This window comes from Clostridium sp. AM28-20LB (assembly GCF_003480665.1).
In the GTDB taxonomy this organism is placed as follows: Bacteria; Bacillota; Clostridia; order Lachnospirales; family Lachnospiraceae; genus Otoolea; species Otoolea fessa.
The window spans coordinates 57,672-115,342 of sequence record NZ_QUJN01000006.1 but is presented as its reverse complement, the minus strand read 5'-3'; the positions used below and the strand labels follow the sequence as shown (position 1 = coordinate 115,342).

Genomic DNA, 57,671 nt, shown 5'->3' with positions numbered 1-57,671 from the left:
CCGCAGGCAGGAGGCGGAGAAAAGTGCCTCTGTTTTATCGGAGATTTTGCGCCGCCACCTGGGCGAATCCGAGATTTCGGATGAATCCATGAAGCTTTTGTCCCAGCGGCTGGACCGCTTCATCACGCTCTGCCACGCCGTTACAAACTCGGAGGATTCACTGGTAAAACGTTCCGAACAGATCTCGGCGCTGATGGCAAAGCAGAATGACTGCAGCCTTGTCATCGAGGAACAGCAGCGCGTCCAGTGGGAGTTAGAAAAAAAGCTGGAGCACCTATCCGCCTGCAAAGACCGGGCAGCGGCGCTCAAACACATTTTAAATGAAAATGAGCGCATCCATCAGGAGATCGCCTCCGTGGATCTGGCGCTTGATACCTTAAAAGAGCTTTCCACCACCATCCGGGATTCTTTCGGCCTGTACTTAAATAAGACTGCGTCCGACCTGATCGCCGGAATTACCGGCGGAATTTATTCCAGCATCAGCATCGATGAGAACCTGAATGCGTTTTTAAACACCCGCCGGAAGCTGATCCCGCTTGAACAGGTCAGCAGCGGCACCGCCGACCAGATCTATCTGGCGCTGCGCCTCGCCGCCGCCCACTTTATCCAGGGCGATGCAGACCGGCTGCCGCTCATCTTTGACGACAGCTTCGTCCTCTACGACGACGAGCGCCTGAGAACCGTCCTCAAATGGCTGCCAAGTGCCTATTCCGGGCAGATTCTTGTATTTACTTGTCATGAGAGGGAGATGCGGGTGCTGAAGGAAGAAGGAGCTGCGGTACATGAAGTGCGGTTGTAAGACTCTTTTCATACATAACCGTGACATTGCCTGTTTCCTATGACATTAAAAAGAACGCCATTTTCTGACATGTATTGGTCCGGAAATGACGTTCTTTTTGTTTCTATTTTAAAGGTCTATTTTTAGTCCCGTATTCCCGCCCGATACTTCGCCAGCAGCTTATTGATACGCCCAGTCGGATTTAACAGCTCGCTTAAGGAGGCATCGTGGTTCAGGTTATCGATGATGAGCGCGATGTATTTGCTCATATCGACGCTGATATAGTACGGTCTGGAGAGAAGCTCCGGTGTCTGGTATACCAGGTTGGTGGTCAGGACGCGGTCGATCAGACCGTTCTCATAGTACTCGTCAAACTTCTGCAGTCCGTTGGTAAACAGACCGAAGGTCGCACATACGAATACCTTTCTCGCCTTGCGGCTCTTTAATTCCTTCGCTACATCTAACATGCTCTCGCCAGAGGAGATCATATCATCGATGATCAGGACATCCTTGCCCTCTACGCTGGATCCCAAGAACTCATGAGCAACGATCGGGTTGCGTCCGTTGACGATCCTGGTGTAATCGCGGCGTTTGTAGAACATACCCATGTCGAGTCCCAGCACGTTGGAGAAGAAGACAGCGCGGGACATACCGCCCTCATCCGGGCTGATGACCATCATGTGATCGCTGTCGATCTCCAGCTCTTTCTCATTTTTCAGCAGATATTTGATAAACTGGTAAATCGGCTGAACGGTCTCAAAACCCTTGAGCGGAATCGCGTTCTGGACACGCGGATCGTGTGCGTCAAAGGTAATGATATTCTCAACGCCCATATCTACCAGCTCTTCCAGTGCCAGCGCGCAGTCTAAGGACTCACGGCCGGAGCGCTTATGCTGGCGGCTCTCATACAGGAACGGCATGATTACGTTGATACGGCGTGCCTTTCCGCCTGCTGCCGCAATGACACGTTTCAGATCCTGATAATGATCATCCGGGGACATATGATTTACCATGCCGCACAGAGAATATGTCTGGCTGTAGTTGCAGACATCCACGATCAGATACAGATCATCGCCGCGCACCGACGCCTTGATCTCGCCCTTTGCCTCGCCGGAACCAAATCTCGGTGTGTTTGCCCCGATGATGTAGGAGTCTCTCTGATAACCTGAAAATGCGATCGACGTCTTGTGCTCGCTCTCGCGCTCATTTCTCCAGTCCACCAGATATTTGTCTACCTTGCCTACCAGTTCCTCACATCCCTTTAATGGAATCAGTCCCAGCGGACCTACCGGTATCGTCTCAATGATTTTCTCTTCGTACAGCATTTTCCATTTTCCTCCAGCCTGTTTACTCTCTGTTAATTCGCTTTTTTTGCATATGTTAGCGCATTCTAACGTCTCTTTTATATCATTATGTCCCTTATAAGTCAACCCATTACCGGTTTTCCAGCTTTTTTCGTATCCGGATATCCTCGCCGTAGAGCGGAATGATCTGATACTGGCTTACGATCCGTGACATGACGCGGTCGGTAAACTCGTCGCGCATCTCATTGACCGGCAGATTGGTGGAAATGATCGTGCCTTTCTTCCGGTTTAAGCGCTCGTTGACCACATAGAAGAGCTGGGAAGTCGTAAACGTATTCACCAGTTCCGTCCCCAGATCGTCGATGATCAGCAGATCGCACTCTAATAAATACTGGGAGCGGTCGCGATCCTCATCGGTCGCATCATTTGCGAAGCGGTCCCTTGAAAATATCTCATACATCTCCACCGCTGGGAGATACACGACGCTGAAACAGCGCTCAATCAGCTCTTTCGCGATGCAGTTGCTTAAAAACGTCTTTCCAAGCCCCGTTTTTCCGGTAAATAAGATATTTCCCTTTTCTTCTTTAAATCCGTCCACATAGCGGTGGCAGAACGCCGTCACTTGCTCCATATACGCGCGGGCAGTCTTGCCGCTACGCGGATCGATCTTCGTGTCATCAAAATAATCATAGGAAAAATGAGAAAAATTTTCCCGCTCCAGCACTTCCCGGATATTCGACTGGGCGTATAACAGATCGATCTCCCGCTGACGGAAACAGTGGCATTTTTTGCCGTCTTTGTACCCGGTATCCTTACAGTTCGGACAATTATACTGCATCTCCAGATAGTCCGCCGGATAGCCGTAGGCGCTCATCAGCACCTGGCGCTGCTCTTTCAGGTCTGCGATTGTCCCTCGCAGACGTTTCACCGCGTCCGCATCGCCCGCCAGAAGCTCTTTCGCGCTCTTGACCGCCGCGGCGGCGATCGCGTCGTTCATCTCCCGGACCGCCGGTATTTTCTCATAGACCTCATCAACCCGCGCGTCCAGCTCATGTTTCTTCTGAAGCTGTGTCCGGTTATAAACACGCATGATCGATTCATACTGCGAATTACTGAGTGCCATCGTCCCCTCCTGTCTTCTGCGCTCCGTTTATCATGCTCCATACCATCTCGTCGTAATCATATCCGTGTTCCTCCAGATTGTGGAACCGGTTGGAAGAACGGCTGCTGCCTGCAGACGCCTGCCGGCGCTTCGCCCCGCCTTCTTCCTTCCGTTTTTTATCTAGCTCTGACACATCCCGGAAGCTCTTGACCCCGGCATTTTTCCAATCCCGCAGGATCTTGTCTGCATAGTCAAACGACGGTTTATGTATCTGCCGGATCGTGCGGCTGCACGCCTCGACGATCAGCTCGCGCGTGAAACCGTACTCCCAGAACCATTTTTCGATAAATTCACTCTCGACCTCCGCCGGGCTCCGGTCCGAAAGCCCCATCGCCCGCATAACCGCGAATGAACCCTTCGTGTAGCCCCTGCCGCTCGCTTTCGCCTGTTCCACATCCTTGATGCCGCGCTTATGCCAGCCGAGCGCCACCTTTTCCATATAGCGCAGGCTGGTGTGATGGTTCTGCACGCAGTACTCAATCAGGTATTCCAGCAATTCCCCGGAAAATCCCAGATTCGAATAGAGATTTCCAAGAATCTGGCAGTCCGTCGGTGTGAGCAGCTTGTTTAAATACTGCTGGGCAATATAAATGAGCTGCTTAAACGACTCATCCGAGGTCAGGCGTGACATATCGCAGGCTGCGGCTTCCCGCGCGGCAGTTTTTGTAGATGGCGCAAAGGAACCAGCGCCTGCCAGGGATTCCGTTGAAGCGGAAACCGGCGAAATTTGCTGTCCCGGCGTCTCCTGAAACGATCGCTGTGCCTCTTCACCGACTTCCGTTCCCAGCACCCCGGCTCTCTGCCAGTATGCCAGCGCGCGCTGCACGTCCGCCTCCGTGTGGTTGAGCGCGTCCGCGATCTGTCCGATCGAGACTTCCTCCTGCTGGTGGCGGAGCAGGTACAGATATACCTTCACATATTCTCCACTGGCTCCCGCCATATATGTATCAATAAATACGTCCGGAACCGGCGTCGCGCCCACCGCCAGCCGGTTTTTGAGTCCTATTCCCATCTTCTAACTTCCCTCTTAGCCATTCTGTGTCCTCACATTTCCTGTTACCATTTATCTATCAGCAGCCTGCGGCTGTGTGAAGCATTCAAACTGCTGTATTTTACTTTTATTTTGAAATATTCTCTATTTGTTCCATCCAAATCTTCCTGTTTTCTTACTTTTCCACCGTTTTGATTTTGTTTCCGGACTTTTCCACAATTTTGCTCCGGACAAGACAGTTTTCATCCATTTATCACAGGCTCACTGCGTCTGTTCCTATCATAACATACCTTTTTTTAAAAAGAAATACTCCTAATTATGGTTCGCGACCGACACTTTTAGACCGATTTTTCCACTATTTTGATTGTGGATAATGTGGATAATGTGGAAAAAGCCTTCAAGAATCCTCAAAAAACAACCCTGCCCCCGACAAAATCCTTATTTTATCAACATTTTCGGCATTTCACCATTTTCACATTTAGGCGCAAAAAATCCACATAGTTCCTTTACATAATATGTTGAAAACTATGTGGATAATGTGGATAACTATATGTACACTCAGAGCGCATCTATTTCGCAAGGAGGTTTTCCCCTACATTTACAACGTCTCCGGCGCCCATGGTTATCAACAGGTCGCCCTGTGTACAATGTTCCATGACAAATTTTTCTATTTCATCGAACGTCGGCAGATACCATGCTTCTTTTCCTTTTTCTTTTAGAAGTTTCACGATATCCTCTGAGCTGATGCCGAGCGTGTCCGTCTCGCGCGCCGCGTAGATATCCGCCAGAATGACTTTATCTGCCAGTGAGAGCGCCTCGGCAAACTGCGGCAGAAATGCCTTCGTCCGCGTGTAGGTGTGCGGCTGGAAAATGCACCAGAGTGTCTTGTGTGGATAGTTCTGCGCCGTCTTTAAGGTAGCCTCGATCTCATGCGGATGATGCGCATAGTCGTCGATGATGGTAAATCCATTTACCTCACCCTTCTTTTCGAACCGGCGGTTGGTTCCGGTAAAATGTGCCAGTCCCACGCGGATGGCGTCCATGGAGATGCCATTTTCCAGGGAAACTGCAATAGCTGCCAGCGCATTATATACATTGTGCTCACCTGCCACACCGAGCGTCAGGCGCTCTTTCTTCTCGCCGCCGATATAAAGGTCGAAGGACGGATGCGCGTAAGCGTCATACTGGATATCACCAGCGCTGTAATCGTTGCCGCGGCTGTGACCGAAAGTAATGACCTTGCCTTTTACCGCTTCTATGATCTCCTGATAGTTCTCGATATCGCCGTTGATAACAACCGCGCCCTGAGCCGGTACGCGCTCGGCAAACAGCTTGAAGGAGCGGCGGATATCCGCCAGATCCTTGAAGAAATCGAGATGGTCTTCTTCTATATTAAGGATGACCGCCATCGTCGGGTAGAAGGATAGGAAGCTGTTGGTATACTCACACGCCTCCGTCACGAAAAATTCCGGTCCGCCGACGCGGATGTTACCGCCGATCGCCGGAAGGATGCCGCCGACCGAGATCGTCGGGTCATTTTTCGCCTGCAAGAAAATCTCCGTCACCATCGAAGTGGTTGTCGTTTTGCCGTGTGTTCCGGCAATCGCGATCGCATTTTTATAGTTCCGCATCATCTCGCCCAAGAGTTCCGCACGGGTCAGCATCGGGATGCCGCGCCGTTTTACTTCCTGAAATTCCGGGTTATCCGGGTGAATCGCCGCCGTGTAGACTACCACATCGATGCCATCCTGGATATTCTCCGCTTTCTGTCCGATATATACCTTCGCGCCGCGCGCCTCCAGGTTATCGGTCAGCTCCGAACGGTGTGCGTCCGAGCCGGACACAGTGAATCCCTCGTCCATCAAAATCTCTGCCAGTCCACTCATGCTGATACCGCCGATTCCGATGAAATGGACGGATTCTGGTTTATTAAAATCAATCTGATATACATTCTCACTCATATTTGTGCATTCCTTCCCCGCCGCAGGCGGTTTTTGTTTTCGCAGACGCCATAGAAAAACGATATGGAACCGCGAGGCATTGTGTTTTCACGTCCTTTTAATTTAACTTCTTTTACATGAAATTGTCAATATAAGGCAAAAAAAAATAAAAGATACACGCCAGCCATCGCACTGCGATCCGTCTGTAACATGCATCTTTTATATCATTTAAGTTATGTCTTTTTCTTAGCGTCCCGTTGCCAGACACTTGCCGAACAGCATGGTTTTATAACGGTTTAACGCCGCCAGAAGAATGCTTCCCAGCACACCGATTGCCAGCACCTCGCCGATCCCGACGGTCAGCATCATGAACGGAATCAGATCCTCAGAGCCGTATGCAAACCGGAGCACCCACGGTACAATGATCGTGTTGGCCAGAATCGGCGGTACACATACTAAAACCTTACTCTTGCGGAGCGCATAGGAGCCGACTGCCCCGATCAGGGTTGCCAGGCTTCCGAATACGATATCCAGTCCGGCTGCGCCGCAGAACAGGTTAGATAAAAAGCATCCGACAAAGAGTCCCGGGATCGCTGCCGGGGTAAAGAACGGCAGGATGCAGAGTGCTTCCGAAATACGGAACTGCACCGGTCCGAAGCTGATCGGCTGGAATGCCATCGTCAGCGCTACGTAGATGGCCGCGATCACCGCGCCATACGCCAGAAAATACGTGTTTTTCAGGTTGTTTTCTTTCATATTCAATTCTCCTTTAGTTTTGTTTTACGAGTGGAAGGTCACGAACACTCGATTCATTTTACGCCGGGAATCGGCGGCAGCCCTGTAAGACCTTGTTTTTATGGGCTTTGCAACGGGTATGAGTATAACATAGAGCAGATAGAAATACAAGTTTTCTTTTCGCTTATCGCCACTGCAAGTTCTGCCACTGGCCACACGGAACACGGGCAAAAATTTTTTCTCTATTTCTCTATCACTCTGCCATAAAAAAGCACTTTCCCTTTCTTTCTATCTCCTGTATAATAGAATCTACATGATTTTGTGCCGGATGCTGCACAGACAGTTGAATCATTCGGGAGATATTGCATTTGCACATTTGACTCAGCTCCCCGACACTCGTCAACCCCATTTCATCATCACAAAGGAAGTATGTATTTTATGAAAGCACTCTATGAACGCTGGACAGCCATCAGCCTGCCTAAACGAATTCTGGGCGGCATGATTCTCGGCGCTGTCCTGGGAATGATGATTCCGCAGGCAGTCGGACTCTCAATCCTTGGAAATCTATTTGTCAACGCATTAAAGGGCATCGCGCCCCTGCTCGTATTTTTCCTTGTTATCAGTTCCCTCTGTCAGGCAAAGCAGAGCCACGGCGGCATCATCCGCACCGTTGTCTGCCTTTACCTGTTCAACACACTGCTCGGCTCTGTGATCGCGGTCGTCGCAAGTAAACTGTTCCCGATCACCCTGACACTTGCACAGGCTGCAGAAGAAACCTCTGCCCCGCAGGGAATCGCAGAAGTTATGCAGACACTTTTATTAAATGTCGTAAGAAATCCGATCACCTCCATCGCAGAGGCAAACTACATCGGTATCCTGGCGTGGGCGGTTCTCTTCGGCGTGGCGATGCGCGGTGCCAGCGAACGCACGAAAGAAATTATGGACAATTTTGCAGCGGCACTGTCCAAGGTTGTTACCTGGATCATCAACTTTGCCCCGTTCGGTATTCTCGGACTTGTGTTTGACACTGTATCCACCAACGGTTTACAGGTATTTACCGAATATGGACGGCTTCTCGCTGTGCTGGTTGGCTCGATGCTGTTTATCTACTTCGTAACCAACCCGATCCTCGTATACTGGTGCATCCGCCAAAACCCGTTCCCGCTGATTTTCAAGTGTCTGAAACGAAGCGCGGTCACCGCCTTCTTTACCCGGAGCTCAGCGGCAAATATCCCGATCAACATGGAAGTCTGCGAGGAAATGGGACTGGACAAAAATACCTACTCCGTTACCATCCCGCTCGGTGCGACCATCAATATGAACGGTGCGGCTGTTACCATCACCGTCATGACGCTGGCGGCAGCCAATACGCTGGGAATTCCGGTGGATATTCCGACCGCCATCATTTTAAGCGTCCTGTCGGCACTTTCCGCCTGCGGCGCATCCGGTGTTGCCGGTGGTTCCCTGCTCTTAATTCCGCTTGCCTGCTCTCTGTTTGGCATCTCAAGCGATATCGCCATGCAGGTCATCGGTGTCGGATTTATCATCGGCGTGGTGCAGGATTCCGTCGAGACAGCACTCAACTCTTCCTGTGATCTTCTGCTTTCCGCAGCGGCACAGTTTAGGGAGTGGAGAAAAGAAGGACGGGAGATTACCTATTAAAATTATATTATATGCATATTGAAATCAATTTTTCCATATGCTATAATGCCAATAGGCAAACGAATGACAGTACTCACAGAGTACACAAAAAGCCCCCGGTGTGTGCTGACACCGGGGGCTCGCCTTTTTTGAAAAGGAGGCTTAAACCTTTGCTACCTACTCATCTCCATCCAGCCACTTACAAATATAGTAAGCCACAATGCTGGCTATCACAGAGAGCACGAATGACAGTATTCCTCCCACACAGTACACCCCCTTTCCGCACCTGTCTAGGGGCGGTAGCTGTATCAGTATAACACAGAAATTAATCACTCGCACTATATTTGTGCTTCTGCATCTTTTTTAATTGCATTTTAAAAGCGGCTTGATTTTTTCCAGCCGCTTTTATCTTATTTATTCTTCTTATAGATAATCCACAACCCCCGCAATAACAATTCATCATCTAATTCTATCTGATGCCGGCACAGCGGAATGATTTTTCTGGCAAGACCGCCGGTGGCTACAACGGTGGCTTTCTGGCCGAGTTCCTCTTCAATCCGATCTACCATGCCGTCGATGCAGGACGCATTGCCATAGAGAGCGCCGCTCTGCATACATTCAACCGTATTCTTGCCGATCAGGCGCTTTGGCGGGTCAAGGCTGATGCGCGGAAGCTGGGCGGTCCGGCTGGTCAGGGAATTCATCGATACACCTATTCCCGGCAGAATCATGCCGCCGATGTACTGCTTGTTCTCATTCACCACACAAATGGTGGTTGCCGTTCCCATATCGATCAGAATGAGCGGCACCGGATACCGGTTGATTCCCGCGACGGCACCGACGATCAGATCGGTACCGACGGAGGACGGATTGTCCATCAGCACTTCCAGACCGATATTCATATCCACATTGACGACCAGAGCTTCCTGCCCCGTCACCTTGCGGATCGCCTCCCGCATCAGGGATGTAACCGGCGGCACTACCGAACCGATGATCGCGCCGGTGATCTCACTTACCTTGATTTCCCGCAGCTCCAGCACCATTTTCAGGGAAATCGCATAGTCAAGCTCTGTTTTCCCGCTGTCTGTCGCCATCCGCTCGGTAAAGAGAATTTCCCCATCCGCAATACAACCGAGAACCACATTCGTATTTCCGATATCCAATGCCAAAATCATACTGTCTTACCCCCTGCTTTTTTCCAGAGCCGGTACAAATTTTGCCCGGTAAAGCGCTGCGCCGACTGCACCGGTGATGATTGTGGACGATACCATCTCGCATACTGCATTGATTCCTACGAAACCGCATACGAACAGGATGATATTTTTTCCGCCGATCAGCCCCTGCATATATTCGGTATTGCCAAACAGAACGACTAAAGCCGTCATAAAGAAAACTGTATTTAAAAACGCGGAACAGAATCCGGTTACCAGACTTGCCATGTACGCATCGGTTCTGCGGCGTACAAACTGGAAAATGTAGCCTAACAGAAGACCGTCCAGCATACGTGGAACGAATCTCTGTACAAATGCCAAAAACGGGTTAATGCTGAAAAGCATCGCGCCCATCGCACTGCTGCCGCCGATGCCGATGCACTGTAAAAAGCTGGTCATGCCAAAAACTGCACCGATCGCTGCGCCGCCTGCCGGTCCCAGCGTGATCGCCGCAATCGCAACCGGAATCACATTAAATGTAATCGCCAGCGGTCCAATATTCAGATATCCGAGGGGAGTGTACGCCATCAGCAGAAGAATGCCGGTCATAAGACCTAAGATGACAAGTTTAGATGTGTTGTTTGTTGTGTTCATGAAATTTTCCTCCTTGTTATTATTCCCGATTTGAAAACCTGCTGCACCTTTTGTTCACCAGACTGCCGCTCACCTGCGCCAATATCATGTGCATAAAATCCTTACAAATTCCGTTCTTTCCGGCGATACCATCCAGAAAAGCTGCGAGCCAGGGCATTTTAATTCCCCGTCTCTTCCGGTATGATTCTCCATCTCAGATACAGATCCGTATGCAGATACGCACATTCCGGCAGAAGTTTCTTCTGCCGCTTTCCGCGGATTTGCTGCCAGCACGTTCAGTGCCTGTTTTCTATGGGATACAATACAACTGCTGCCGCCTGTCCCTGTTCACATCCAGTGAAAACCAGGCCAGTCAGCAGACACTTCCACACTATATCACATCACTTTTCAACATACAACCAACAATTCTACCAGAATATGTACTGTTTTTTATTGTCTTTTCACAAAATACATGTTTCTTTCCTCTCCTGTTATATGCGCTTACCAAAGAATCTGGCAGAGAACGGAAGCCAAAAAGGGTTTACAATTTTTCCTCCAGATGCTATGCTGTTCGAAAATGACCCAGAAAACCAGAGTACAAACCGAAAGGATATATATCATGTTAACTGGAAAAACGATTATTTTGGGAGTAACCGGCGGAATCGCCGCATACAAGGCGGCGAACCTTGCCAGCCTTTTAAAGAAACAGCACGCGGATGTACACGTGATTATGACTAAAAATGCGATGGAATTTATCACACCGCTTACCTTTGAGACCCTGACCGTCAATAAATGCCTGACGGACACCTTTGACCGGAATTTTAAATTTGAAGTGGAACACATCGAGCTGGCGAAAAAAGCGGATCTGGCGATCATCGCCCCGGCGACTGCCAATGTCTGCGCCAAACTGGCACACGGACTTGCCGATGATATGCTGACGACCACGCTCTTAGCCTGCCAGTGCCCGCGCATCATTGCTCCGGCGATGAACACACGGATGTATGAGAATCCTATTACCCAAGATAATCTCCGCCTGTTAGAACATTACGGCTTTACCATCATCGAACCAGCAAGCGGTCTGCTCGCCTGCGGCGATTCCGGAAAGGGCAAATTCCCGGATGAGGGGCTGATCCTGGAATATATTCTCCGCGCGATCGCCTACCCGAAGGATCTCGCTGGAAAGAAGATCCTTGTGACCGCCGGTCCGACCCAGGAAGCGGTCGATCCGGTGCGCTACCTCACGAACCATTCGACCGGAAAAATGGGCTATGCGCTGGCACGGATGGCGATGCTGCGCGGTGCCGACGTGACACTCGTCACCGGCGAAACTTCACTGACTCCGCCTCCATTTGTCAATACTGTCCACATCAAAAGCGCACACGACCTCTTTGAAGCAGTCACCTCCCGGAGTGAGGAACAGGACATTATCATCAAGGCGGCAGCCGTCGCTGACTACCGTCCGGCAGTCGTTTCTGATGAAAAGGTCAAGAAATCCGACGGCGATCTGAGCCTGGCGCTGGAGCGCACTGAGGACACTTTAAGCTACCTCGGCGCACACAAACGTCCGGGACAGCTGCTCTGCGGCTTCGCGATGGAGACCTCCCAGCTCGAGGAACGCGCCCGCGGCAAGCTGGAACGCAAAAATCTGGATCTGATCGCTGCCAACAACTTAAAGGTAGCCGGCGCCGGATTCGGAACCGATACAAACGTCATCACGCTGATCGATAAGCAGCAGACCCGCCATCTGGAGCAGATGAGTAAGGAAGCAGCGGCGATGGAAATATTGACGGTTTTACGCGATATGATGAAATAGATTTTGATTGAAATAGATAGAGAAAGAGGAAGCAACCGAGGTTGATGGACGGATGCCTCCTCTTTCATTGAATATGGAATATATCATAAGCATTATTTTTAGAATGTGGCTATTTAAAACGAATCCGCCATACTCCTATGATCAAGATAATTTCACAAAGCAATCGCAATACTTTCGTGATTCGATAAGCCGTATCCTCTTTTATCTCTGGACTCTCCTGCAAGTATTTGCATTCAATAAAAGCCCTTGCCGCAATTTCTCCAAAAACTGCCAGCGCTAAAAATAAGGAAAAGCCTGCCATGCCTTTTGCATAACTGTACAATGACAATAAGAATAAAATAGAGACGCCTAAATTGTATAATGTCAGCCAGAATTTTTTCTTCATATCGATCACCTCTCGATTCTATCTAAGCAAAAAATCTCATAAAATATTTGTTATCGCTTTTTATTTTTACAAAATTGCTTTTCTAGTTTCTTATTCATATAATATCAGATCTCCCCTCCGAAGTATATAGACAATTTCTTACGAAATCATTACGATAAAACTCTCTGTATTTTTGTTGAAATTTTGTTCGAACGGCTATATTTTTATTTGAATAAAATAATAAAGCCGTTCGACTATATTTTATGCTGCATATCGTCAAACGGTCTTATCAACACTTGTGAAGTTTACTCTATACTCGCCTCTTACCCCTGCGTAATCAACTCCGCGATCAATCTCGCCCCATTTACAATATCGCCTATCTTCGCATACTCCCGCACGGAATGAACATCGTACATACCGCATGAAAGCACCGCGCATGGGATTCCGTGCTGCATCATCGTGTTTCCGTCGCTGCCGCCGAAGGTGCTGCCGAATTTCGGCTCGATTCCCAGGGTGCGGCAGACCTCGGCAAAATGAACTGCCACCGGCGCGTCCGGTTCCAGATGGAAGGCTTTAACATGGAGGCGGTGTGTGAAAGAAAGCTCTGCCCCCGCCTCTTTGACGGCGGTTTCAAAGACATGGCGGACATCTTCCAGGGTCTCCATTGCCTTTTCATGGCTGTAGCTGCGGATCTCGCCCCGGCAGGTGCAGAGTTCCGGAACGGCATTCACAACCGAACCGCCCGAAATCAAGCCCACATTCAGGGTTGTTTCCTCATCCACGTGCCCCAGCTTCAATGCGGCAATCGCGCGGGCCGCCGTCTGAATCGCGTGGATGCCTTTCTCCGGCTCGAATCCGGCGTGTGCTGCACGCCCTTTGACTGCCGCCTCAAAGGAAAGGATCGTCGGTGCCTGCAGGATCGCTGTCCCGACTGGTCCAGTTACATCCAAAACGTAAGATTCCTTCGCTTTCATCTGGCTGAAATCGAACTCCGAGCTTCCTCTTGTAAACGGCTCTTCCGCCGCCGCAAAGAGGATCTCGATATCCCGGTGCGGGATTCCTGCCTCCTGCACGGCACGGATGCCTTCTAAGATGGCGATTACCCCGGTCAGATCGTCCGCGCCAAGCACGGTGGTTCCATCCGAAGTGATGGTTCCGTCCTCATGAAAAACCGGCTTCTTTCCGATTCCCGGCGCGACCGTGTCCATATGCCCGGACAGCAGGATCGGCGTGCCCGGCAGCCCGCCCTTTAACGTTCCAAACAGATTTCCCGCATTGCCTCCTATTTTCTCGGCTGTGTCATCTTCCTTTGCCTGGATTCCCAGCTCTGTGAGCTTTTCCTTCAGGCGATCCGCCAGCTCGCGTTCCCCGAAACTTTCCGAGTCGATCCGCGCCAACTCGCCGAATTCGGCGCGGATGCGGGCTTCGTTTATCTCAATCTGTGCCATGATGACTTCCTCCTGTTTTCCATTCTTTTTTCTATCTATTTTTTACTCTCCCGCTAATTCCTACTATTTTTCTCTGTTTTGTGTATTATACACCGGAACATGATTGTAAGCAACGCGGAAATTTTTAAATGTACTTTCATATTCTTTTTTATATTCGCTGAAAAATCTGTTATACTAAAAATACAAAAAATTTTAATTTCAAGTCGAACGTCCGTGAGACAAATTTGCTATTACTCACCACCTGAAGAGGTGGGAGTCTTCTCGACTGAGATAAAAAGGAGAGACCATATATGTGTACAGCCGCAACTTACAAAACCGCCGATTTCTACTTCGGCAGAACCTTAGATTATGAATTTTCTTACGGGGACGAAGTAACCGTCACACCTCGCAACTATCCACTTACTTTCCGCCACGCAAGCGCGGTTTCTACCCACTATGCCATCATCGGCATGGCACATGTGGCGGGGGATTATCCGCTTTATTATGATGCTTTTAATGAGAAGGGGCTTTGCATGGCGGGACTGAATTTCGTCGGCAATGCTTCCTACCAGAAGCCGCAGGAGGATCATGACAACATCGCACAGTTTGAGTTCATCCCCTGGATTCTCAGCCAGTGCGCGTCCGTGAAAGAGGCTCGCATCCGCCTCTCCCAGATGCTACTGACCGACACCCCATTCAACGAGCAGTTTGCCCCGGCGCAGCTTCACTGGATTCTTGCCGATAAAAATGAATGCATCGTCATCGAGCCGATGGCGGACGGGCTGCATATCTACGACAATCCGGTGGGTGTCCTGACAAACAATCCGCCGTTCCCGCAGCAGCTGTTCTCCCTCAACAATTACATGAACTTGTCCCCGAAGCAGCCGCAGAATACATTTTCTGCCGATCTGCCGCTTACAACCTACAGCCGCGGCATGGGCGCTCTCGGACTTCCGGGAGACCTCTCCTCCGCTTCCCGGTTTGCACGGGTCGCTTTTACAAAATCAAATGCCCGCTCCGGCGCATCCGAGCTAGAAAGTGTCAGCCAGTTTTTCCATATCCTAGGTTCGGTTGACCAGCAGCGCGGATGCTGCGAGGTCTCCGATGGAAAATATGAAATCACACTCTACACCTCCTGCTGCAACGCGGATAAGGGGATTTACTACTACACGACATATGAAAACCATCAGATCACGGCAGTGGATATGAACCGGGAGAACCTGGACGGGGAGACTCTTTCAAGATTTCCGCTGGTACAGGGGGAACAGATACGGTGGGAGAATTAGGACGAAGCATTTTCTTCTATCCTCTTCTTCACGCATGGCAGGCAGCCCACCGTATGAAGACTCCGGACACACGTTCCTATAAAGCAAAAAGCAGGGAGAGGAAATATTCCGCAAACATTTCCTCTCCCTGTTCAAGCCGAACGGCCGACATCAATAAACCGGATATACGTATTCATCCTCTGCCGCCTCTGCTTTTTCTACCTTCAAGACCTGAATCTCCATTCCTTTCTCTTCATCATAATGATAGGTTCCTGTGACTGTCACCCATTCATCCTGTGAAAGAGTTTCCGCCTGATCCCAGATACACAGCGGTCCGCAGGGCTGCAGATCTGCCACACAGCAGCTCATCAGCATACGGATCAAGCCAAACTGCCCCACTGTGAGTGTATCATCCCGGTAAACAGTTCCATGCATCTGGATTTCATATCCTTCGTACATCTCCGGATAATAGCTGAGCTGCACCAGCCACGGATAAAAACTGGCATCATCCACGACAATCCGCCTGTTTTCTGTATCCAGCCCAGGAGGCGTTTCGATCCTTTCTGAATCTTCCTGTGCTCCTGCTGTTTCATCTATATTACCGCCCTGTGTTTCTTCTAGGGATTCTGTCCCGTCATCAGACGAGCCGGTATACATATCCGCTGCCTGTGTCACTGCCGCTTCACTCTCGCCAGACACAGCCTGCTTATCCGTCTTCTCATTCTGTCCGCTTTCTTCTCTCGGACGCCCCGCCTGTACCAGTCCCTGGCTGGAATAGGACATATTCCCCGATGCCCCCAGCGCCTGATATGGCAGCTGCAGCGCCATGAGTGGGATTAGAAGAACCAGCGTCCGGTTCAGATGCTGCCGGTATTCCGGTATCCCGATCCAGGCAAAGCAGGAAAATGCCCAGACTGCCATTACCAGCGCCGCAAAATACAGATACCCTTTCATCCTGGGAGTCACAAAGAGAAGATACTGGCCTGTATACGCCATCCAGAAGAGTTTCAGTCCAAAGAGGAGGCTTATCACTGCCTCAATGAGTGCCCCCGGATTGATATAATGCCTTCTCATCCTGCCATTCCTCCTCCCAGAAGTCCTGCTGTAAGCACCACTCCAAAGCAGACTGCAAATACCGTAAGCGCCAGCCTGACAATAAACGATGCTTTAAAATATCCTCGCAGCATCATCACGTTTTTGATATCCATCATGGGTCCAAATACGAGAAATCCAAGAAGCGGAACCGTTGAAAAAGTTCCCGCCATGCTTCTCGCCACCACTGCATCCGAGGACGAGCACAGAGAAAGCAGAAATGCCAGCAGAATCGCCGCAAACAACGCCACCGGAAGGCAGGAAGCCCCCCATTCTTTTAAAACTCCCAGATTCACCGCCTGAAACAGGGTGGATACCGCAATTCCCACAACCAGATACCTGGCAACCGAGTAAAATTCCATGCGGGCATGCCACAAAAATTGTTCTGCCCTGCCCAGCCTTCCGCTTCTGCTCTCCCGATAGCAGCCACAGGTACAAAATGAAGTGTTTCCAGCTTCTCCTTTCAAATAATCCGTCGGTTTCCGGATGAAAAAGCTGGTGCCAATCAAAAAGGAACAGAGGATTCCCAGACCGGTCCGGTAAAAAACTGCCCGAAAACTCCCATTAAAAGCATAATACGTTGAAAGAAGTACAACGGGATTTACAATTGGTGCTGCCGTCATAAAACAGATGGCAGCCGGAAGCGGAACCCCTTTTTTCAGTAATCCTTGGAAAACAGGGATCGACGCACAGTCACACACCGGCAAAAAAAATCCGGCTCCAATTCCCATTCCCATCGCAAAGACCGGATTAGACGGAAATATCCGCTCCAGAACCCCTACCGGAATGAAGACCTGAATGGCCGAGGAAATCAGGACACCCAAGAGTAAAAATGGAACCGCCTGCAAAAACACTCCCATAAAAATAGTAAAATAGCGGATCAACGGCACGCCTCGCTGTTCTGCCAGTGCCACTACCATCAGTAAAAAACAGGCAAGCAGCGCAAAAGCGAGCCATTCTAACAGCGGGCTTCCCTTCTGTTTTCCCAATTCATCCAACAGGGCTTCTTTTGAATATTCCCAGACTTCTGTCGATGGCGCCAGTGCTTTGCACATATGCTCCAACTGCTTTACCGCGTTTTCATCTTCCGTATTTCTCAAGTAAATCACATCACTAGAAGCTACCTGTGAAATCGGACCTTCCCCGGTCTGTCCAAGCATCATTCCCGCCATTTCCACATCTGCCAGATACATTACCCTTTCGATATGAATCCTTCGTCGGAGCGCATTGGACAGGAGAAGCTTCTCCAGTGTTCCAAAACGTTCCATTCCGTTCCACTCCACCCAGATCTCTTCATAGCGGTGGATTTCAAGCTCCACCTCCACTCTGTCTGCTACCTCTTCCAGATGTGTCTCCAGCTCATCCCGATCCCAGCTCCGGATTTTCCAACTGCACCTCTCTGCCTCCTTTGTATCCAGTACCTCTTCTCCTTCTTCAAACTGAAAAATCAGTACATTCCGGCAATGTCTGAGACGAAGACTATTTTCTATCAGTTTCGTCTTTCCGCTGCCCAGAAACCCTTCTACGATATAAACCGGTGTTGTCATCGTCCCATCTCCTTTCCTTTGATTCCAAGAGCTGCCACAAAGCACGCGACTTCCAGAAGTACAATTGTACCACCCGGTTTTGTTCCCCAATAGTACGAGATAAACAATCCAAGAATCGTTGTCCCGACCGCTGCCAAAACAGACCACAGAACCGTCATCCGATAACTGTTTCCCATCTGCATTCCAAACGCTACCGGAACCACCAGCATCGAAGAAATAATTAAGGTTCCCACGGTTCTTGATGCGATCGATACGGTACATGCTGTTAAAACAGTAAATAGAAAATTCACCTTACGCACCGGAACTCCCGAGATTCTGGCTGCATTTTCATCAAATCCTATATAAAAAAGTTCCTTCCGAAATAAAATAAGAAGCAGCAGTACCGCTGCGCTGACAGCACATACCCCCAAAAGTTCCGCTGTGCTGATTGACACGATACTTCCAAACAAAAAGCTGTTAAAGTTAGCACTGTTTTTAACAAATCCGGACAATACTCCGGCAAGACCTATTCCAGCAGACATAACGATCGCAATCGCATTTTCTGAATACCGGGGAAGACGACGCCGAATCGCCTCAATTGCCAGCGCTGCCACCACACAGATACCGCCTGCTCCGGCTACCGGGTTGATTCCAAACAGCATTCCGATCGCTACCCCTGCTAAAGAAGCATGGGCCAGTGCATCTCCCACCATCGACATCCGTTTAAGTACTACCGTCATGCCAATCAGCGGCGTAATAACAGCCAGCAAAATTCCTACTAAAAATGCCCTCTGCATAAATCCATACTCGAAAATACTCATTTTTCCTCTACCCCTCCTTCTTCCATCTTAAAAAAGCGATTTGCTCCGGAAAATACAGCTTGATTTCCGTGGGTAATCAAAAAAATTGTCATCGCCTCTTCTTGATTTCTGCGTTTTAATACCGCTGCCAACTGCCGAAGGGACTCCTGATCCACTCCGACAGCCGGTTCGTCCAGAAGGAGAAGCTGAGGTTTGGAAATCAACACACGTGCCAACATAACCCGTTGCTGCTGGCCACCGGAAAGTTCCCCTATCCGCCGGTTTAACGCATCTTTCATTCCCATTTCTTCCAATGTCCGGCATATTCTTTCCTTTTTATCTTTAACAGCCCACTTTTTCCAGAATGGATGATACATTCCGGTTTCCATGATTTCCTCCACCGTTGCCGGGAAAAATGCGTTGCGGCTGGTTCCATTTTGCGGCATATAGCCGATGCGGATTCGATGAAGCGCTGCTGTCAAAGAATCACTTCCTGCTATCACAACCCTTCCTTTTGCCGACTCCAACTCTCCCGACAATACTTTCATCAATGTGCTTTTACCGCTTCCATTTTCCCCTGTCAGCACTGCATAATCGCCCTGCCGGATTGAAAAATTTAAATTATGTAACACTCTGCGGTTCCCATATTCAAATGAAAGATGATCTACATCCACTATCTTCATGCCCGCTCCCTTTTCTTTACTGATTCAGTGCTTCCACCAATGTCTCAAGATTTGATTCCATTACAGAAAAATAATCCGCCCCTGCTTTTAATTCCTCATCACTAAGCCCTTCTAATGGATTTAACATCTTTGTCTGCGCTCCGATTTCTTTTGCAATCGTTTCCGATATCTTCGGACTTACCAGCTCCTCAAAGAAGATGGTCTTAACCTGATGTTTTTTTGCAAAATCCACAATCTCCTTCATCCGGGCTGCATCCGGTTCTGAATCTGCGGATAATCCTTCGATTCCGCTCTGGTTTAAACCGTATGCCTGGCACAGATACCCAAATGCCTGATGTGCAGCTATCACATCCCGTGTTTTCACATCCGATAATTTTTCCTGATACTCTGCATCCAGATCATCCAGCTTCTTCGCATAGGTCTGGTAGTTTTTCTCATAATACTCCTGATGATCTGGATCCGCTGATACAAGTGCATCTTTTATATTTTCCATTTCCTTCTTCGCATTTTCCGGCGCTAACCACACATGGGGGTCATAGGTAATCTCTTCTGCATGCTCATCCTTCTCTCCGTTTTCTTCCTCCTCATGCTCTGAGCCTTCCAGCAGATCAATTCCCGTAGATGCTTCCACCGCAATCAGGTTTTTATTGTCCAGCGACGTAAGCACATCGGCAGCCCAGTGCTCCATTCCGGCTCCGTTGTATATAAAAATATCTGCCTCTTCCAACTTCTTGATGTCAGAAGCTGCCGGTTCCCAGTCATGAGGTTCCGTTCCCGCCGGCACCATATTCGTCACCTCCACCCGATCGCCGCCTATCTTTTGGGCAAAATCATACATCGGATAAAAGCTCGCCATGACCTTTAACCTGTCTCCATCGATGCTTATTACATCCGTCTCTGTTTCCCCGCTTCCGTCTTTCTCCTCCTGTTCGGTCTCTATATCGGACGATTCCACCGCCCTTCCGGCACAGCCCGTCATCCACACGAGTGCAGAGATTGCTATCATTCCCATAAACACACTTTTCTTTTTCATTCTGTCTGCTCCTTTCAGCTGTAGGTTATCGCATAGCATTTGCAGAAGCACCTGCCTGTCAACAGCAGGCTTTGTGTCTTCTGCTCTACACATTAATAAATGCAAGTAATTTGCGTTTATTAATATAGCACTCTTTTTTTACATCGTCAAGATTAATTTGCAAACGAGTTGCATTTTATTCTTATGCGGCTTGACGCTTCCTCCCTTCACCGCTAAAATAGGAGCTAACAGACAAAGGAGATATTGCCGTATGACTTCGATCCGAAAACCATATACAACCAAAACAAGGACTGAGATTCTCGAATACCTGAAAGAGCACGCTTCCAGCACGGTAAGCGTTGCCGATATACAAAATTATCTGAAAGAAAAACGGGCAGAAACCAATACTACCACCATTTACCGATTTTTAGACAAACTGTGCCGAGAGCACATCGTTATCAAATATCCAGATGCTGAAAATGACAAAGCCGTTTACCAATATGCCGGAGAAGGTGCCCACTGTATGGAGCATCTTCATCTTAAATGTACCCGCTGCGGACGCCTGTTTCACCTTGACTGCGATTTCATGGATGAACTCCGTCAGCATCTCCTAGAAGAGCATGGCTTTCTGCTCCAATGCAGCGGTGATCTGCTGCATGGCCTCTGCCAGGAATGCGCCGCCAAAGAAGGTTCTGAAAAAGAGCTTTAATGTTCCTGTATTTTTTAGTATACTGGTAGCATATGCACACGAATTTACCGGAAAACGGCCGTTTGAGGCGGATTTTCCCATTACCGCATATCAATATCTTTTGGAGGATTTTATCATGTCTGAAATCACAGGACGCAATGTCGGCAAAACCTGCCGCACTCATTACAAAGGAACCTTTAATGACGGAACACAGTTTGATTCTTCCTACGATCGTGGCGAACCCCTTGAGTTTGTCTGCGGTGCCGGTCAGATGATCAAAGGCTTCGATGCCGCTGTCGCTGATATGGAAGTAGGCGAGATGAAAGAGATTCACCTGATGCCGGAGGAAGCTTACGGCATGCCGGATCCGAACGCCATTCTGGAACTGGAGATCGCTAAACTGCCAGGTTCCGAGGAACTGGAAGTTGGACAGCAGGTATACTTAACCAACCAGATGGGACAGCCGTTCCCGGTCAAGGTTATCGCAAAGAATGAGGTAAATATCACGTTTGATGCCAATCATGAGATGGCTGGTAAGGAGCTTAACTTTAAGATTGAGCTGGTTGAAGTAAAATAACCGTAACACAACTGCCCTTACATTATAACAACACGCGCCGTCAGCGCCCATCCCGGGAGCTGGCGGTATTTTTTCTTGACAAATTCTCACTCCTCCACTATAATTACCCACGGTAATTATCACAAGTAACTATTTGATAAGGAGACTTTCCATATGACCATCGAAACAATCAAGCGGATGTTGGACGCCTGTTATCAGGGCAAACGAATCCGGGATATGCTTCCGCCGCTGCCGAAGGGAGTCACTTCCTCCTATATTCAATATCTGGATGTCATCCAGTCGCTGGAGCGAAACGGCATCCATGTAAAAATATCGGACATCAGCGATGCGCTGAACCTGCCTCGCCCAGGCGTGACCCGGACTGTCAAGGAGATGGAAGCGGGCGGTTATCTCCAAAAGAAAACCTCGCAGAACGACGGGCGTGTTACCTACATTTCCATCACCGAAGCGGGCAGGACGCTCTCACAGACGTATGACACCGAATACTTCAGCGCGCTCGCCCCGTCTTTAGACACCATTACTGAGGAGGACGCCCGCCAGATGATTCAGACGATGGAGACATTTTATCAGATTATGTGCAAACGGAGGGATTCCCATGAATAATGATAAAGCTGATTTTACACAGGGCAGTATCCTGAAAAAACTGATCGCTTTCATGATTCCGGTGCTCGGTGCACTGATTCTGCAGGCGGCATACGGCGCGGTCGATCTGCTGGTGGTTGGACGGTTCGGTTCGACCTCCGGTCTTTCCGCCGTTTCGACGGGCAGCCAGGTCTTAAACCTCGTCACCTTCGTCGTAATTCAGTTCGCTATGGGTATCACCGTTTTGATCGCCCGCTATCTCGGTGAAAAGAAACCGCAGCAGATCGGCGCAGTTGTCGGCGGAGCTTCGATTGTATTTACGATCATTTCCGCCGTTTTATTCGTCGTCATGGTCTTTTTTGCCCGCCCGATCGCCATTCTCATGCAGGCACCCGAGGCGGCGGTGGATCAGACCGCCAGCTACATCCGCATCTGCGGAGGCGGCATTTTCTTCATCGTCGCCTACAACCTGCTGTCCTCCATCTTCCGCGGGCTCGGTGACAGCCAGTCACCGCTTCTCTTTGTCCTGGTTGCCTGCATCGTCAATGTGATCGGCGACCTCGCACTGGTAGCTGGTCTTCATATGGACGCCGCCGGTGCCGCCATCGCGACCGTCTCCGCGCAGGCGCTCAGCGTTATTTTCGCGATTATTCTTTTAATTAAGAAAACTCTGCCATTTACGATCACCCGGCACGATTTCCGCTTCAACACCCAGTGTCCGAAATTTCTTTCCATCGGACTGCCGCTGGCGCTTCAGGAATTTTTAACCCAGCTTTCCTTCTTAGCCCTGTGCGCCTTTGTCAATCGACTGGGACTGGAAGCGTCCTCCGGTTACGGTGTAGCATGCAAAATCGTCAATTTCGCCATGCTTGTCCCGAGCGCCCTGATGCAGTCGATGGCTTCCTTCGTCTCCCAAAACGTGGGGGCAGGGAAAGTCAAACGTGCCAGGCACACCCTTTTTACGGGAATCGGCGTCGGTCTGTGCGTCGGCTGTATCGTCTTTACCCTGGTTCTCCTAAAAGGCGATGTCCTGTCCGGCTTCTTCTCGACGGATGCGGCGGTCATCCAGAACAGCTATGATTACCTGAAAGGATTCGCACTCGAGTCCATCGTGACCGCGGTTCTGTTCAGCATGATCGGATATTTCAACGGAAATAACCAGACACTTTGGGTTATGACACAGGGACTCATCCAGACACTTCTGGTGCGTCTCCCGCTAGCGTATTTCATGAGTATCCAGCCGGATGCCAGCCTGACCAAGATCGGTCTCGCAGCCCCCGTTTCTACGATCGTCGGCATTGTACTAAATATCGGATATTATATCTACTGGACCCGGAAACAGCAGCACCCGCCAGTGGAAGAAATCATATAAAAACACAGGAACTGCTCCGTAACAGGCAGGCACTTTCAGAGCGAAGGTGTCTGCCTGTTATCGTCACGGCACTTTCGGTTTCAAAAGTGCCTATCCTTGAATAATTGCGCTGTTCACAAATTCTTCACAAAAAAATTAGCACTCACCTCTTGACAGTGCTAATTATGTGTGTTATATTACAGCTAGAACAAAGGAGAGGAACAAGGAAATGAGAACAAGCTTGTTGCCGCCGATGTTTTCACATAGATGTTAAGATGTTACTGGGCATGTATGCGTGAACAGTAACGTTAAGATAATACGAAAAGGAGAGATGACTTATGTATATGCCGAGTATTTTTAATAATAGTGTATTTGATAACTTTGATAACTGGATGGATTTTTCCTTCCCAAGCTTTAACCAGAGACTGTATGGTGCTTCCTCTTCCCAGCTGATGAAGACGGATGTCAAGGAAACCGATAAGGATTATGAAGTTTCCATCGACCTGCCGGGCTTTAAGAAAGAAGAGCTCCAGATTGAACTAAAAGATGGTTATCTGACCGTCAGCGGTTCGAAGGAAGTTTCTTCCATGGAAGAGCCGAAGGAAAATCAGAAGGATGCCAAAACCACAGAGTCGGATGCTTCCAAGAAAGATGATAAAGCCGAGCAGAAGCCGGTTAAATACATCCGTCAGGAACGTTACAGCGGAAACGTAAGCAGAAGCTTCTACGTCGGCGAGAACCTAGAGGAAAAGGATATCCATGCCAAATTTGAAAATGGCACTCTGACCCTGACCTTCCCGAAAGAGCTGGAAAAGAAAGCGGTTGAAGAGAAGCATTTCGTTTCCATCGAAGGTTAATAATCAGATAGGCAGCTGCGGCTCACACATTGTGTTGCCAGCAGCCAGATAGCTTCAGGAGCTGTCGCAGGAATGCGGCAGCTTCTATCATACCCAATCTTTTATCATAACCTAAATAATTGAAACTTAAATCACTGCATCTACGGAGGTGATAATCAATGGCAGAGAAAAGAGACTATTATGACATACTGGGGATAAAGCGGGACGCCAGTGCGGAGACGATCAAAAAGGCATTCCGGAAACTTGCCAAAAAGTATCACCCGGATTCCAATGCCGGTAATCCCCAGGCAGAGCAGATGTTTAAGGATGTCAACGAAGCCTATTCGATCTTAAGTGATCCAGAAAAAAAGAAACTCTACGATCGCTTCGGTCACGCCGCATTTGACCCGAACAGCGCCGCATACGGCGGAGCTGGCGGTGCCGGCGCTTCTGGAAATGGTCCATTTGGCTCCGGCTTTGGCGGTACCGGTCAGGGCGGTTCCTGGCACTATCAGAGCGGTCCGGGCGGTTATGCAGAATACCATTTTACCGGGGATGACATGGACGATATGGGTGACATTTTTGGAGATATGTTTGGCGGCATGTTCCACGGCAAGAGTTCGGGCGGCAGTTCCCGCAGCCGACATTTCACGGGCGGTTCCGGGTTTGGCAGCTCTGGGACTCATTTTACCGGTGGCTCCAGTTTTGGCGGTTCTAGCGCTCATTTTGGCGGCGGGTCTGGCTTTGGCGGCTTCGGCGGCAGTCAGGGCTTTCACAGCGCCGATTTCCGTGAGAAAGGTTCTGACCTCACGTCCGATGTAACCATAAGCTTTGATGAAGCCGTATCCGGCTGCGAGAAGCTCATCACTCTGCAGAACCCACAGACCGGCAAGCGCCAGTCTTTACAGGTTCACATCCCAGCGGGCATCGATACCGGTAAATCTATCCGTCTGAAAGGAAAAGGCATGCCGGGAACGGGCGGCGGCGAGGCGGGCGATCTTCTTTTAAATATTACCGTCACCGCAAAACCGGGATGGGAGCGCAAGGAGATGGACGTTTACTCGACCGTCCGCATTCCGTTTACCACCGCAGTCTTCGGCGGTGAGGCGCTGGTTTCCACCCTGTACGGCAATGTCCTGTGCAAGATCGCAGCCGGGACGCAGTCGGGAACCAAGATTAAATTAAAGGGAAAAGGCGTTGTTTCCATGAAGAATCCGTCCATCCATGGTGATCAGTACGTGACAGTTCAGATCGATGTTCCGAACCATCTGACCCCTGAGGCAGAACAGAAACTTCGCGAATTTGAACACGCCTGTGGACTGGATAAAAATGGTCACGGCGGACATAACGGCAGGAGCGCAGCTTGATGGCTCCTGCCTTTTTTATTTTCTCAATTTGCAGGCACACCTATTCCAAGCTGCACCCGCGTTTCCCGCCTGGACATTTCATCAGTCAAAAAACATTTTCACTTTTATGATTTTTAATTTAATTTTTTATATGCAAATGAACTTCTATTTTTCTATTATGAAATCATTTCATTTTTCTACTTTTCCGTTTTTTCTTCTTTTTCTCCCTCCCTGCCTCTGTTTTCTTGTCTATTTTTTCTGTTTTTCTCACTATGAATTGTATCTTTTTAGATAATTTATCATAACCCTTGTATCTAATCTCTTATTTATGTTATACTAAAACCAATATTTTATCGAAAATATATCGTTTATTTTTTCACACTTATGAAAGGAGTTACACACCCTATGAGCAGACTCGTCATTCCAACCAACAGCGAGGCTCAGAATGTCGTAGAGGGACTTTATAAGGATCTGGAGCGGCGCATCATCGCCAGCCCGCCAGGTCTTTGTCCTGTCGACCTGACCGCTGCATTTTTAAAAATGTGCCATGCACAGACCTGCGGCAAATGCGTTCCCTGCCGAATCGGTCTCGCGCAGCTCTCCAATCTTCTGGAAGACATCCTGAACGGAAAAGGAACCATGAAGCATTTAACCATGCTGGAGGAAACAGCCCGTGTCATCGAAAGCACGGCTGACTGTGCCATCGGCTATACCGCTGCCCAGATGGTTTTAAAAGGACTGGACGGCTTCAAAGAGGATTTTATGGAACATATCTTACACAACCGCTGCCGCAGTAATCTTGATCAGCCGGTTCCCTGCGTAGCTCTGTGCCCGGCCGGAGTTGATATTCCGGGTTACATCGCCCTGACCGGCGAAGGACGCTATGCCGATGCAGTCCGCCTGATCCGCAAGGACAACCCATTCCCAACCGCCTGTGCGCTGGTATGCGAGCACCCATGCGAGTCCCGCTGCCGCCGCAACATGCTGGATAATTCTATCAATATCCGCGGTATCAAACGTGTAGCTGTGGATATGGCAGGATATGTACCGGCACCGGTCTGTCCAACCTCCACCGGTAAGCGCATCGCGATCATCGGCGGCGGCCCCAGCGGCCTGAGCGCTGCTTATTATCTGCAGCTGATGGGACATCAGACCACTGTATTTGAAAAACGCAAGAAACTCGGCGGCATGCTGCTGTACGGAATTCCAAGCTACCGCCTGCCACGAGAGCGCCTGCAGGATGATATCAATGTCATTCTGGAAACCGGTGTGGAAGTCCGTCTTGAAACTTCGGTCGGAAACGATCCAGGACAGCTGTCTCTGGATGAACTCCGCAAAGAATATGATGCTATCTACATCGCCATCGGTGCTCATAGTGATAAAAAGATTGGTATCGAAGGAGAAGATGCCGACGGTGTTATCTCAGCCGTTGAATTCTTACGTGCCATCGGTGACGGCAAATATCCGGATCTTACCGGCAAGAAGGTCTGTGTCATCGGCGGCGGCAACGTAGCCATGGACGTAGCCCGTTCTTCTGTCCGCCTGGGTGCAGACAAGGTGGCAGTTGCCTACAGACGCCGCAAAGCTGATATGACAGCTCTTCCGGAAGAGGTTGAAAGTGCCATGGCTGAAGGCGTAGAGATCATGGAACTTTACGCACCGGAGCGGATTGAAGCAGACGAGGACGGCCAGGTAAAAGCTCTCTGGGTAAGCCAGCAGATGCCGGGAGAAATCCGCGGCGGACGTCCTTCACCGAAGGCTATCGGCACCGACTCTATCCCGGTTGAATGTGATATCGTCATCGCAGCTGTGGGGCAGGGCATCGAAAGCCGTTACTTCGTAGAACAGGGTATCGACGCAAAATGGGGCATCATCCAGGCAACCGGATGGACCTCCATTCAGAATATGCCGGGTATTTTCGCCGGAGGCGACTGTGCAACCGGACCGGCAACCGTGATCCGTGCAATCGCTGCCGGCAAGGTAGCCGCAGCCAACATCGACCAGTATCTCGGCTACAACCACGAGATTACCTGCGATGTGAAGATTCCGGAACCGGATCTCTCCGACCGTACTCCTTGCGGGCGTGTCAACCTGACAGAGCGACCTGCCGGAGAACGCAAATGTGACTTTACACTTACCGAATGCGGCATGAGCCTCAAGGAGGCTGGCCAGGAAGCCAGACGCTGCCTGCGCTGTGATCACTTCGGTTATGGAAACTTCAAAGGAGGGCGGACCACATCATGGTAAATACGAATCTTGTATCCATCAAAATTAATAATATACCACTGCAGGTTCCTGCCGGAACCCGGATTCTGGACGCCTGCCGCGACAACGGTTTTCACGTTCCTTATCTTTGCTATCTGAAAGATATCAATGAGATCGGTGCCTGCCGTGTCTGCGTTGTAGAAGTGAAGGGAATCCACCATCTCGTTACCTCCTGCAACAACCAGGTGCAGGAAGGCATGGAGATTCTCACAAACTCCCCGCGGGTCCGCGAAGCCCGCAAAATCAACGTGGAACTGCTTCTTTCCCAGCATCACACCAACTGTCCCACCTGTGTGCGCAGTTCCAACTGTGAATTAAAACAGGTGGCAAGTGATCTGAACCTGACCGTTGACCGTTATAAAAACGAATATCCGGAAATGATCTGGACTTCTACTTTCCCACTGATTCGCGATGCTGGAAAATGCATCAAATGTATGCGCTGCGTCCAGATCTGTGATAAGATCCAGACCTTAAATATATGGGATGTATCCGGAACCGGTTCCCATACCACGGTCGATGTTTCCCACAATCTGGAAATCAAAGAATCCGACTGTTCTCTCTGCGGACAGTGTGTAACCCACTGCCCCACTGCCGCTCTGCAGGAGAGAGATGATGTGGAATCCATCAACGGTATTCACGGCGAACTGGCAAACGAGGAGAAGGTAACCGTTGCAGTGGTAGCTCCGGCCGTCCGGGCCGCATGGGGTGAAGAATTTGGTCTTTCGCCGGAATTTGCTACTGACAGACGTTTCGTATCCACCTTAAAATCCGTTGGATTTGACTATGTATTCGATGTTGACTTTGCAGCCGACCTGACCATTATGGAGGAAAGCAACGAGCTTTTAGCCCGCTTACAGCAGCCGGATAAATACAGCTGGCCTATGTTCACCTCCTGCTGCCCTGGCTGGGTCAGCTTTGCAAAGAGCCAGTATCCGGAGCTTCTGCCGCAGCTTTCCACTGCCAAGTCCCCGCAGCAGATGTTCGGTGCTGTCATCAAAACTTATTTTGCACAGAAAAAAGGCATTGCACCGGAAAATATCACCTGTGTTTCCATCATGCCGTGTATGTCCAAGAAGCGCGAACTGACTCTTCCGGGCATGGACAGCGCCGGAACCGGACAAGATATTGATTATGTTCTGACCACCCGTGAGATATGCCGTCTCATCAAGGCCGATCATATCGATGTATCCAGACTTCCGGAGTGCGATTTTGACGATCCTCTCGGTGAAGCAACCGGAGCCGGTGTGATCTTCGGTGCCAGCGGCGGCGTACTGGAAGCAGCGCTTCGTACCGCTTACCACACCGTAACCGGTGAAAATCCGGAGATCGACGAGCAGAGTCCGCTGAAGGTTCTGCGCCAGATCGGTTCCTTTAAGGAACTGGAAATCGATATCAAGGGTGTGAAACTGCACTGTGCAGCACTCAGCAGCCTAGGAGAGGCCAGACGCCTCATTCAGGCGATGAAACGCGGCGAATGCCACTATGATTTCGTTGAAGTCATGGCATGTCCGAGCGGCTGTATCAACGGCGGCGGTCAGCCGATCCGCCCATCCTTCCAGAATAAGCCGAAGGACTGCGCAGACCGCGACCAGTGCCTGCGTGCTTATGATGTAAACAGCGCAATCCGCTTCAGCCATGAAAACAAGGCCGTTCAGACACTGTATGACGAGTATCTTGAAGCTCCTCTATCCGATCGTGCACATCATCTGCTGCATGTGGAGGAATATTAATATATCCAAACGGTCACACAACAAAACCCCAGAGAGTTGCCGCTCTCTGGGGTTTTGTGTCATTCACAGATGACCAATCTGAGGCTAGTTACCAACTACTTACTCTATCTTCTCTTCTAACCTCTCAGCCTCTCTTCAATCTCCTCCATCTCCGGAATTGCCGAGATTCCGCCGCGGCGTTCGACGCACAGGCTTGCCACTGCGTTGCCGACCCTGCCAAACTGAATCATCTGCGCCCGGGTCAGGTGTTCCGGCGAGGTTTCTTCCTGCAGATAGGAGGCGAGAAAACCGCCCCAGAAGGAATCACCAGCGCCGGTTGTATCGACCGCATGGGAGGAAAAGCCCTCCGCTTTTACGATTCCATTTTCATTGCCGATCAGTGCGCCATCTCTTCCGAGCGTCACTGCCACCAGGTGCACGCCCTGACGGAGCAGATACTGAATCGCTTCCTCCGGGTCCTGATACGGGGTCAGAAGCGAGGATTCTTCATCCGAAATCTTCATCATATCTACATAGGGAATCAGCGACTGCATCCGAAGCTGTGCGGTCTCCGGATCACTCCAGAGCGCCGCCCGGTAGTTCGGATCGTAGGAAATCACCGCACCGCTGTTTCTAGCAATATTGATCGCCTCATAGGTTGCCGTCCGGGATGGATCATCGGTCAGCGACAGGGAACCGACATGAAATACTCTCGTATTTTCCAGGAGCTCCGGATCGATCTCTTTCATGCACAGATTCGTATCTGCCCCCGGCTTTCTCGCAAAGGCAAATTCGCGCTCCCCGTTTTCTTTCAGGCTTACAAATGCAAGCGTGGTAAAATACTTCTCATCCTGAATCAGGTTGTCCGTATTGATACCTGCCCGGATCAGGGTTTCCTTCAGGAAATCACCGTGCATATCCTTACCCACCTTGCCAATAAATGCTGTCTTCCTTCCAAATTTCGCAGCCGCCGCCAGCAGATTGGCCGGCGCACCTCCCGGATTCTGCTCAAACAGACGCATTCCCTGCTGTGAAACGCCTGCTGGAGTAAAATCAATCAGAAGCTCTCCCAGCGCTGTGATGTCTGTTTTTATTCTCATACGAATCATCCTCCGTATTACAAGTTATATCAATGGTGCCGCCATCCAGCCCTCTCACAGGCGGACAGCCACATCCGTTCGTCTCTCACAAGGAATTTTACTTCCGAATCGCCATATTTGCAAATTCTACTTTCGCGTCCTGCGCCAGCAGACCGAGCTCGTACTCCGGTTTCCGGAAAATACGATAGGTAAACGCCACCTGCTCGCCCACAAATACCTCTACCATGTCATGATCCACCGAAATCTTGACGTCGATTGCCGCGCCATTTTCAATCGCGAAGGTTTTCTCTGCCACGCGCACGCCATCCGGTCCCGGTTCCGTTGCTTTCGGAACCGCCTGGCAGGACTGCTCCCAGAACGGGTCAACTCCCATCGGCAGGGACAGAAGGGACACTCGCTGCATCGCCACATCAAACTCTAAGAACAGGCAGCCGCTTGCCTCCCAGTCGGATTTCAACAGGATTCCGAAGGAATCATTCGCTTCTTTCGGGATCACCGTGCCGGTAAACAGGAACTTTTCTTCCGGCTGCTCCAGGAAACCATACGAGGTTGTCCCGCATCCATCCAGCTCAACCGTTGTATCTCCATACAGCTTGTATTCTCCCATGACCGGAAGGTATTTCCAGTCAACTTTCTCTTTAAAGCAGTTTACATATTCTTCCGGAAGCTTCACGTCCAGCTGTCCGTCTGCCGTTGCAACGACCTCATGCGGAATACAGAACGTGCCGCCCCAGTACCACTCGCCGCGGTCGCTGTTTTCTGCACGGTCATGCGCCCAGGCAAAATAGAAACGGCGCCCGTTGTCATCCTGCATGGATTTAGCTGCATAGAAGCGGCGTCCGCCGATGCCGTCTTTCTTCGGCTTTTTCCACGGTCCAAACGGAGATTTGGAAGTGCGGTAAATCGTGTTGACAAACTCGGAAAAGCGGGAATAGGAAAGATACCAGGTATCGCCTATCTTGTACATCTCGCTGCATTCCGGACAATTCGTATTGCCTGCCGAATACAACGGACCATAATACTCCCAGTTTACCAGATCTTTCGAGCGGTACAGGACGATACAGCCGCGTCTTGTCACCGGCATATCCAGCCGTCTCGCCGAGATCAGAATCCAGTAGCATTTATCTTCCTCATTATAAAATACATACGGATCACGCCAGTCCAGCTTTTCATATAACTCTATCATCGGCGTGATAACCGGGTTTGCCGCGTCCTTCGTCCAGGTGATACCATCCTCGCTCGTCGCATGGCAGATCGTCTGCTGATATTCTGCCGTCAGGCAGTAACCCGTATAGAATGCGTGATATTTTCCTTCGCCGTAGATAACCGATCCCGTCCACACGCCGGACGCATCCGGCTCATCGCCCTCGCCCGGATACAGTGCTGTCGGCAGCTCCTCCCAGTGCACCAGATCCTCCGAAACAGAGTGGCTCCATGTAGTACGCAGTCTCGCCGGATATACCGTGGTTCCTGGCGGGGATGTCAGTGAAAAAATATGATATTTACCTTCATGATAAAACGGAATCGCGTCACCGGTCGAATCCGCAAATGACATTTTTCTGAAAAAGTCCATTCTTCTCTCCTTGCCTTTCTAAATGTGCTCTTGGAATCATTTCTTTTTTCTGAGGAGTGCCAGATTGCCCTTCTGGGAATCCAGTACAACCGCGCAGGCAATGATCAGACCCTTTACAATCAGCTGCCAGTAGGAGCTGACACCGATCAGATTCAGACCATTGGAAATAATACCGATTACCATCGCACCAAATACTGTGCCGCTGATACGTCCGCGTCCGCCTGCCATCGAGGTTCCGCCGAGGACACAGGCTGCGATCGCATCCATCTCATAGCCACTTCCGACGGACGGCTGTCCGGAATACATTCTCGATGCCAGAACCAGACCTGCAAACGCCGCCAGGGCGCCCGACAATGTAAACACGATGATCTCGACTTTCTTGATCGGAACACCAGAGAGACGCGCCGCCTCACGGTTTCCGCCGATTGCATACACATAGGTACCAAATTTTGTTTTAGAAAGCAGAAAACTAAATACGATAATTAAAATAACCATATAGACAACCGGCAGCGGAATAATGTTAAACAGATAACCCGTTCCGATTGCAATGAAAAACTTATCCGTAATACGGGTGGACTGTCCGCCCGAATATACATACGCGATACCGTTGCAGACATTCATCATTGCCATCGTAATGATAAATGCCGGAACACGGAATTTCGATACAACCATACCATCAATCAGACCAGCCACAACACCGATGATGATGCCAGCCGCAATCGCCACGCCAATCGGAAGTCCCTGATTAACTACAAATCCTACGGTCAGAGTTCCGCTCATCGCTACGATCGCGCCAACTGCCAGATCGATGTGTCCGAGAATAATAATCAACGTCATTCCCAGTGCAATGTATGTATTAATGGAAATCTGTCTGAGCACTGAAATGATATTGCTCGGTGTCAAAAATTTATCGGTTGCCAGTGCGACTACCACACATAAGATAACCAGCACTCCAATAATTCCTGTATTTCCGGTAAATACCGAGAGTACCGAATTGCCTGCTGTACTTTTCTTTCCGTTCATCACTCTTCGCCTCCTGCTGCATACTGCATGATTCTCTCCTGATCCAGTTCTTCTCTTCCGAGCATTCCCGTCATTTTTCCCGCCTTGATGACACATACGTTATCGCACATATTGATGATCTCCGGCAGCTCGCTGGATACCATGATAACGGCGATACCCGCCTTCGCCAGCTCATTAATAACGGAATAAATCTCAAACTTCGCATTGACATCGACGCCTCTCGTCGGCTCGTCCAGAATCAGGACATCCGGCTTGATTGCCAGCCATTTTCCAAGGACAATCTTCTGCTGGTTTCCGCCGGAAAGACTTCCCGCTTCCACCAGTTCCACCCGGTCTGCCACTGCTTTGATATGAAGCTTTTCTTTATAATAATCAATCACTTCCTGACATTTCCGGTCGCTGATGGCAATTCCGTTAATATAAGAGTCAATCGATGCCAGCGTGAGGTTAAAACCGACCGTATCGCCAAGGACAAGTCCCTGTTTTTTCCGATCCTCCGGCACCAGTCCGATGCCCGCCTTGATTGCCTGGATCGGTGTCGTGAAGCGGACTTCCTTTCCATTTAAAAGAATGGTTCCGCTCTGGTATTTTCTGGCTCCAAAGATACATTCCATGATCTCGCTTCGTCCGGCTCCGACCAGACCCGCAAATCCCAGGATCTCTCCCTTTCTTACCCGGAAGCTGATATCTGAGAACACACCCTCACAGGTTAAATTCTTCACTTCCAACGCCGTTTCTGCATGTCCCAGATCGTTGTAATCTCTGGCATAGAAGCTCTCTAACTCCCGTCCTACCATCATGGCTACCAGCTCGTTCGCATTCGTCTCCGATGTTTTTTTCGTTCCCACATAGGCGCCATCGCGGATGATGGTAACCCGATCCGAGATCCGGAACAGTTCTTCCATACGGTGGGAAATATATATAATGCTTACCTGTTTTGCTTTTAATCTCTCAATGATTCCAAATAACTGTTCTACCTCGTCATTGGAAAGGGAGGACGTCGGCTCGTCCATGACGATGATCCGTCCGTCGAAGGATACCGCCTTTACAATCTCAACCATCTGCTGCTGGGCGATCGTCAAAGATTCTACCAGCGTATCCGGGTGGATATTGACCCCGAGGTTTGCCAGCATCTCGCCTGCCCGGCGGTTCGTCTCCCGCATATCCACGGTGCCGAATTTCGTCTTGATTTCCCGTCCCAGGAACAGGTTCTGCGCGACCGTCAGATACGGAACCAGGACGATCTCCTGATGTATGATTCCGATTCCTTTCTCCTGGGCGTCCGAAACACCATTTATCTCAACTTCCTGACCATTAATCTTGATTGTTCCGCTGTCCGGTTTATAAATTCCTCCAAGGACCTTGATAAGCGTTGATTTACCCGCTCCATTTTCTCCCAGAAGCGCATGAACCTCGCCCATTTCCAGGGAAAAATTGATCCCTGACAATGCATAGATCCCGGAAAAACTTTTCTTGATATCTATCATTTCCAGAATTGTTTTTCCCATAGAACCCTCCGTTTTTTAGAAATGCGGCAATGAACCCCATCGCCGCATTTTCCATGTTTTATTTTATTTCACGTAACTATTAAGCTTCCTCGCAGTTCATTACTGCCAGTCGTTCAGAGTCTTCTCTGCCTCTTCTTTCTCTACCAGATGGGAATCCAGATATACTTTCTTCTCATCGATTGCGGTATCGCCGCCTACATATTTCTCAGCTGCGTCAAATGCATATTCTGCAATCTGAAGCGGAACCTGGCATGCAACTGCGGTGAACTCACCGTCTAAGAGTGCCTGTTTTCCATCCGGGGATGCATCGATGCTATATACACCGATCTCGCCGGTCTTGTTTGCTGCCTTGATAGCTGCTGCCGCACCCAGGGCAGACGGGTCATTGATACAGAAGAATGCTTCCAGATCCGGGTTTGCTGTGATGATATCCTCAGCCAGTCCCATCGACTGATCGAGCGCTGCACCGCCATCCTGCTGTGCTACAATCTCAAATTTATCCTTCTGATCGCCAAGACCCTCAAGGAAACCATTGACACGATCCACGCAGCTTTCATTGGACGGGAAATCCAGAACTGCAATCTTTGCGCCATCCGGATAATCTTTCGTCATCTGCTCGCCCACTAACTGACCTGCCATGTATGCGTTGGTTCCAACGAACTGTGTCACGAACTGTTCGATATCATCATCGATGACTGCGGTATCTACGTTGAAAATCGGAATGCCTGCGTCTGCAATCTCAGCCAGTCCGGAGGTAATACCTGCGGAGTCAACCGGGATAACAAATACTGCATCGTAACCGCTGTTTGCACAGTCAGATAACTGGCTGAGCTGCTTGTTTAAATCATAATCCGGATCCAGGCAGGTATAGGAAATGCCGTTTTCCTTGCACAGCTCGCTGAGCTTTGCATCAATGGAACTCTGGAAAGTATTGTTTAAAGTATTCGTACAGAATGCAAACGATAAATCGCTGGTCTTTGCCTCAGCCCCCTGCGTATCTGCCGCTGCCTCAGAAGCATCGGCTGCCGCTGTTGTATCGGTACTGCTGGAAGAGCCGCATCCTGCCAGCATTGCTGCCATCATGCAAACTGAAAGACCTGCTGCTGTAAATCTAAGACTTTTTTTCATAAATCTGATCCTCCTCTTACTTCATCACTGTTTAGTGCATTTCAAACGGATTGTTATAGTTTTTTTACGTAAAAAATTTTCTCTCTGGAAGGAGTCTCCCTGTCTGATATCTAGATATTACTCTATTCCATGCCCTTTCGTCAATACTCTTGTGGCATATTGCACTAATTTCAGCGATATATTCATCCTGTTTTATTGATATTTATGCATTTCTACCGTTCCTTTTAATTTTTTACGTAAATTTCATTCATCTTATCGTTTTACCCCAATTTTTGTGCTATAATCAAAAACAGAAATATAAAACTGCGGCAAATCCAAATCCAGCCGCGCAGGAACCGCCGGACTAAATCCGTACCAGCAAGGGGGAGTTTTATGACCATCAAAGAAATCGCCGCAAAGGCAGGCGTCTCCATCGCCACCGTTTCCCATGTTATCAACCATACGCGCTATGTCAGCCCGGAACTGGTGGATAAAATCGAAGCTATTATTGAAGAAAGTGGATATTCTGAAAAAATCAAAAAAAAGGTGCGTAAAATCCGCAGCGGACGCAGTTCACAGATTGTCGCTGTCTTTCCAAATATCAAGAGCGCGCTCTACTGCGATCTGTGCAATCAGCTGCAGTCCTACGCGACCAGCCAGGGCTATCAGTTTTACACCGCCGTCACCAACGACAACCTGGAAGAGGAGAAAAGCATCCTGCAAAACTTAATCTCCAGTGCCAAGACCATCGGCATCTTTCTCTCCCCGGCAAGCAGCAATCCGGCTGCCTATTCATTTCTCTATGAATCCGGTATCCCGTTTGTCTGTGTCGAACGATTCATCGATGACGATGTCACTCCACGGATCCTTTTTGATTACACCAAAGCATTTCACTCCGCTACTTCCTATTTTTTTGAGAGCGGACACGAAAATGTGCTGTTTCTGGTAGAAAAAACAGACAGCCTCGCCAAACAGGACAAGATTGCCGGATATGAGCGGGCGCTTCTCTCCGCCAACCATACCCTGAGCAGTTCCTGCATCGCGGAGATCAATCTGTATCAGTCCAGTGATACCATCAGCCTGAATATTCAGAAAAGCATCACCCGGTATCTCCCCACCGCTATCATCGCCGGTGGAAACCGGCTGACTATGTTTCTTCTCAAGGCGCTGCGGGAGCTGGGAAAAGACTGTCCGCGCGATATTTCCATCATCGGATTTGACGATATGCTCTGGTGCGAGCTGACCGCCCCACCGCTATCCTGCATCCACCGGGACATCGACCAGATGGCAGAACTCACCTCGCAGGCACTCTTTGACGAGATCAACCACCTCTCCGGCGCGCCTTTGACCCGCTATGCAGATGTAGAGCTGATTTTGCGTGATTCCACCCGGATCATCGACAACGGTCCGCTCGGTGAACACGCCGTCTCCCCGGACAGCATTCGCCTCTCCAAGGAGGAAAAACAGCTTTTGCGAACTGGAAATTACCGCGTCGCCATCTCCTTCCACTACACTGGAACTGCCTGGGCTGCCCTGCATCAGAAAGGCATCCGGGATGAACTGGAACAGTACGGAATCGATATTATTTCCACCATGGACGCCCATTTTGATCCTGCCCTCCAGAATATGCAGCTCGAAAGCATCAAAATGCAACACCCGGACGCCGTCATCGCCATCCCCACCGACGATGTCCAGACGGGTCCGGCATTTCAGGAATTGTCCAAAATGACGCGGCTGGTCTTTTTAAGCAATGTCCCGCAGAATTTCAGCCGGAACAATTACGTCTCCTGTATCTCCGTCAATGAGCGGGAAAATGGCACCAATACAGGGCGCATGATCGGCGAATACCTGAAAGAAAAACCGCACGCCAAAGTCGGCTTCATCATCCACGGCGCCATGTTTTACGGCACTACCGAGCGTGATAACTGTGCCGAAAAAATATTAAGGGAATCCTATCCCGACATTGAAATCACTGCCAGAAAGGGATTTATTCAAATTGAAAATGCCTACAAGGTATGCTATGAGATGATAAACGAGCACCCGGATATCCAGGCGCTCTATGTGAGCTGGGACCGCCCCGCCCTGCTCGCCATCAAGGCCCTAAAAGCTTTGAACCGGACAGATATTGCTGTCTTTACCACAGATCTGGATTTTGAGATTGCAGAAGAAATGAATCAAGGATTTGTAAAAGGACTCAGCACCCAGAGACCATATGACCAGGGAAAAGCGGCCGCTCTTGCAGTCGCCAAATCCCTTGTCAGCAATAACGTCCCCAAATATATCGGCGTGCAGCCCTATGTGGTTCATGAAAAACAGCTGAAACGTGCCTGGAAGGATATTTTCTTTGAGGCACTGCCGGAGGAGCTGGGGGAGAAGGTAACAGTTCACAGGTAGGAATTTTCTGAACTGAAAATTCCGTACGATACAGTTCCGACAGCAGATTTTGCCGATTTGGAATGCGTAGCATCGGCAAAATCCCGTTGCTGGGCACACGTGTGTGAACAGTAACGGGAGAAGCAGATGGGTCAGTAGCTATTTTCCAAACCCATACACCTCTTCCGGATATGGGCGCATCCCGCTTTCTTTTAAAATCTTGCCAACCACTTTCCCCCATGATATGATAAAGTTATTCGTAACAATTCCGTATCTTCAGAAAGGAGCATCATCGATGGCACCCCTAAAAATCCCTGTTGGTATTTCTGATTTTAAAAAGCTGCGCGAAGACGGCTATTATTATATTGATAAAAGCGGGCTGATCGCTGATCTTCTGACGAACAACTCGGAAGTCACCCTGATTACCCGCCCGCGTCGTTTTGGAAAAACACTGGCGATGAGTATGCTTGCCAATTTTTTTGATATTCGAAAAAAAAGCCAGAATCTTTTTACCGGACTTCAAATCGAATCTCGTCCAGATCTATGCCAGGCATGGATGAATCAATTTCCGACGCTCTTTCTGACCTTTAAGGATGTAGACGGACTGGATTATGCTTCTGCCAGGGATATGCTCCGCTCCCAGATTGCCCGTCTCTGCAATGAACACAGCTATCTGGCAGACAGCCCTTCGGTTAATGAAAATGATCGGAAAGAGTTTATACAGCTTGCCGATATTGTCGATGGAAAACCGACGGATACTATGTTAAAAACCAGCATTCTGCTCTTGATGCGTATGATGCAGGCACATTTCCAGAAGCCCGTCATTCTGCTTCTGGATGAATATGATGTACCGCTTGCCAAAGCCAGCGCAAATGGTTATTATCCCCAGATGCTGGAACTGATGAAATCTCTCATGAGTACAGCACTGAAAGATAACAGTACCCTGCGTTTTGCCACCATTACCGGCTGTCTGAAAATCGCAAAGGAAAGTATCTTTACAGGAACCAACAACTTTGTTTCTGATACAATCTCATCTTCGTCACTGGATGAATATTTTGGATTTACCCAGGTCGATATGAAGAAACTTCTTTCAGATGCCGGCATGATTGAACGAGCATCTCAAATCAAAGACTGGTACGACGGTTATCACTTCGGTGCTTCGGATGTCTATTGTCCATGGGATGTGATGAATTACCTCCTCGACTGCCAGAAAAAGCCACAGGCTAAACCCATCGGCTACTGGAAGAATACCAGTGATAATGCAATCATCCGTTCTTTCATCGACTATGCCGGAAGCAATATCACAATGAAACTGGAGACTCTTTTGTCTGGCGGTTATATTCTCCAGCATGTGGAGGAAAATCTGACATATGATTACCTCCATTCCTCCGAAGATAATCTGTGGAGTATCCTGTATCTCACCGGCTACCTGACACAGGCTCGCATCGATAATCTTCCTGATGGTTTAACTGCCCTGATGATTCCGAATGCCGAAATCCGGGAAATCTTCGAAAGTACCATTCTAAAATGGTTTAACGACAGCGCCCAAACCTGGAATCGGGAACAATTATTTTGTGCTGTATGGCACGGCAACACCGACCTGCTCACACAGGAGATGAATGCCCTGCTGCGTATGACAATCAGCTACCATGATTATAAAGAAGATTTTTATCACGCCTTTTTAGCCGGAATTTTTGCCGGAGCCGGATATGTCGTAGAATCAAACCGTGAACACGGTGAAGGACGAAGCGATGTGATTGTATATGATCTGCACGGTGGACGAATGGCGATTTTTGAGGCGAAATATTCGAAAACATTGAAAAAACTCAGCGATGACTGTGACAATGCCCTGCGCCAGATCGATGAACGCATGTATGCAAAAGAATTTGAGGGAAATTATGATGAAATTTTCTGTTATGGAATTTCTTTCTTCAAGAAACGGTGTATGGTAAAGGGGATAGGTAAATAATGCTGTCATCTGTTTTTATACACAAATAGGGGGGCTGTCGCATTTACAAATACGCTGGTCGATCACCCTATTTTATAGCCAAAAGGAGGTAAACGTGGAATCCTTCTATCGGATGGAAGAAGTGATCATTGCGATCCTTCAGGAGATTGCAGAAGCTTAGTATTTAGCATAACATAGAAAGCCCCGGAATTACAAAACTCCGGGGCTTTTGCTATGAATGTATGAAGTTTTACAGTCTTGAAATGACTGCTTCTACATATTCTTCTGTCGTTGCGGTTCCGTGCAGATCTCTTGTCAGGTGCTTGCCCTCTGCCAACACATCATCCACAGCCTTGCGGATGCGTCCGGCTGTTTCATTTTCACCTAAGTACTCTAACATCATGCAGGCAGACCACAGGAATGCAGTCGGATTTGCCAGGTGCTTGCCGGCAATATCCGGTGCGCTGCCGTGTACGGCCTCAAACATAGCATAGTCAGAACCGATGTTGCTGGATGGAACCAGACCCAGCCCGCCGATCAGACCGCTGCACAGGTCTGAAAGAATATCTCCGTACAGGTTCTGCATTACCATAACATCAAACTGGTTCGGGTTCATAACAAGCTGCATGCAGGTATTGTCGATGATTTTATCATCGCCTTCAATCTCCGGATATTCCTTTGCGATCTCCTTAAAGATGGAAAGGAACATGCCATCGGACATTTTCAAGATATTTGCCTTATGAATACAGGTTACTTTCTTCCGTCCGTTCTTTTTCGCATACTCAAATGCATCGCGGATAATGCGCTCGCTGGCCTGTCTTGTGACAATCTTAATTGCATGAACCGTATCCGGATTTACCTGCTCCTCCACACCGACATAAAGTCCTTCTGTATTCTCGCGGAAAATCACGATATCCACATTCTTAAATGGCGTTTTCACTGCTGCGTTGGACTTAACCGGGCGGATATTGGCATACAGGTCATACTGTCCGCGGAGTGTTACATTCAAAGAGCGGAAGCCCTTTCCAACCGGAGTCGTAATCGGGGATTTTAAGAGTACTTTGGTGCGCTCGAAGGAAGCATATGCTTCCTCCGGAATCAAGGCACCATTGCGTTTCCACTCATCCTCACCAACATTGAAAATTTCATATTCCAGCTGAGCATCTGCCGCTTTTAAGATTTTTAATACATTATCAACCAGCTCCGGTCCGATACCATCGCCGCGAAATACTGTAATTTTATGACTCATTTCTTTATCCTCCTTCTTGATTTTCCAAATCGTAACTGTTCAGTACCTTCACAGTCACGCACAGTAAATGCGCAGACCTACTGAACAGTTACTTCCAATCTTCATATTTCATCGAAAGCTGCCAGAACAGGCTGACAGCTTTTCGAACAAACAACTTCTTAATCAAATTTCCCTTACAGAACAACTGCTACAATCAGGTTATATACCGCACAGCAGATAACGCTGATAGGTACTGCTACAAAGAGAAGACGGTTGAATAAGTGATTTCGGTCTTCCTCGTTTCCGCAGGAACCAAGAATCAGGCTGCCGCCGGATGAGAACGGGCTGATCGCACTGCTCTGTGCACCAAGAATCGTGCAGGCAAAGAGTGCTGCCGGATTTAATCCGGTTGCTGCCGCAAGTCCCGGAATCAGCGGGAACAGGGCCGGTGCTACAACACCTGTTGTAGAGCTGAAGAAACTCATAAATGCACCTACAAAGCTGAATGCCAGCGGAATCAGGGCTGTCGGAACGTTAGAGCCAATCCATGCGGATAATGCATCAATGGTACCGGCCTGAACTGCAACGGCGATAAGCATACCGGCTCCGGCAATCATGAGGATGGTGTTCCACGGAACACGTGCAATCACTTCCTTCTGCGGTGCCAGGTCAAAGAGCAGTGCAATGATGGTAAAGCAGAATGCCACCAGTCCTACATCAACCTTTCCAGCAATTTTTCCAATCAGTTCATTACCAGGAACTGCCATCTTTAAGAGCGGGAATACCAGGACAATTACCATCATCAGAATCATTAAATGCAGGGTTGTTTTCTGCTTCTTGTCAAACGGCTCCGGGCGATTGAACGTTACGCCTTTTCCGATACCGCGGTTGCTCTTGAAACCGAAGCGGAAAATTGCAATCAGAATCAGGGAAAATACAATCGCGAAACCAAAAATTTTCATTTCATCTACAAAGGAATTCGTTGCTTCAAATGCCGGTTCTGCTTCATAAGCAGTATCAATCAGACCGCGGAATACGACGCCCAGCGAAGCTGTGGGGAAGTTTCCGCCTGCCAGTGCACCGCAGTTGATCGCCACCGCACCAGTCAGCTTGTCCATCTTTGCTTCCTCACAGATAAGGATGGTAATCGGTGCCAGGAATGCCAGAACGGTAAAGTATGCAGCACCCATAACAGAAAGTACAACTGCTACAAAAAATAATGCAAAGGGAAGCATACCCGGAAATTTACGGCACATATAGAGAAGACTGGCCGACATTTTTTCAAGGGTTCCATTCACAGCTGCAAAGTTGTAAAACAGTGATACTGACAGGATGACGAACATGGTGCTGACCGGCCAGAAGCCAATCAGTTCTTTTGTTTTTAATCCCATGCCAAAACAACCAATCAAATATGCAAAGGCAATACAGAAAAATCCCGTATTGATTTTCGTTTTATATCCCAATATAACGGCAACCGCAATGGATGCCACCAAAACTGCACTTAACATGTGATGCGTCCCCCTATTCTTCGATGCCCAACAGTTTTGCCGGAATAGTGTGTGTCATATGGTACACCTGCTCCTCCGGAATTCCATGATCTACCAGATACTGCATATATTCCGCCAGTGCCAGCTCCCAATGCGGATTTTCTGTCTGACCGCCATCGGTATCAACCATGACATTTTTATAGCCAACCTCTTTGATAAGCTCCAGGTTATCTGCCAGATTGCTCTTGTACTTTCCGCCACCCATGTTCTGTGCATAGCAGCGCTCTAAGATAACGTCATAATCCTTTACCAGACGAAGCTGATCCTCATGGCTCATGCCTACAATCCACCATTCCGGATGGGTTACAACGATGTTTTTTACTCCCATATCCCGGGCAGCTTCCACAACAGTGAAAATCTCCTCCGGTGCAATATGTGCGGTTCCCAGTACAGCGTTGTGGTCACGAATCAGCTCCAACACTGAACGCAGCTCCGGTACAATTTTACCATCTTTCACCACTTCCACGCACTGGCTCAGATCCTGATTCATCTTCTGCATATGGTTTTTTGCCGACTGGGTCGGAAGCCATACTACCTTAGCACCCAGACGAAGCGCCACATCGACTGCCTTCGGATTGATGCCGCCGACTACCTTATTTAAGGTAATACTGCCAAACATCGTAAAATTGTTCGTTTCCCCGTGTACAATTTCGTTGTGGCGGTTGCACAGATACGCCCGATCCATCGTGGTTCCCTGATGCGTCTTGATGACGATAGCGCGTGCCCCAACCCGGATCGCCGCCTCCATCAGTTCGAAATCATCATACGCCCGCAGACGCAGATCCGGATTCGTGTGAACGTGCATGTCGATAACACCCTTCATTAAATCCTGTTTCATCTTGCTTATTCCTCCTATTTATAATCGTCCACAGAGACTTTTTCAAAGCTGCGTTCCCTCGCCGGATTCCTATTCGATTTTCCAGCCGCTGCTTCAGTCTCTGCCATTGATTTTTGCTTGTTTTTATCTTATACTATTTTTGTTATAGGAGAAAGGCAAGATTTGTTATACCAGATATCGGAAATTTCGATACCTCGTAAGGGAGATTTTCATGGATTTAAAGGAACTAGACTATATCGTAACCGTCGCCAACGAGGGAAGCATCTCCCGCGCGGCTGAAAAACTGTTTATGGCGCAGTCGAGCTTAAGCCAGGCGGTCCGCCTGTTTGAACAGGATCTGGGGACGCCGATTTTCGTCCGTACTGCCCGCGGGGTCCGTCCAACCTCTGCCGGGGAGGCATTTATTTTCCATGCCAGACAGATTTTACAGCAGTACCAGGAGGCACGCAGCGAGGCTTCGGATATTGAAAATTTAAAGGGCGGCACTGTCATCTTCGGCATCAGTACCTACCGGGGAACCTACCTGCTGCCGCCGGTCCTGAAAAAATTCCATGCCCTGTATCCACGGGTTCATGTGGAGATCTGTGAGATGGACAGTATTGATCTGGAAAATAAGATTTTAGAGGGGCTTTTAGATCTGGCGCTGATCGCCGCGCCGCCGGTTCGGATCAAACACGGTGTGGATTTCCTGATGCGGGATGAGATCATGATCGCCACCACCGCCGACCACCCGGTCATGGCGTTTGCGAAGCCATGTGAATCGGAGCCGGAACAGATGTGGATTGACCTAAAGGACACCGCACCATTTGAGTATATTCTGGGACCGCCCAGCACCGTCCTCGGACGGACTGGCCGCCGCTCCCTGCGCGAGGCTGGCGTGGAACCGCTGGGACTCGACACCTACCTCTCCGCCTCCTTTGCTGCGGCGATGGCGCGGGAGGGGGTCGGACTCGCGTTTACCTACCGTTCCTGCCGCATCATGCGGGATGAGTTCCGCTATCTGCGGATCGGGAAAGATGGTATTTTCCTCGATCTGGCGCTCGCCTGGCCCGCTGGAAAATACCGCTCGCGGGCGGCGATGGCGCTCGCGAAGCTGTTTCAGGAGATGGCGCCGGAGCTGCTGCGGAAATAATTTTCGCGAATTAAACATCAAAACAAAACGTTTCAGCGCTGCTGGATTTACCGTTTTTCCGTTTTCTAACCATTTTCATTCTATCAAAAACAGCCGCCCCGCGATTCATTTCATCCTTCGCGAAGCGGCTGTTCTTTTAACTATATTTACTCAAAGCAAACCCGCTCTGCCCCTTCAATCTGAAGAGTGGTCTGGTAGAATTTCGTCAGTGCGCGGATTGCGTACTCAACGTCCTTCACACCTGCCGTTTCGTAGCAGGAATGCATCGCAAGCTGCGGCAGACCGATATCGACGGCATGGACGCTGACCTGCGTGTTGGAAAGGTTTCCAAGGGTGGAACCGCCTAAAATATCACTGCGGTTTGCAAACACCTGAACCGGAACACCTGCCTCATTGCAGACATTCGTAAATACCGCACGGCTGAATGCGTCCGTGGTGTATTTCTGGTTCGCGCTCTCCTTGATGACGATACCTTTGTTCATCCAGGAGCAGTTGACCGCATCCGTTTTCTCCCCGTGGTTCGGGTGAACGGCGTGTGCGTTGTCACAGCTTACGAGGAAAGAACCGGCAACTGCCTGATAGTAGTCCTCCGGCGTCTTGCCAAGCGCACCGTTGATGCGGTGCAGGACATCCTGTAAGAAGGTGGACATCGCACCCTGCTTCGTATTGGAACCAACCTCCTCATTGTCGAAGCAGCAATATACGCTGACATCGCGCTCATTCTTCGCCGCCAGAAATGCTTTCAGGGAAACGTAAGCGCACTGTAAGTCGTCCAGTTTCGGGCTGGAAACGAACTCGTCCGCATAACCCCAGATCGTACCCGGCTGACGGTTTACAAGGAAGAGATCTTTGCCTAAAATATCTTCCACGGCCACGCCAAGCTCTTTTGCGATCATCGCGTCAAACGCGCCCTTTTTCAGCGCTCCGGCAGAAAACAGCGGGCATAAATCAACCTGGCGGTTGTATTTGTATCCATTGTTCACCTCACGGTTGAAATGAATCGCTACGTTCGGAATGATGAACAGATCTTTATCGATGTACAGAAGTCTCGCGCTCACGCCCTGACCGTCCTTTACCAGCACACGGCCTGCGACAGTCAGAGGGCGGTCAAACCAGGTGCTGTCGATCATGCCGCCGTATGCTTCTACATCGAGACGCAGATACTCGCCCGGACCATTTAACTCCGGTACATTCTTGATCTTGTAAGTCGGTGAATCACTGTGGGAGGCGCACATCTGGAAATGGTAATCGCCCAGTTCCTTTCCGACGCGGAACGCAATGATACTGGAATGGTTGCGGATCGTGTAATACGTTCCGCCCTGCTTCACGTCCCAGCAAGTTCTCTCCGGCAGATAGGTAAAACCTGCCTCATCCAGCATTCCCTTGATCGTCTCAATCGAATGAAACATACTCGGGCTGTTCTCAATAAAAGTCAATAATTCCTTCGCAGCATTCATCATGCAGACTTCCCTTCTCTCTTCTTAATCGCCGGTAAAATCAGTCCCAGTGCTACCAGAACGACTGGTGTGATGACATTCAGCATGGTTGTGTACAGATCACCCTGTTTGTACATACCTAATAAGCAGCAGGCTGCGGTCAGGATAAAGCACCATGCGCCAAAGCCCAGTGCCACTCCGTTGTTCTTCACAAAACGATACTCGCGCTCAAACTTATCTGAATGTTTGCGAAGCATGAAGTACGCAAAGAATACCCACAGATAACGCATCGGCATGGTAACCGAATTAAGCTGTGTCAGCTGGCGCAGAACCGTATCCGCATTCGGAACCAAAACCTGAGCCAGAATGATGGAACCGGACAGGATGACTACCATCCAGATACCATTGACGTAAGCGCCAAATTTGTTTTTCTTTAAGAGCTTGGTCGGGATGAACTGACGCGCATCCTCGTTGTCAAGCAGCATACGAAGCGGTGCATCGATGCTGACTACCAGCGTCGAGAACTGGCCGATCGCGTTGCAGGCTGCATAAATGATCATAATCAGGTTTCCAACGCCGTAATACTCACCCAGTTTCTGGAATGCCCAGTACTGTCCATTCGCATTGTAAGAGTCAAAATTAGCCTCAACCAAGGATACATCGAACATCATACCCATCGCGATTGTACCGAAGATCGCGCAGACGATTACCATGATCGCTGCAAAAATCATACTCTTCGGGAATCCCTTGGACGGATCCTCTACCTTGTTTACATATGGGGAGATCTTCTCACAGCCGCCGACTGCAAATACAAGGATGGACAAGCTGCTGAAATACTTCCAATCAAAATGCGGAATCAGGTTTTTCAAGCTGAAATCCACCGACAGGTAACCACCGTTCGGATTGATGACCGGTGCAGCAAACATCAGCAGAATGTACAGGATACTCATGACAAACATACTGGTTCCCGCCAGGGTAGCCAGTTTCTTTAACGGGTTTAAGCCGCGGCTTGCAACCCAGCAGAAGAACAGCAGTACCGCAAAGGTAACTAACTGAACCGCTTTCGTGTTAAAGGACGCATACTTCTCTGCGTTCTGGAAAATCATCCAACTCAGCGCTTTCAGACCGCCGGATCCCTTCGATGCGATGTAGGTGACATGGCAAGCCCAGTAGGTCCAACCTGCGTAGTATGCAGCCTTCGCGCCGGTTGTCTCATGAATCCAGGAGCTGACACCGCCGCCCGAATTCTTAAATGCGGAACCAAGCTCTCCGACCATCAGTGCGTACGGTACAAAGTACAGTGCGAACATCAGAATCCAGGAGAAGATAACCTGTGTTCCATTGAAGTATACGAAACCATTTAAAACGTTTCCAAATCCCCAGAGGGTGGAGAAACACATAAAGGAAAGCATATACCACTTGATTTTGTTTTGTTGTGATTTGTTCATATCTTATTTTCTCTCCTTACTGAAAGTATCTTTTTTATTCTCTCATATGCTGCGTTAATTGTCAAAAGTATTTTTTTATTAACCCAGTATTTTCCAGTCCGAATCGGTAGTATTCTGTAGTTTGTGGCTATTTTTTGTTAAATCCATACAATATGCACCTATTTTTTCCCCAAAAAAAGCGGCGATTCGAAAGAAAACGCCGCTTTTTTCCTCTTGTTTTATAAATATTTTATTATATCATTTTCGATATACACAGCTCCTCCAGCGCCACGTTAACCCCCGCGCAGAGGAAGTGCCAGAGACTTAACTTCTGTCCCTACTTCATATAACCTTTCAGCGCCCACTCATACATCTCGATCGCCTGCTGCAGGTTCATGTTAGCTGTCTCCTTATCGATCTGCTTTTCCAGTACGGAGACTTCCTCGCTCTTGTACTCCATCTGAGTCGCCATGCCAAGCTCCAGCTTCTTCTGCATCGCATTCATCGCCTGCGTCTCTGCTGCCAGAGACGCATCGGCAAGCTGCAGGGCTGTCTGCTTCTGCATGATGTCGTTGTAGAGTGTCTGCATACTGGAGCGGATCGTCTGCTCCTGGTTCTTGATGGTGCGGTCCATGTTTTTCTTATCAGCTGAACCTTCTGCCATATTGGCATAGCCGCGCTTATTGGACTGTAAGGATAGGTTCTGTTGGAGCGCCGTCTGTGTGTCCGCCGCCAGGTTCATTGCCGCGATCCGTCCAAGATCCGCCTGCGGCAGATCCTGGATATCCGGTTCCGCGTCATAGGTCCAGCCGGTCTGGACGCAGAGCTGCTGGTGCTGGGTCTGAAGCCCCGCTTTCGTCTGTGTCAATGTGGATTGAAGCGACTGCAGCGATTTCTGTGCATTTAACACATCAATCTGGGTCGCCTGACCGAGCTGCTGGCGTTTCTGAGTCATCTGCAGTGTCAGTTCCTGCAGTTCCAGCGATTTCTCCATCAGCGGAATTGTCTTTTTGACCTGATTATACGCCGCAAACGCTGCCTCTACCTGTACCACGACCGCATCCTGGCTGTTCATATAGTCCAGACGGTCCATCTCGCTGTCACGGTAGGAGGCATCGGCCGACTGCTGCGTTTTTAATGCATTCTGCTCGACCATCACCGATGCAGACATCAGGCTGGCATACGCACTTGCCATGCCCGGCACTGCCAGATAATCCTCAATCTGGTCTGCCTGATCCCGCAGGTTATCCGCGCTGTCATACAGGTCATTTGCCTGATTGTACTGCTTATCCTGCACTTCCTTCGCATTCTTTGTATCGCGTCCTGCCTGATAGGTTGTCTGGTTGTTTAAATACGTCGGGTTGTACTCCTGTACCAGATACGGCAGCTCGCTGTATTCCATCACATTGTCCTGAAGCTTCGCCCATGTATCCGCATCGTAGGCGAACTGCGGGCTGGCAGCCAGCGCCGCAAATGATCCCTGCAATACCAGAACCGCTGCTGCCGCTGCGCTCAGAAGCGCCGTTTTCCTTCTTCTATGTTTCATTTCCGGTTCCTACTTCCTTTCTGTTCCCATTCACGTTACGGTTCACTCATACGTGTCCAGTAACGGAATTTGCCGTGGCTTCGCATTTAAATACGGCAAATTCCTGACGAACTACTTGCTTACAATCAGGCCTCTAACTGCCCACTCATAATTTTCCACCGCTTTGGTATATTCCAGCTCGGCGGTCTTATACGATGCCACGCTGCTGAGCCAGGAACACTCAAGCCCCAAATAATTGGCTCTTGAGAGCATTCCCAGTGCGTTCTGGCGCTTTGCCGCCTCGTAGCTCTGCGCTGCCGCCTGATATCCAGCCGTCGCACTGTCATACGCCTGTTTCTTTGATACCACCGCCGCATAGAGGTTCTGAACCGTGATCGTCACCGAATCCTCGGTATAGGCGACGTTTCGCTTCTTGACTGTGCGGTTGGAAGACCCTTCCGCTTTCGCTGCACGCACAGACATCAAATCATAATTTGCGCTGACTGCCGCCTGTGTATCGGCTGCCAGATCCATCGCCGCGATCCGGGACGCATCCGGAACCGGCACATCCGCAAAGGTTACCGACGCATCCGCGTCAAATCCAAGTAGCATTAAAATATTCTGTTTGAGCTGCAATGCCCCGTTTTCTGCCTGTTGGGCGCTGGAATTGGCCTGCTGCAGCGCCTTCTGCGCCGTCAGAACCTCCTGCGCGGAAGCACGGCCGAGCGCCTGCATCTTCTGTGCGGCATCCGCATTTACCTGGCACATCTCCACATTCTTTTTCGCTGTCTCCACCTGCGGGAGCAGTTCCTCATACTGGATGAGCAGGTTCTGCACCGCCTTGACTAACTTATTCTTCGTCTGGCGCAGGGTCCGGGCGTAGGTGCCGGAAAGCTCCTTGTTCGTAAGCTTTGCCCCCTGTTTGCGCAACTCTCTCGCTGCCGCCTTGTAGCCCTCAAACAGCTCTCTCGTCTCCGCATCCATATCGTCGGACTTCAGGTCCATCGCATCTTCCATGAGGGCGCTTGCCTCAGCCGCCAGGGCAGTTCCCGCCGACTGGCTGGTCGCCTGGCTGTAGAGCTGGGAACGCAGGTTTAAATACGTGCTGTTGTAGCCCTCGATCCGCCATGCGATCTCACCGTACTCCAGCGTCCCGTCCTCAAGCTGCTCTTTGGTGTACGGGGAAGTCTCCTCCTCCATCTCGGTATTGCCGCCCGTCAGCACCGGACCGGTCGCATCGTCACCGATCCGCGCATCTGAGCCGATCCCCGGTGTTTTAGCCGCATATGCCGGCATCGTCATAGCTGTGCTGACTAACGCCGCCTGTAAAAGAATGGCAAACAGTTTCTTCCTGTTTTTCTTCATCTTACTCATCTTCATTTCCTTTCGGCGCTCTGCGCGCCCGCTCCCGATTCTATCCCAGCGCCCCGTTTCAGGATACCGAGTGTCAGGACAAACCGTTCCCGGATACGGTTTTCCGGGACTCCGTCGTGAAAGCTCTTGATCTCCATCGCGATCGACATCATCGCCATGCGGAAAAAGCTCATATATTCCTCCCAGCCCATCTTCCGCAGGGATTTTCCCACGCACGCCTCATAAGCGGCGCGTTCCAGCTTCTGTCCACGCACGGCGCGTGGACTGTCCAGATCGGAGCTGAATATATCAAAGAGCAGCGCCTCACGGCTGCTGCACTCCATGATGTTGCGGATGAAATCGGTGCGTCTCTCATCGCGGCACAGGGCAAGCGAACCGTTTAAAAACTGCCCTAACATCTCCCAGATGTCCCCCTGCGCCTCTTCAAGGCAGCGCACGCCGCACTCATAAAATTCATTGATAAAACTCTCACACAGATATCCTAAAACATCCCATTTACTGTCAAAATACGTATAAAAACTGCCCCGGGAGATCCCGGCATCTTCTATCATACGGTTGAGCGATGCTTTTTCTATCGTTGTCCGCGTATATTCAGCCATACACGCGTCCCGGATTTTCTTCTGTTTTTCCTCCGGCAACCGCTTAAATCGTTCCGACGGCATCTTCTTCTCCCCCTTTTTCTATCAGTACAGGCAGCTTCCCCGCCCCGGGTCCGCCGCCTGACAGATTCACTGCTTAACCTGCTTTTCCTTAGTCGCAGTCCAGCTTATCATACTCATCTTCTTTGCCTTTTCCCATGTTATAAACCACTCGGTAGAAGGACGGAAGCAGTACCAGCGTCAGGATCGTCGCCGCAACCAGACCGCCGACGTTTACAAGCGCTAAGCCCTGCATCATCTTGCCCGCCTTACCAAATGCCAGACAGTTCGGGATCATCGCAATGATGGTCGTCAGTGTCGTCATGCAGATTGGGCGTACACGGATCGCACCTGCCTCTACCAGCGCCTCGTCTAACGGCATCTCCATCCGTAGCTGGTTGACCGTATCCACATACAAAATACCGTTGTTTACAACCGTACCGACCAGCATCAGGAAACCAAGCATGGAGTTCATACTGATCGGGCAGTCCGCCAGAAACAGGAATCCAAAGGAACCGATCAAACTGAACGGGATCGTTGCCATAACCATCAGGGAGAATTTCGGGGACTCAAACTGGATCGCCATGACAATGAAAATCAGAAAGATCGCTGTGACAAGCGCCATTCCCAACGCGGAAAGCTCCTCGCCCATCGACTCATCCAGGCTATTGGTCGCCATCTCAACGCCGTACGGGAATTCCCAGTTCTGCACGAAGCTCTTGACATCTTTTTCAGCCGTCTTCTTATAATCTGCCTGTGCCTGCATCGTGATCGATACCTGGTACTGTTTCTCTTTTCGTGAAATCTCCTGTGGGCTATCCTGGTAGTAGATCTCTGCCAGATCCTCCAGCGGAAGCGTATTACCCGTCGCCGTCGTGATCATCATGCCCTGCAGTTTCGCGATGGAATCGTAGCGATCCGGCGCAAATTCTACCTTCACGTCCTGATCATTGCCGTTGACGGAGATCGTCGCCGCTTTCACACCGCTTAAATTACTGTATACCATCGAACCGATGCTGGCCGGGGTCAGTCCCTCTGCCTCTGCCTTAACCGGATCCACATTTACCTTGATAACCGGCGCCGCATTCTCAACAGAAGAATGTACCTGCATAACATCCTCGCGCTTGCGAAGCTCAGTTACCAGATCATCCGCTGCCTTCTTTAGGGTGTCGTAATCAGTACTCTGCAGATCCACCTCAATTGAATCACCGCTGCTCATGCTGCTGCTCATACTGCTGCTGCCCTGTTCCAAGGTAATGGTCGCATCAACGTAGTTCTGTGTCGCATATCTCCACTTCTCGATAACCTCGTCCGTGGAAAGTTTTCTCTTATCTTTTAAGTAGGCATTCAGCGTCACATCACTTCCGGAAGTCATGCTGACACCACTGTTTCCATATGTCATCAGGTAATGATCCACATCCTCGTCTGTCTCTACCATATTTTCCAGATCGAGCACAGTGTCACGGATCGCCGATACCGAATAACCCGGTTTCGTCTTGATCGTCATCGTGACGATACCTTCATCGATCGAAGACATCAGCTCCAGGTTCAGTCTGGACGCCATGAGGATGGACAGGACAACCAGCACTGCAGTCGTTCCGAATACAAGCGCATAGCGCTTGATGACATGCGGCATATGCTTGCGATACCAGCCCTGGATGCCTTTGATTATACGTCCTGCCGGCGCATGATCCTTCTCAACCGGATGCCAGAACATATAGCAGAGCGGCACGATGATGACTGCTGAGAATAAGGAAGCCGTCATACAGAAAATGATCGTGTACCCGAGCTGTGTAAAGAGCTGTCCAGACATACCATTTAACATCAGAAGCGGAATAAATACAACACAGGTTGTCAGCGTACCGCCGGTGATCGAGCCGATCATCGTGCGCGTACCTTCCAGCGCCGCATCATAGAAATCCAGTTTTTCCTTTGCCCGGAAACATCCGTCGAGGACGTTGATCGAGTTATCAACCATCATACCTACACCGAGAACGAGCGACGTCAGGGAAATAATATTCATTGAGAATCCCATCGCCGCCATACAAATGATCGCCAATACAACGGAGATCGGAATGGACGTACCTACGATGACCGACGCACGCAAATCGCCATAGAATAAGAACAGAATGATCATGGACAGGATGATCGCCAGGATCAGGGTCTGGATTACGCTGCTTAAAGACTGTTTCAGCGTGTCACTGGCATCATCTACCACGGTGATTTTAAGACCCGGATACTGCTTTTCAATTTCCTGCACCTTCTTGGTTACCTGGTTGGAAACCTCGATCGCGGTGGAACTCTGCTGTTTTTTGATTCCCAGGGAGATAACATCTTCGCCATTGTAACGTCCGATCGAGCTTGCATCCTCCAGCGCCTCATAGACATTTGCGATATCAGAAAGATGGATCGTCTCACCGTTTGCCAGCGGAAGTACGACATTTTTCAGACTTTCCGTGCTCTTAAATTCGTTGCCGACACTGACGTCGAGATCCTGTTTTCCAACCCGGACATCGCCCGCCGGGATCGTGAAATCGGCGGCACCGACTAACTGTGCAACCGTATTCATATTCAGGTGGTACTGTGCCAGTTTTTCCGGAATCAGTTCCACGCGGGTGTAGCTATCCTGACCGCCGGCAATCGAAACCTCGCCGACCGAGCTTAATTTCTCAAACTCAGGAACAATTTTGTCATCTACATATGTATAAAGGTTCTGATCAGCGTCGCCGCTGACTGCCAGCGTAACCGTCGCCATCGAGTTGATATCCAGCTCCATGATATTCGGATCGTTGGCATCGTCCGGCAGATCGCTCTGAATGCCATCTATCGCCTTTTTCAGGTTAATGTATGCGGTATCCATGTTGGTACCGTACTCATACTGGACAATGACGATCGATACATTTTCACGGGAAATGGACTGTACCTTATCGACCGAGTCCAATGATGTGATCGCATCTTCTTCTTTCTTGGTAACCAGATCGGTTACGTCCTCCGGGCTGGCTCCCGGATACACCGTAGCGATGATTAACATCGGCATCTCCATCTCTGGCGTCAGTTCCAGCTTCATGCCCATGACGGACTGAAGGCCGAAGTACGCGATGGTAATCAGACAGAGAATGATGGTAACCGGACGCCGCAGTGCGAGTTTTGTCAGTCGAATCATTCTTTGTCACCTGCCTCTGTCGTCTCCGCTGCTGTCTCATTGTTTCCGTCTGTCTGCGCGCCATCGGTATCCTGTGCTAACAGGACTTCTCCCTGATCCACCAGCTCGTTGCTCCAGCTCACGATGACCTGGCTGTCACTCGTCAGACCCGATTTTACTTCCATATTTTCATCGTCATAGATACCTGCTTCGATCTCGGTCTTCTCCGCTTTTCCATCCTCATAGAGGTATACAAACGGGGCACCGTTGTCATAGCTGACTGCATCGACCGGAACGGTCAGCACCTGGCTGACATGGTCCATGATAACCGTCATTTTTACGCGAGAACCATTCGTAAGACCTGCTGCATCCGGCACCATCGCACGCGCGTCATAAAGGCCGCTGCTCTCGTTGACCATAGATCCGATTTCGGTTACAGTACCGGTGTAATCCGCACCATTTTTCTCCAGCGTCACGCTGTCGCCCAACTCCATCGTCTGGTGGATCTTCTCGGTGATGCCGAATTTAACCTGTAACTGGCTGGCACCGGAGATCGTGCAGATCTCGCCTGCCGGAGATACATGATCATGCGGCTCGACGCTCCGGGACTCGATCACACCGTCGATCGGCGCCGTCACGGTCGTGTATTTCACCTGCAGATCGTACTGGTTCTTCGCAGATTCATAGGAAATCTTCGCATTCTGTGCGCTGTTTTGTGCCTGCTCCATCGCCTCCTGGGAGACAAAACCATCAGCAAAGAGCGCCTGGGTACGGCTTAAATTGCTGTCCGCATTCTTTAAGGCAACGGAAGCCGCATCCACCTGTAGCTTTAACGCTGTCAACGCGTCGGAATCGATCTTGCACAGCGCCTGCCCTGCCTGGACCGTATCGCCCGCCTGGAAGTAAACCTCCAGCACCTCGCCGCTCATCTTAGGCATGACGCTCGCGCGGGACTGCGGCTCTACCAGTCCGGTCAGATCCGTGTACAAGCTGATGTCCTGACGAACCGGATTTTCTACTCTTACGGTTGGACGGGATTCATATTCCACCGCCGTATTCTTATGACCGCATCGGGACAAAACGACAGCGCCAACAACTACAATCGCAGCCAGCGCCAGAATCTTTCCTCTTTTTTTCATAATTTCCTCCATCTATGCTTGTTCTTGGTAAAAATTTTTCTCAGTCTATATTTTACTCATCTCGTATACACTTTGCCACTCCCAAGTTCGGACAGGTGTGTACACAAATTTGTCAAAATGTATCCATCTATGTTCATCTTTTTTCATAGAACCCGAATTTTCCTGCCGCTGACCGTTTTTTCCGGATACATGAAAGCAAAAACGCAGGAAAAACCAACCAAATACCGCTGATTCCTCCTGCGTTTCCTTGTTCCATTTTCTAATTGACAATAATTCGTAACTGTTCAGTACCTTCACAGTCACGCGCAAAAATCCATTAAAAATTGCCTACGGCAATGGGATTTTTGCCTGCTGGCCCATGTTTTCGTACGGTCAGCGCAGTAAATGCGCAGACCTACTGAACAGTTACAATAATTCTCAAAACTGCCGGAAACCTGCTTTCCTAACGGACCTGCATAGGGTCGCACCCGGTGCATTTGCGGATCACGCTCATGAACGTGGCGACGCGCTCCTTCACATCCGCCTCATCCTTAAACGGCGCGTCAAACGCAACTCCCATAACCGAGAAAATGATGATCTGCACCGCCATCGCCGCCTCCGGCATCGTCAGGTTCTTAAACATACCAATCCGCTCCAGATGGTTATAAAAATACTGGTACACCTTTTCTCCCATCTGACGGCGCAGCGCCATGAACTGTACCGACTCGGACAATGCCCGGATATGCTTCTGGTTTTCCATGATATACATATACAGCTGTGTCAGCGCCTTCTCCGGATCTGGCTGGCTCATCGTCTCTTCCATGATGCGCTTCATCTCGCGTTCCATCCGGTATTCCATCAAATCATATATATCTTTAAAGTAATAATAAAATGTTTTTCTTGTGATCCGGCTCCGCTCAACCAGCGCCGTAACCGTGATCTTCTCGACCGGTCTTTCCGACTCCAGCTCGATATAAGCCTCTACAATCCGTTCCTTCGTATTTCCCTGCTGCATACTCTTTTCCTCCGGCAAACCGTTGTTGTTTTAGTATAGTTTAAAATTCAACAAACTGCAAGTATTGCCTGAAATTTCCATGTTCCTGCGATGAATCGTTACTGTTCACGCATGCGTGCCCAGTAACGGAATTTGCCGTGGCTTCGCATTCAAATACGGCAAATTCCTGCTGCCACCACGTTTTCTTACGGCACTTTCGGTTCCAAAAGTGCCTACCCGTGAACAGTAACGATGAATCCGCGTTACTGTTCACGCAAACGTGCTTACTTGTGAACAGCAGCCGATACGACCGATCCGCTTTCGTGTTTCACACGCCCTTCCACCTGCGGCAGTTTCTGCGAGTATACAACCACCCGGTCGCCTTCCAGTATCTGCGTACCGCCGTCTGGAATGACGATCTGGCTGCCCCGCTTTATCATCACAATGATCGTATTCTTATAGAAGCGCGCCTCCGCGATCTTCTTACCACACCAGCGGTGATCGGGTGTCATCAGAATCTCTTTTAAAAGGATTCCCTGGCTGTCCGTAAAGCCCTCTGCACCCAAGACGACGGTATCCCCTTCCAGAATTACAGTCTGCCCTTTGGGCACAATCGTCTGCGCGCCGCGCCGGATCACTGTGATTAACATACCCGGAAGCATCTCAATCTCACAGATTTTACGGTTTTTCCACGGATGATTGTCCCCGATCGGAAGCTGCACGAACTGAATCTGCATATCGCCCGTATAGTCTGAGAACGTCCGCATGACATCGGTCGAGTTGTCGATCATGTCGCATTTTTCTGCCACCTTCGGAAGCAGCGAACCCTGAAAAATGATGGAAAATAAAACAACGCAGAACACGATGTGGAATATATCATATTTCATATATCCCTCATTGAGCGTCGCCATGATCGCAAATACGATTGACGCCGCACCGCGCAGACCCGCCCAGGAAATAACCAGATAC

Annotated in this window: 46 protein-coding genes (2 of these 46 cut by a window edge); 15 read left to right on the top strand and 31 right to left on the bottom strand. The window is 49.7% G+C overall.

Annotated elements, in window-relative coordinates:
- On the top strand, positions 1–799 hold the final stretch of the coding sequence (locus DW739_RS12045) for an AAA family ATPase (RefSeq protein WP_118743121.1). It extends 1,061 nt beyond the left edge of the window; the window shows 799 of its 1,860 coding nt (coding positions 1,062–1,860); its start codon lies beyond the left edge, outside the window; the stop codon is at positions 797–799.
- A 122-nt stretch (positions 800–921) separates the two neighbouring features.
- Here DW739_RS12045 and DW739_RS12040 read toward each other — a convergent pair whose 3' ends face one another.
- From DW739_RS12040 to DW739_RS12020, 5 genes are all read right to left on the bottom strand, one after another.
- Entirely contained in the window at positions 922–2,103 is a 1,182-nt protein-coding gene (locus DW739_RS12040; RefSeq protein WP_022359580.1) for a ribose-phosphate pyrophosphokinase, read from the bottom strand.
- 109 nt (positions 2,104–2,212) lie between these two features.
- On the bottom strand, positions 2,213–3,205 hold the full coding sequence (locus DW739_RS12035; protein WP_118743120.1) for an ATP-binding protein: 993 nt from the start codon (positions 3,203–3,205) through the stop codon (positions 2,213–2,215).
- Entirely contained in the window at positions 3,192–4,256 is a 1,065-nt protein-coding gene (locus tag DW739_RS12030) for a DnaD domain protein (protein WP_118743119.1), read from the bottom strand. The genes DW739_RS12035 and DW739_RS12030 overlap by 14 nt, the downstream gene beginning before the upstream one ends.
- Positions 4,257–4,804: 548 nt before the next feature.
- Positions 4,805–6,196, bottom strand: a complete 1,392-nt coding sequence (murC, locus tag DW739_RS12025; protein ID WP_107001711.1) for a UDP-N-acetylmuramate--L-alanine ligase — start codon at positions 6,194–6,196, stop codon at positions 4,805–4,807.
- 225 nt (positions 6,197–6,421) lie between these two features.
- Positions 6,422–6,931 (bottom strand): QueT transporter family protein, encoded by a 510-nt coding sequence (locus DW739_RS12020; RefSeq protein WP_117796647.1) that lies wholly within the window; start codon positions 6,929–6,931, stop codon positions 6,422–6,424.
- Between the two features lie 417 nt (positions 6,932–7,348).
- Between DW739_RS12020 and sstT the strand changes: the two genes are divergently transcribed.
- Positions 7,349–8,572, top strand: a complete 1,224-nt coding sequence (gene sstT / locus DW739_RS12015; protein ID WP_118743118.1) for a serine/threonine transporter SstT — start codon at positions 7,349–7,351, stop codon at positions 8,570–8,572.
- A gap of 389 nt (positions 8,573–8,961) precedes the next feature.
- Here the strand turns inward: sstT and DW739_RS12010 are convergent, their stop codons facing one another.
- Together DW739_RS12010 and DW739_RS12005 are read right to left on the bottom strand one after the other, a co-directional pair.
- On the bottom strand, positions 8,962–9,726 hold the full coding sequence (locus tag DW739_RS12010; RefSeq protein WP_107001714.1) for a type III pantothenate kinase: 765 nt from the start codon (positions 9,724–9,726) through the stop codon (positions 8,962–8,964).
- 6 nt (positions 9,727–9,732) lie between these two features.
- A complete protein-coding gene (locus DW739_RS12005; protein ID WP_107001715.1) occupies positions 9,733–10,356 on the bottom strand; it encodes an ECF transporter S component in 624 nt (207 codons plus the stop codon).
- Positions 10,357–10,954: 598 nt separating this feature from the next.
- Between DW739_RS12005 and coaBC the strand changes: the two genes are divergently transcribed.
- Complete coding sequence (gene coaBC, locus DW739_RS11995; protein ID WP_118570676.1) at positions 10,955–12,148, top strand: bifunctional phosphopantothenoylcysteine decarboxylase/phosphopantothenate--cysteine ligase CoaBC; 1,194 nt, start codon at positions 10,955–10,957, stop codon at positions 12,146–12,148.
- Between the two features lie 109 nt (positions 12,149–12,257).
- Here coaBC and DW739_RS11990 read toward each other — a convergent pair whose 3' ends face one another.
- Both DW739_RS11990 and DW739_RS11985 read right to left on the bottom strand, forming a co-directional pair.
- On the bottom strand, positions 12,258–12,533 hold the full coding sequence (locus tag DW739_RS11990) for a hypothetical protein (protein WP_118524019.1): 276 nt from the start codon (positions 12,531–12,533) through the stop codon (positions 12,258–12,260).
- Positions 12,534–12,835: 302 nt separating this feature from the next.
- Positions 12,836–13,960: a M20/M25/M40 family metallo-hydrolase gene (locus DW739_RS11985; RefSeq protein ID WP_118743117.1), complete on the bottom strand. Its 1,125-nt coding sequence runs from the start codon at positions 13,958–13,960 to the stop codon at positions 12,836–12,838.
- 290 nt (positions 13,961–14,250) lie between these two features.
- Here DW739_RS11985 and bsh point away from each other — a divergent pair, with 290 nt between their 5' ends.
- Complete coding sequence (gene bsh / locus DW739_RS11980) at positions 14,251–15,225, top strand: choloylglycine hydrolase (protein ID WP_118638433.1); 975 nt, start codon at positions 14,251–14,253, stop codon at positions 15,223–15,225.
- Positions 15,226–15,375: 150 nt separating this feature from the next.
- On the opposite strand, the gene DW739_RS11975 is transcribed toward bsh, so the two are convergent.
- Genes DW739_RS11975 through DW739_RS11955 form a run of 5 tightly spaced genes read right to left on the bottom strand, consistent with a single transcriptional unit; the run spans position 15,376 to position 20,338 of the window.
- Positions 15,376–16,278: a TIGR03943 family protein gene (locus DW739_RS11975; protein ID WP_118743116.1), complete on the bottom strand. Its 903-nt coding sequence runs from the start codon at positions 16,276–16,278 to the stop codon at positions 15,376–15,378.
- Positions 16,275–17,843: a permease gene (locus DW739_RS11970; protein WP_117796640.1), complete on the bottom strand. Its 1,569-nt coding sequence runs from the start codon at positions 17,841–17,843 to the stop codon at positions 16,275–16,277. Before DW739_RS11970 ends, DW739_RS11975 begins: the two co-directional genes overlap by 4 nt.
- Positions 17,840–18,643: a metal ABC transporter permease gene (locus DW739_RS11965; protein WP_117796639.1), complete on the bottom strand. Its 804-nt coding sequence runs from the start codon at positions 18,641–18,643 to the stop codon at positions 17,840–17,842. The genes DW739_RS11970 and DW739_RS11965 overlap by 4 nt, the downstream gene beginning before the upstream one ends.
- Positions 18,640–19,305: a metal ABC transporter ATP-binding protein gene (locus tag DW739_RS11960; protein ID WP_117796638.1), complete on the bottom strand. Its 666-nt coding sequence runs from the start codon at positions 19,303–19,305 to the stop codon at positions 18,640–18,642. Before DW739_RS11960 ends, DW739_RS11965 begins: the two co-directional genes overlap by 4 nt.
- 16 nt (positions 19,306–19,321) lie before the next feature.
- Positions 19,322–20,338 (bottom strand): metal ABC transporter substrate-binding protein, encoded by a 1,017-nt coding sequence (locus tag DW739_RS11955; RefSeq protein ID WP_118743115.1) that lies wholly within the window; start codon positions 20,336–20,338, stop codon positions 19,322–19,324.
- Between the two features lie 250 nt (positions 20,339–20,588).
- Here DW739_RS11955 and DW739_RS11950 point away from each other — a divergent pair, with 250 nt between their 5' ends.
- From DW739_RS11950 to DW739_RS11915, 8 genes are all read left to right on the top strand, one after another.
- Positions 20,589–21,026, top strand: a complete 438-nt coding sequence (locus tag DW739_RS11950) for a transcriptional repressor (protein ID WP_117796636.1) — start codon at positions 20,589–20,591, stop codon at positions 21,024–21,026.
- 115 nt (positions 21,027–21,141) lie between these two features.
- Positions 21,142–21,582 (top strand): peptidylprolyl isomerase, encoded by a 441-nt coding sequence (locus DW739_RS11945; RefSeq protein ID WP_117796635.1) that lies wholly within the window; start codon positions 21,142–21,144, stop codon positions 21,580–21,582.
- A gap of 153 nt (positions 21,583–21,735) precedes the next feature.
- A complete protein-coding gene (locus tag DW739_RS11940; protein ID WP_117796634.1) occupies positions 21,736–22,185 on the top strand; it encodes a MarR family transcriptional regulator in 450 nt (149 codons plus the stop codon).
- Positions 22,178–23,536: an MATE family efflux transporter gene (locus tag DW739_RS11935; protein WP_117796633.1), complete on the top strand. Its 1,359-nt coding sequence runs from the start codon at positions 22,178–22,180 to the stop codon at positions 23,534–23,536. Before DW739_RS11940 ends, DW739_RS11935 begins: the two co-directional genes overlap by 8 nt.
- Positions 23,537–23,853: 317 nt before the next feature.
- A complete protein-coding gene (locus DW739_RS11930) occupies positions 23,854–24,372 on the top strand; it encodes an Hsp20/alpha crystallin family protein (RefSeq protein WP_118743114.1) in 519 nt (172 codons plus the stop codon).
- Between the two features lie 158 nt (positions 24,373–24,530).
- Positions 24,531–25,718 (top strand): J domain-containing protein, encoded by a 1,188-nt coding sequence (locus tag DW739_RS11925; protein ID WP_118743113.1) that lies wholly within the window; start codon positions 24,531–24,533, stop codon positions 25,716–25,718.
- A 384-nt stretch (positions 25,719–26,102) separates the two neighbouring features.
- Positions 26,103–27,944 carry an NAD(P)-binding protein gene (locus tag DW739_RS11920; protein ID WP_118743112.1) on the top strand — a complete coding sequence of 614 codons (1,842 nt, stop codon included), beginning with the start codon at positions 26,103–26,105 and terminating at the stop codon, positions 27,942–27,944.
- Positions 27,938–29,692, top strand: a complete 1,755-nt coding sequence (locus DW739_RS11915) for a [FeFe] hydrogenase, group A (RefSeq protein ID WP_118743111.1) — start codon at positions 27,938–27,940, stop codon at positions 29,690–29,692. The genes DW739_RS11920 and DW739_RS11915 overlap by 7 nt, the downstream gene beginning before the upstream one ends.
- Before the next feature lie 116 nt (positions 29,693–29,808).
- On the opposite strand, the gene DW739_RS11910 is transcribed toward DW739_RS11915, so the two are convergent.
- From DW739_RS11910 to DW739_RS11890, 5 genes are all read right to left on the bottom strand, one after another.
- Positions 29,809–30,771 carry a carbohydrate kinase gene (locus tag DW739_RS11910; RefSeq protein WP_182427991.1) on the bottom strand — a complete coding sequence of 321 codons (963 nt, stop codon included), beginning with the start codon at positions 30,769–30,771 and terminating at the stop codon, positions 29,809–29,811.
- Between the two features lie 97 nt (positions 30,772–30,868).
- Entirely contained in the window at positions 30,869–32,344 is a 1,476-nt protein-coding gene (locus DW739_RS11905; RefSeq protein ID WP_118743110.1) for a glycoside hydrolase family 32 protein, read from the bottom strand.
- 36 nt (positions 32,345–32,380) lie between these two features.
- Complete coding sequence (locus DW739_RS11900) at positions 32,381–33,367, bottom strand: ABC transporter permease (protein ID WP_107001726.1); 987 nt, start codon at positions 33,365–33,367, stop codon at positions 32,381–32,383.
- Positions 33,367–34,875, bottom strand: coding sequence for a sugar ABC transporter ATP-binding protein (locus DW739_RS11895; RefSeq protein ID WP_118743109.1), 1,509 nt, complete (start codon positions 34,873–34,875; stop codon positions 33,367–33,369). The genes DW739_RS11900 and DW739_RS11895 overlap by 1 nt, the downstream gene beginning before the upstream one ends.
- 99 nt (positions 34,876–34,974) lie before the next feature.
- Positions 34,975–36,003 (bottom strand): sugar ABC transporter substrate-binding protein, encoded by a 1,029-nt coding sequence (locus tag DW739_RS11890; RefSeq protein WP_107001728.1) that lies wholly within the window; start codon positions 36,001–36,003, stop codon positions 34,975–34,977.
- A 372-nt stretch (positions 36,004–36,375) separates the two neighbouring features.
- On the opposite strand from DW739_RS11890, the gene DW739_RS11885 reads away from it, so the two are divergent.
- Together DW739_RS11885 and DW739_RS11880 are read left to right on the top strand one after the other, a co-directional pair.
- Positions 36,376–38,376, top strand: coding sequence for a LacI family DNA-binding transcriptional regulator (locus DW739_RS11885; protein ID WP_118743108.1), 2,001 nt, complete (start codon positions 36,376–36,378; stop codon positions 38,374–38,376).
- A 274-nt stretch (positions 38,377–38,650) separates the two neighbouring features.
- The gene (locus DW739_RS11880; RefSeq protein WP_118743107.1) at positions 38,651–40,324 is read left to right on the top strand and encodes an AAA family ATPase; all 1,674 of its coding nucleotides are present in this window, start codon (positions 38,651–38,653) and stop codon (positions 40,322–40,324) included.
- A gap of 229 nt (positions 40,325–40,553) precedes the next feature.
- Here the strand turns inward: DW739_RS11880 and DW739_RS11875 are convergent, their stop codons facing one another.
- The 3 genes from DW739_RS11875 to DW739_RS11865 all read right to left on the bottom strand — a co-directional run bounded on the left by DW739_RS11875 (position 40,554) and on the right by DW739_RS11865 (position 43,916).
- On the bottom strand, positions 40,554–41,552 hold the full coding sequence (locus DW739_RS11875) for an isocitrate/isopropylmalate dehydrogenase family protein (RefSeq protein WP_118743106.1): 999 nt from the start codon (positions 41,550–41,552) through the stop codon (positions 40,554–40,556).
- A 173-nt stretch (positions 41,553–41,725) separates the two neighbouring features.
- Positions 41,726–43,039, bottom strand: coding sequence for an SLC13 family permease (locus DW739_RS11870; protein ID WP_107001732.1), 1,314 nt, complete (start codon positions 43,037–43,039; stop codon positions 41,726–41,728).
- 13 nt (positions 43,040–43,052) lie between these two features.
- Positions 43,053–43,916, bottom strand: a complete 864-nt coding sequence (locus tag DW739_RS11865; protein ID WP_107001733.1) for a DUF6282 family protein — start codon at positions 43,914–43,916, stop codon at positions 43,053–43,055.
- A gap of 211 nt (positions 43,917–44,127) precedes the next feature.
- On the opposite strand from DW739_RS11865, the gene DW739_RS11860 reads away from it, so the two are divergent.
- A complete protein-coding gene (locus DW739_RS11860; protein ID WP_118652648.1) occupies positions 44,128–45,048 on the top strand; it encodes a LysR family transcriptional regulator in 921 nt (306 codons plus the stop codon).
- Positions 45,049–45,194: 146 nt separating this feature from the next.
- Here DW739_RS11860 and DW739_RS11855 read toward each other — a convergent pair whose 3' ends face one another.
- The 9 genes from DW739_RS11855 to DW739_RS11815 form a co-directional block, all read right to left on the bottom strand.
- Positions 45,195–46,508, bottom strand: coding sequence for a M18 family aminopeptidase (locus tag DW739_RS11855; protein WP_347560724.1), 1,314 nt, complete (start codon positions 46,506–46,508; stop codon positions 45,195–45,197).
- Positions 46,505–47,932: an amino acid permease gene (locus DW739_RS11850; protein WP_107001735.1), complete on the bottom strand. Its 1,428-nt coding sequence runs from the start codon at positions 47,930–47,932 to the stop codon at positions 46,505–46,507. Before DW739_RS11850 ends, DW739_RS11855 begins: the two co-directional genes overlap by 4 nt.
- A 316-nt stretch (positions 47,933–48,248) precedes the next feature.
- Positions 48,249–49,457, bottom strand: coding sequence for a TolC family protein (locus tag DW739_RS11845; RefSeq protein WP_118743105.1), 1,209 nt, complete (start codon positions 49,455–49,457; stop codon positions 48,249–48,251).
- A 111-nt stretch (positions 49,458–49,568) separates the two neighbouring features.
- Positions 49,569–50,810 carry a TolC family protein gene (locus tag DW739_RS11840; protein ID WP_182427990.1) on the bottom strand — a complete coding sequence of 414 codons (1,242 nt, stop codon included), beginning with the start codon at positions 50,808–50,810 and terminating at the stop codon, positions 49,569–49,571.
- Positions 50,811–50,812: 2 nt separating this feature from the next.
- Complete coding sequence (locus DW739_RS11835) at positions 50,813–51,472, bottom strand: TetR/AcrR family transcriptional regulator (protein ID WP_118293719.1); 660 nt, start codon at positions 51,470–51,472, stop codon at positions 50,813–50,815.
- Between the two features lie 88 nt (positions 51,473–51,560).
- Entirely contained in the window at positions 51,561–54,611 is a 3,051-nt protein-coding gene (locus DW739_RS11830; RefSeq protein ID WP_107001739.1) for an efflux RND transporter permease subunit, read from the bottom strand.
- A complete protein-coding gene (locus DW739_RS11825) occupies positions 54,608–55,729 on the bottom strand; it encodes an efflux RND transporter periplasmic adaptor subunit (protein ID WP_227589701.1) in 1,122 nt (373 codons plus the stop codon). Before DW739_RS11825 ends, DW739_RS11830 begins: the two co-directional genes overlap by 4 nt.
- A 442-nt stretch (positions 55,730–56,171) precedes the next feature.
- Positions 56,172–56,723 carry a TetR/AcrR family transcriptional regulator gene (locus DW739_RS11820; protein ID WP_117796615.1) on the bottom strand — a complete coding sequence of 184 codons (552 nt, stop codon included), beginning with the start codon at positions 56,721–56,723 and terminating at the stop codon, positions 56,172–56,174.
- Positions 56,724–56,986: 263 nt separating this feature from the next.
- Positions 56,987–57,671, bottom strand: the 3' end of a protein-coding gene (locus tag DW739_RS11815) for a potassium/proton antiporter (RefSeq protein ID WP_118743103.1). It continues 995 nt past the right edge of the window; the window shows 685 of its 1,680 coding nt (coding positions 996–1,680); its start codon lies beyond the right edge, outside the window; the stop codon is at positions 56,987–56,989.

Excerpts from the sequence above, each read along its gene's own strand:
- DW739_RS12040 (WP_022359580.1), bottom strand. The coding sequence starts at position 2,103 with ATGCTGTACGAAGAGAAAATCATTGAGACGATACCGGTAGGTCCGCTG.
- DW739_RS12035 (WP_118743120.1), bottom strand. The coding sequence starts at position 3,205 with ATGGCACTCAGTAATTCGCAGTATGAATCGATCATGCGTGTTTATAAC.
- DW739_RS12030 (WP_118743119.1), bottom strand. The coding sequence starts at position 4,256 with ATGGGAATAGGACTCAAAAACCGGCTGGCGGTGGGCGCGACGCCGGTT.
- murC (WP_107001711.1), bottom strand. The coding sequence starts at position 6,196 with ATGAGTGAGAATGTATATCAGATTGATTTTAATAAACCAGAATCCGTC.
- DW739_RS12020 (WP_117796647.1), bottom strand. The coding sequence starts at position 6,931 with ATGAAAGAAAACAACCTGAAAAACACGTATTTTCTGGCGTATGGCGCG.
- sstT (WP_118743118.1), top strand. The coding sequence starts at position 7,349 with ATGAAAGCACTCTATGAACGCTGGACAGCCATCAGCCTGCCTAAACGA.
- DW739_RS12010 (WP_107001714.1), bottom strand. The coding sequence starts at position 9,726 with ATGATTTTGGCATTGGATATCGGAAATACGAATGTGGTTCTCGGTTGT.
- DW739_RS12005 (WP_107001715.1), bottom strand. The coding sequence starts at position 10,356 with ATGAACACAACAAACAACACATCTAAACTTGTCATCTTAGGTCTTATG.
- coaBC (WP_118570676.1), top strand. The coding sequence starts at position 10,955 with ATGTTAACTGGAAAAACGATTATTTTGGGAGTAACCGGCGGAATCGCC.
- DW739_RS11990 (WP_118524019.1), bottom strand. The coding sequence starts at position 12,533 with ATGAAGAAAAAATTCTGGCTGACATTATACAATTTAGGCGTCTCTATT.
- DW739_RS11985 (WP_118743117.1), bottom strand. The coding sequence starts at position 13,960 with ATGGCACAGATTGAGATAAACGAAGCCCGCATCCGCGCCGAATTCGGC.
- bsh (WP_118638433.1), top strand. The coding sequence starts at position 14,251 with ATGTGTACAGCCGCAACTTACAAAACCGCCGATTTCTACTTCGGCAGA.
- DW739_RS11975 (WP_118743116.1), bottom strand. The coding sequence starts at position 16,278 with ATGAGAAGGCATTATATCAATCCGGGGGCACTCATTGAGGCAGTGATA.
- DW739_RS11970 (WP_117796640.1), bottom strand. The coding sequence starts at position 17,843 with ATGACAACACCGGTTTATATCGTAGAAGGGTTTCTGGGCAGCGGAAAG.
- DW739_RS11965 (WP_117796639.1), bottom strand. The coding sequence starts at position 18,643 with ATGAGTATTTTCGAGTATGGATTTATGCAGAGGGCATTTTTAGTAGGA.
- DW739_RS11960 (WP_117796638.1), bottom strand. The coding sequence starts at position 19,305 with ATGAAGATAGTGGATGTAGATCATCTTTCATTTGAATATGGGAACCGC.
- DW739_RS11955 (WP_118743115.1), bottom strand. The coding sequence starts at position 20,338 with ATGAAAAAGAAAAGTGTGTTTATGGGAATGATAGCAATCTCTGCACTC.
- DW739_RS11950 (WP_117796636.1), top strand. The coding sequence starts at position 20,589 with ATGACTTCGATCCGAAAACCATATACAACCAAAACAAGGACTGAGATT.
- DW739_RS11945 (WP_117796635.1), top strand. The coding sequence starts at position 21,142 with ATGTCTGAAATCACAGGACGCAATGTCGGCAAAACCTGCCGCACTCAT.
- DW739_RS11940 (WP_117796634.1), top strand. The coding sequence starts at position 21,736 with ATGACCATCGAAACAATCAAGCGGATGTTGGACGCCTGTTATCAGGGC.
- DW739_RS11935 (WP_117796633.1), top strand. The coding sequence starts at position 22,178 with ATGAATAATGATAAAGCTGATTTTACACAGGGCAGTATCCTGAAAAAA.
- DW739_RS11930 (WP_118743114.1), top strand. The coding sequence starts at position 23,854 with ATGTATATGCCGAGTATTTTTAATAATAGTGTATTTGATAACTTTGAT.
- DW739_RS11925 (WP_118743113.1), top strand. The coding sequence starts at position 24,531 with ATGGCAGAGAAAAGAGACTATTATGACATACTGGGGATAAAGCGGGAC.
- DW739_RS11920 (WP_118743112.1), top strand. The coding sequence starts at position 26,103 with ATGAGCAGACTCGTCATTCCAACCAACAGCGAGGCTCAGAATGTCGTA.
- DW739_RS11915 (WP_118743111.1), top strand. The coding sequence starts at position 27,938 with ATGGTAAATACGAATCTTGTATCCATCAAAATTAATAATATACCACTG.
- DW739_RS11910 (WP_182427991.1), bottom strand. The coding sequence starts at position 30,771 with ATGAGAATAAAAACAGACATCACAGCGCTGGGAGAGCTTCTGATTGAT.
- DW739_RS11905 (WP_118743110.1), bottom strand. The coding sequence starts at position 32,344 with ATGGACTTTTTCAGAAAAATGTCATTTGCGGATTCGACCGGTGACGCG.
- DW739_RS11900 (WP_107001726.1), bottom strand. The coding sequence starts at position 33,367 with ATGAACGGAAAGAAAAGTACAGCAGGCAATTCGGTACTCTCGGTATTT.
- DW739_RS11895 (WP_118743109.1), bottom strand. The coding sequence starts at position 34,875 with ATGGGAAAAACAATTCTGGAAATGATAGATATCAAGAAAAGTTTTTCC.
- DW739_RS11890 (WP_107001728.1), bottom strand. The coding sequence starts at position 36,003 with ATGAAAAAAAGTCTTAGATTTACAGCAGCAGGTCTTTCAGTTTGCATG.
- DW739_RS11885 (WP_118743108.1), top strand. The coding sequence starts at position 36,376 with ATGACCATCAAAGAAATCGCCGCAAAGGCAGGCGTCTCCATCGCCACC.
- DW739_RS11880 (WP_118743107.1), top strand. The coding sequence starts at position 38,651 with ATGGCACCCCTAAAAATCCCTGTTGGTATTTCTGATTTTAAAAAGCTG.
- DW739_RS11875 (WP_118743106.1), bottom strand. The coding sequence starts at position 41,552 with ATGAGTCATAAAATTACAGTATTTCGCGGCGATGGTATCGGACCGGAG.
- DW739_RS11870 (WP_107001732.1), bottom strand. The coding sequence starts at position 43,039 with ATGTTAAGTGCAGTTTTGGTGGCATCCATTGCGGTTGCCGTTATATTG.
- DW739_RS11865 (WP_107001733.1), bottom strand. The coding sequence starts at position 43,916 with ATGAAACAGGATTTAATGAAGGGTGTTATCGACATGCACGTTCACACG.
- DW739_RS11860 (WP_118652648.1), top strand. The coding sequence starts at position 44,128 with ATGGATTTAAAGGAACTAGACTATATCGTAACCGTCGCCAACGAGGGA.
- DW739_RS11855 (WP_347560724.1), bottom strand. The coding sequence starts at position 46,508 with ATGATGAATGCTGCGAAGGAATTATTGACTTTTATTGAGAACAGCCCG.
- DW739_RS11850 (WP_107001735.1), bottom strand. The coding sequence starts at position 47,932 with ATGAACAAATCACAACAAAACAAAATCAAGTGGTATATGCTTTCCTTT.
- DW739_RS11845 (WP_118743105.1), bottom strand. The coding sequence starts at position 49,457 with ATGAAACATAGAAGAAGGAAAACGGCGCTTCTGAGCGCAGCGGCAGCA.
- DW739_RS11840 (WP_182427990.1), bottom strand. The coding sequence starts at position 50,810 with ATGAGTAAGATGAAGAAAAACAGGAAGAAACTGTTTGCCATTCTTTTA.
- DW739_RS11835 (WP_118293719.1), bottom strand. The coding sequence starts at position 51,472 with ATGCCGTCGGAACGATTTAAGCGGTTGCCGGAGGAAAAACAGAAGAAA.
- DW739_RS11830 (WP_107001739.1), bottom strand. The coding sequence starts at position 54,611 with ATGATTCGACTGACAAAACTCGCACTGCGGCGTCCGGTTACCATCATT.
- DW739_RS11825 (WP_227589701.1), bottom strand. The coding sequence starts at position 55,729 with ATGAAAAAAAGAGGAAAGATTCTGGCGCTGGCTGCGATTGTAGTTGTT.
- DW739_RS11820 (WP_117796615.1), bottom strand. The coding sequence starts at position 56,723 with ATGCAGCAGGGAAATACGAAGGAACGGATTGTAGAGGCTTATATCGAG.